The sequence below is a fragment of the Shewanella electrica genome, assembly GCF_022321485.1.
Taxonomy (GTDB): domain Bacteria; phylum Pseudomonadota; class Gammaproteobacteria; order Enterobacterales; family Shewanellaceae; genus Shewanella; species Shewanella electrica.
The window spans coordinates 1-53,958 of the sequence record NZ_JAKOGG010000022.1 but is presented as its reverse complement, the minus strand read 5'-3'; the positions used below and the strand labels follow the sequence as shown (position 1 = coordinate 53,958).

The 53,958-nt window shown below is 47.7% G+C and carries 67 protein-coding genes and 3 tRNA genes (1 of these 70 only partly in view); 28 read left to right on the top strand and 42 right to left on the bottom strand.

The genetic code is table 11. From position 1 onward, the window contains the following. From L9G74_RS19040 to L9G74_RS18990, 12 genes are all read right to left on the bottom strand, one after another. Positions 1-303 carry the 5' portion of a hypothetical protein gene (locus tag L9G74_RS19040; protein ID WP_238898358.1) on the bottom strand. It extends 249 nt beyond the left edge of the window, so only the first 303 of its 552 coding nucleotides appear in the window; its start codon is at positions 301-303; its stop codon lies beyond the left edge, outside the window. Then, the gene (locus L9G74_RS19035; RefSeq protein ID WP_238898357.1) at positions 303-656 is read right to left on the bottom strand and encodes a hypothetical protein; all 354 of its coding nucleotides are present in this window, start codon (positions 654-656) and stop codon (positions 303-305) included. Before L9G74_RS19035 ends, L9G74_RS19040 begins: the two co-directional genes overlap by 1 nt. After that, positions 649-972 carry a DUF2190 family protein gene (locus L9G74_RS19030; RefSeq protein WP_238898356.1) on the bottom strand — a complete coding sequence of 108 codons (324 nt, stop codon included), beginning with the start codon at positions 970-972 and terminating at the stop codon, positions 649-651. Before L9G74_RS19030 ends, L9G74_RS19035 begins: the two co-directional genes overlap by 8 nt. Positions 973-1,046: 74 nt before the next feature. Further along, a complete protein-coding gene (locus L9G74_RS19025; protein WP_238898355.1) occupies positions 1,047-3,122 on the bottom strand; it encodes a ClpP-like prohead protease/major capsid protein fusion protein in 2,076 nt (691 codons plus the stop codon). After that, on the bottom strand, positions 3,031-4,602 hold the full coding sequence (locus L9G74_RS19020) for a phage portal protein (protein WP_238898354.1): 1,572 nt from the start codon (positions 4,600-4,602) through the stop codon (positions 3,031-3,033). The genes L9G74_RS19025 and L9G74_RS19020 overlap by 92 nt, the downstream gene beginning before the upstream one ends. 11 nt (positions 4,603-4,613) lie before the next feature. Next, positions 4,614-4,820, bottom strand: coding sequence for a DUF6148 family protein (locus L9G74_RS19015; protein ID WP_238898353.1), 207 nt, complete (start codon positions 4,818-4,820; stop codon positions 4,614-4,616). Beyond that, positions 4,817-6,790, bottom strand: a complete 1,974-nt coding sequence (locus tag L9G74_RS19010) for a phage terminase large subunit family protein (protein ID WP_238898352.1) — start codon at positions 6,788-6,790, stop codon at positions 4,817-4,819. The genes L9G74_RS19015 and L9G74_RS19010 overlap by 4 nt, the downstream gene beginning before the upstream one ends. Further along, positions 6,765-7,295, bottom strand: coding sequence for a terminase small subunit (locus L9G74_RS19005; RefSeq protein ID WP_238898351.1), 531 nt, complete (start codon positions 7,293-7,295; stop codon positions 6,765-6,767). The genes L9G74_RS19010 and L9G74_RS19005 overlap by 26 nt, the downstream gene beginning before the upstream one ends. Continuing rightward, the gene (locus tag L9G74_RS19000; protein WP_238898350.1) at positions 7,295-7,564 is read right to left on the bottom strand and encodes an HP1 family phage holin; all 270 of its coding nucleotides are present in this window, start codon (positions 7,562-7,564) and stop codon (positions 7,295-7,297) included. The genes L9G74_RS19005 and L9G74_RS19000 overlap by 1 nt, the downstream gene beginning before the upstream one ends. Next, the gene (gene lysC / locus L9G74_RS22460) at positions 7,557-7,805 is read right to left on the bottom strand and encodes an Rz1-like lysis system protein LysC (protein WP_369123388.1); all 249 of its coding nucleotides are present in this window, start codon (positions 7,803-7,805) and stop codon (positions 7,557-7,559) included. The genes L9G74_RS19000 and lysC overlap by 8 nt, the downstream gene beginning before the upstream one ends. After that, on the bottom strand, positions 7,690-8,040 hold the full coding sequence (locus tag L9G74_RS18995) for a hypothetical protein (protein ID WP_238898349.1): 351 nt from the start codon (positions 8,038-8,040) through the stop codon (positions 7,690-7,692). Before L9G74_RS18995 ends, lysC begins: the two co-directional genes overlap by 116 nt. A 1-nt stretch (position 8,041) precedes the next feature. After that, a complete protein-coding gene (locus L9G74_RS18990; RefSeq protein WP_238898348.1) occupies positions 8,042-8,668 on the bottom strand; it encodes a lysozyme in 627 nt (208 codons plus the stop codon). A 307-nt stretch (positions 8,669-8,975) separates the two neighbouring features. On the opposite strand from L9G74_RS18990, the gene L9G74_RS18985 reads away from it, so the two are divergent. From L9G74_RS18985 to L9G74_RS18975, 3 genes are all read left to right on the top strand, one after another. Further along, entirely contained in the window at positions 8,976-9,314 is a 339-nt protein-coding gene (locus L9G74_RS18985; RefSeq protein ID WP_238898347.1) for a GrlR family regulatory protein, read from the top strand. A gap of 448 nt (positions 9,315-9,762) precedes the next feature. Further along, positions 9,763-10,140 (top strand): tetratricopeptide repeat protein, encoded by a 378-nt coding sequence (locus L9G74_RS18980; protein ID WP_238898346.1) that lies wholly within the window; start codon positions 9,763-9,765, stop codon positions 10,138-10,140. Between the two features lie 125 nt (positions 10,141-10,265). After that, positions 10,266-10,556, top strand: a complete 291-nt coding sequence (locus tag L9G74_RS18975; protein WP_238898345.1) for a hypothetical protein — start codon at positions 10,266-10,268, stop codon at positions 10,554-10,556. Between the two features lie 353 nt (positions 10,557-10,909). On the opposite strand, the gene L9G74_RS18970 is transcribed toward L9G74_RS18975, so the two are convergent. From L9G74_RS18970 to L9G74_RS18930, 9 genes are all read right to left on the bottom strand, one after another. After that, positions 10,910-12,058 (bottom strand): hypothetical protein, encoded by a 1,149-nt coding sequence (locus L9G74_RS18970; RefSeq protein ID WP_238898344.1) that lies wholly within the window; start codon positions 12,056-12,058, stop codon positions 10,910-10,912. Then, positions 12,058-12,417, bottom strand: a complete 360-nt coding sequence (locus L9G74_RS18965; protein ID WP_238898343.1) for a hypothetical protein — start codon at positions 12,415-12,417, stop codon at positions 12,058-12,060. Before L9G74_RS18965 ends, L9G74_RS18970 begins: the two co-directional genes overlap by 1 nt. Next, positions 12,407-12,634, bottom strand: a complete 228-nt coding sequence (locus L9G74_RS18960; RefSeq protein ID WP_238898342.1) for a helix-turn-helix domain-containing protein — start codon at positions 12,632-12,634, stop codon at positions 12,407-12,409. Before L9G74_RS18960 ends, L9G74_RS18965 begins: the two co-directional genes overlap by 11 nt. 67 nt (positions 12,635-12,701) lie before the next feature. Then, the gene (locus L9G74_RS18955) at positions 12,702-13,952 is read right to left on the bottom strand and encodes a tyrosine-type recombinase/integrase (protein WP_238898341.1); all 1,251 of its coding nucleotides are present in this window, start codon (positions 13,950-13,952) and stop codon (positions 12,702-12,704) included. After that, positions 13,945-14,145, bottom strand: a complete 201-nt coding sequence (locus tag L9G74_RS18950; protein WP_238898340.1) for a hypothetical protein — start codon at positions 14,143-14,145, stop codon at positions 13,945-13,947. The genes L9G74_RS18955 and L9G74_RS18950 overlap by 8 nt, the downstream gene beginning before the upstream one ends. Continuing rightward, on the bottom strand, positions 14,126-14,377 hold the full coding sequence (locus L9G74_RS18945; RefSeq protein WP_238898339.1) for a hypothetical protein: 252 nt from the start codon (positions 14,375-14,377) through the stop codon (positions 14,126-14,128). The genes L9G74_RS18950 and L9G74_RS18945 overlap by 20 nt, the downstream gene beginning before the upstream one ends. Then, entirely contained in the window at positions 14,374-14,751 is a 378-nt protein-coding gene (locus tag L9G74_RS18940) for a hypothetical protein (protein ID WP_238898338.1), read from the bottom strand. The genes L9G74_RS18945 and L9G74_RS18940 overlap by 4 nt, the downstream gene beginning before the upstream one ends. Then, positions 14,741-15,466, bottom strand: coding sequence for an ATP-binding protein (locus L9G74_RS18935; RefSeq protein ID WP_238898337.1), 726 nt, complete (start codon positions 15,464-15,466; stop codon positions 14,741-14,743). The genes L9G74_RS18940 and L9G74_RS18935 overlap by 11 nt, the downstream gene beginning before the upstream one ends. After that, positions 15,466-16,434 (bottom strand): helix-turn-helix domain-containing protein, encoded by a 969-nt coding sequence (locus tag L9G74_RS18930; protein ID WP_438944590.1) that lies wholly within the window; start codon positions 16,432-16,434, stop codon positions 15,466-15,468. Before L9G74_RS18930 ends, L9G74_RS18935 begins: the two co-directional genes overlap by 1 nt. On the opposite strand from L9G74_RS18930, the gene L9G74_RS18925 reads away from it, so the two are divergent. After that, on the top strand, positions 16,428-16,694 hold the full coding sequence (locus L9G74_RS18925; RefSeq protein WP_238898336.1) for a hypothetical protein: 267 nt from the start codon (positions 16,428-16,430) through the stop codon (positions 16,692-16,694). The two genes, L9G74_RS18930 and L9G74_RS18925, sit on opposite strands and share 7 nt — an antisense overlap. On the opposite strand, the gene L9G74_RS18920 is transcribed toward L9G74_RS18925, so the two are convergent. Genes L9G74_RS18920 through L9G74_RS18890 form a run of 7 tightly spaced genes read right to left on the bottom strand, consistent with a single transcriptional unit; the run spans position 16,679 to position 19,061 of the window. Continuing rightward, complete coding sequence (locus tag L9G74_RS18920; protein WP_238898335.1) at positions 16,679-17,200, bottom strand: hypothetical protein; 522 nt, start codon at positions 17,198-17,200, stop codon at positions 16,679-16,681. The genes L9G74_RS18925 and L9G74_RS18920 overlap by 16 nt on opposite strands. An 18-nt stretch (positions 17,201-17,218) precedes the next feature. Continuing rightward, complete coding sequence (locus L9G74_RS18915) at positions 17,219-17,407, bottom strand: hypothetical protein (protein WP_238898334.1); 189 nt, start codon at positions 17,405-17,407, stop codon at positions 17,219-17,221. 1 nt (position 17,408) lies between these two features. Further along, on the bottom strand, positions 17,409-17,672 hold the full coding sequence (locus tag L9G74_RS18910) for a hypothetical protein (RefSeq protein ID WP_238898333.1): 264 nt from the start codon (positions 17,670-17,672) through the stop codon (positions 17,409-17,411). Between the two features lie 24 nt (positions 17,673-17,696). Beyond that, the gene (locus L9G74_RS18905) at positions 17,697-18,050 is read right to left on the bottom strand and encodes a hypothetical protein (RefSeq protein WP_238898332.1); all 354 of its coding nucleotides are present in this window, start codon (positions 18,048-18,050) and stop codon (positions 17,697-17,699) included. Positions 18,051-18,052: 2 nt separating this feature from the next. Then, positions 18,053-18,253 carry a hypothetical protein gene (locus L9G74_RS18900; protein ID WP_238898331.1) on the bottom strand — a complete coding sequence of 67 codons (201 nt, stop codon included), beginning with the start codon at positions 18,251-18,253 and terminating at the stop codon, positions 18,053-18,055. After that, a complete protein-coding gene (locus L9G74_RS18895) occupies positions 18,250-18,837 on the bottom strand; it encodes a toxin YdaT family protein (protein ID WP_238898330.1) in 588 nt (195 codons plus the stop codon). The genes L9G74_RS18900 and L9G74_RS18895 overlap by 4 nt, the downstream gene beginning before the upstream one ends. A gap of 29 nt (positions 18,838-18,866) precedes the next feature. Continuing rightward, a complete protein-coding gene (locus L9G74_RS18890; protein ID WP_238898329.1) occupies positions 18,867-19,061 on the bottom strand; it encodes a Cro/CI family transcriptional regulator in 195 nt (64 codons plus the stop codon). A gap of 108 nt (positions 19,062-19,169) precedes the next feature. Here L9G74_RS18890 and L9G74_RS18885 point away from each other — a divergent pair, with 108 nt between their 5' ends. Next, positions 19,170-19,862 (top strand): S24 family peptidase, encoded by a 693-nt coding sequence (locus L9G74_RS18885; protein WP_238898328.1) that lies wholly within the window; start codon positions 19,170-19,172, stop codon positions 19,860-19,862. On the opposite strand, the gene L9G74_RS18880 is transcribed toward L9G74_RS18885, so the two are convergent. Genes L9G74_RS18880 through L9G74_RS18870 form a run of 3 tightly spaced genes read right to left on the bottom strand, consistent with a single transcriptional unit; the run spans position 19,857 to position 23,288 of the window. Then, complete coding sequence (locus L9G74_RS18880) at positions 19,857-21,629, bottom strand: hypothetical protein (RefSeq protein ID WP_238898327.1); 1,773 nt, start codon at positions 21,627-21,629, stop codon at positions 19,857-19,859. The genes L9G74_RS18885 and L9G74_RS18880 overlap by 6 nt on opposite strands. Further along, complete coding sequence (locus L9G74_RS18875) at positions 21,616-22,104, bottom strand: hypothetical protein (protein ID WP_238898326.1); 489 nt, start codon at positions 22,102-22,104, stop codon at positions 21,616-21,618. The genes L9G74_RS18880 and L9G74_RS18875 overlap by 14 nt, the downstream gene beginning before the upstream one ends. Further along, positions 22,101-23,288 (bottom strand): dsDNA nuclease domain-containing protein, encoded by a 1,188-nt coding sequence (locus tag L9G74_RS18870; RefSeq protein WP_238898325.1) that lies wholly within the window; start codon positions 23,286-23,288, stop codon positions 22,101-22,103. The genes L9G74_RS18875 and L9G74_RS18870 overlap by 4 nt, the downstream gene beginning before the upstream one ends. A 195-nt stretch (positions 23,289-23,483) precedes the next feature. On the opposite strand from L9G74_RS18870, the gene L9G74_RS18865 reads away from it, so the two are divergent. The 11 genes from L9G74_RS18865 to L9G74_RS18815 are packed head-to-tail and all read left to right on the top strand — an operon-like array spanning position 23,484 to position 29,136. Beyond that, positions 23,484-23,810, top strand: coding sequence for a hypothetical protein (locus L9G74_RS18865; protein WP_238898324.1), 327 nt, complete (start codon positions 23,484-23,486; stop codon positions 23,808-23,810). A gap of 9 nt (positions 23,811-23,819) precedes the next feature. Next, positions 23,820-24,191, top strand: coding sequence for a hypothetical protein (locus L9G74_RS18860; protein ID WP_238898323.1), 372 nt, complete (start codon positions 23,820-23,822; stop codon positions 24,189-24,191). Continuing rightward, the gene (locus L9G74_RS18855; RefSeq protein ID WP_238898322.1) at positions 24,188-24,430 is read left to right on the top strand and encodes a hypothetical protein; all 243 of its coding nucleotides are present in this window, start codon (positions 24,188-24,190) and stop codon (positions 24,428-24,430) included. Before L9G74_RS18860 ends, L9G74_RS18855 begins: the two co-directional genes overlap by 4 nt. Continuing rightward, entirely contained in the window at positions 24,427-25,047 is a 621-nt protein-coding gene (locus tag L9G74_RS18850) for a hypothetical protein (RefSeq protein WP_238898321.1), read from the top strand. The genes L9G74_RS18855 and L9G74_RS18850 overlap by 4 nt, the downstream gene beginning before the upstream one ends. Beyond that, a complete protein-coding gene (locus L9G74_RS18845; protein WP_238898320.1) occupies positions 25,044-25,406 on the top strand; it encodes a hypothetical protein in 363 nt (120 codons plus the stop codon). Before L9G74_RS18850 ends, L9G74_RS18845 begins: the two co-directional genes overlap by 4 nt. Next, on the top strand, positions 25,403-27,067 hold the full coding sequence (locus L9G74_RS18840; RefSeq protein WP_238898319.1) for an SNF2-related protein: 1,665 nt from the start codon (positions 25,403-25,405) through the stop codon (positions 27,065-27,067). Before L9G74_RS18845 ends, L9G74_RS18840 begins: the two co-directional genes overlap by 4 nt. Further along, entirely contained in the window at positions 27,064-27,375 is a 312-nt protein-coding gene (locus L9G74_RS18835) for a hypothetical protein (RefSeq protein WP_238898318.1), read from the top strand. The genes L9G74_RS18840 and L9G74_RS18835 overlap by 4 nt, the downstream gene beginning before the upstream one ends. Next, a complete protein-coding gene (locus L9G74_RS18830) occupies positions 27,372-27,743 on the top strand; it encodes a hypothetical protein (RefSeq protein WP_238898317.1) in 372 nt (123 codons plus the stop codon). The genes L9G74_RS18835 and L9G74_RS18830 overlap by 4 nt, the downstream gene beginning before the upstream one ends. Beyond that, a complete protein-coding gene (locus L9G74_RS18825; protein ID WP_238898316.1) occupies positions 27,740-27,910 on the top strand; it encodes a hypothetical protein in 171 nt (56 codons plus the stop codon). The genes L9G74_RS18830 and L9G74_RS18825 overlap by 4 nt, the downstream gene beginning before the upstream one ends. Further along, positions 27,910-28,128 (top strand): DUF4224 domain-containing protein, encoded by a 219-nt coding sequence (locus tag L9G74_RS18820; protein ID WP_238898315.1) that lies wholly within the window; start codon positions 27,910-27,912, stop codon positions 28,126-28,128. The genes L9G74_RS18825 and L9G74_RS18820 overlap by 1 nt, the downstream gene beginning before the upstream one ends. 9 nt (positions 28,129-28,137) lie before the next feature. Further along, entirely contained in the window at positions 28,138-29,136 is a 999-nt protein-coding gene (locus L9G74_RS18815) for a tyrosine-type recombinase/integrase (protein ID WP_238898314.1), read from the top strand. Position 29,137: 1 nt separating this feature from the next. Here L9G74_RS18815 and L9G74_RS18810 read toward each other — a convergent pair whose 3' ends face one another. The 5 genes from L9G74_RS18810 to L9G74_RS18790 all read right to left on the bottom strand — a co-directional run bounded on the left by L9G74_RS18810 (position 29,138) and on the right by L9G74_RS18790 (position 32,230). After that, positions 29,138-30,040, bottom strand: a complete 903-nt coding sequence (locus tag L9G74_RS18810; protein WP_238898313.1) for an HNH endonuclease — start codon at positions 30,038-30,040, stop codon at positions 29,138-29,140. A gap of 265 nt (positions 30,041-30,305) precedes the next feature. Next, a tRNA-Leu gene (locus tag L9G74_RS18805) sits at positions 30,306-30,392 on the bottom strand. A 9-nt stretch (positions 30,393-30,401) separates the two neighbouring features. Continuing rightward, positions 30,402-30,475 (bottom strand) — tRNA-Cys (locus L9G74_RS18800). Positions 30,476-30,480: 5 nt separating this feature from the next. Continuing rightward, positions 30,481-30,556, bottom strand: a tRNA-Gly gene (locus L9G74_RS18795). 234 nt (positions 30,557-30,790) lie between these two features. Further along, positions 30,791-32,230, bottom strand: coding sequence for a glyceraldehyde-3-phosphate dehydrogenase (locus L9G74_RS18790; protein WP_238898312.1), 1,440 nt, complete (start codon positions 32,228-32,230; stop codon positions 30,791-30,793). 207 nt (positions 32,231-32,437) lie between these two features. On the opposite strand from L9G74_RS18790, the gene L9G74_RS18785 reads away from it, so the two are divergent. From L9G74_RS18785 to L9G74_RS18775, 3 genes are all read left to right on the top strand, one after another. Beyond that, positions 32,438-33,304: a DUF2989 domain-containing protein gene (locus tag L9G74_RS18785; protein ID WP_238898311.1), complete on the top strand. Its 867-nt coding sequence runs from the start codon at positions 32,438-32,440 to the stop codon at positions 33,302-33,304. Positions 33,305-33,556: 252 nt separating this feature from the next. Next, a complete protein-coding gene (gene gap, locus L9G74_RS18780) occupies positions 33,557-34,567 on the top strand; it encodes a type I glyceraldehyde-3-phosphate dehydrogenase (protein WP_238898310.1) in 1,011 nt (336 codons plus the stop codon). A gap of 165 nt (positions 34,568-34,732) precedes the next feature. Beyond that, a complete protein-coding gene (locus tag L9G74_RS18775; RefSeq protein WP_238898309.1) occupies positions 34,733-35,767 on the top strand; it encodes a patatin-like phospholipase family protein in 1,035 nt (344 codons plus the stop codon). Between the two features lie 65 nt (positions 35,768-35,832). Here the strand turns inward: L9G74_RS18775 and L9G74_RS18770 are convergent, their stop codons facing one another. The 3 genes from L9G74_RS18770 to L9G74_RS18760 all read right to left on the bottom strand — a co-directional run bounded on the left by L9G74_RS18770 (position 35,833) and on the right by L9G74_RS18760 (position 41,160). Further along, on the bottom strand, positions 35,833-38,934 hold the full coding sequence (locus L9G74_RS18770) for an efflux RND transporter permease subunit (RefSeq protein ID WP_238898308.1): 3,102 nt from the start codon (positions 38,932-38,934) through the stop codon (positions 35,833-35,835). A 3-nt stretch (positions 38,935-38,937) separates the two neighbouring features. Continuing rightward, positions 38,938-39,921, bottom strand: coding sequence for an efflux RND transporter periplasmic adaptor subunit (locus L9G74_RS18765; RefSeq protein ID WP_238898307.1), 984 nt, complete (start codon positions 39,919-39,921; stop codon positions 38,938-38,940). Positions 39,922-40,278: 357 nt separating this feature from the next. After that, positions 40,279-41,160, bottom strand: coding sequence for a LysR family transcriptional regulator (locus L9G74_RS18760; RefSeq protein ID WP_238898306.1), 882 nt, complete (start codon positions 41,158-41,160; stop codon positions 40,279-40,281). Positions 41,161-41,304: 144 nt separating this feature from the next. On the opposite strand from L9G74_RS18760, the gene L9G74_RS18755 reads away from it, so the two are divergent. From L9G74_RS18755 to L9G74_RS18725, 7 genes are all read left to right on the top strand, one after another. Next, positions 41,305-41,760, top strand: coding sequence for a DoxX family protein (locus L9G74_RS18755; RefSeq protein WP_238898305.1), 456 nt, complete (start codon positions 41,305-41,307; stop codon positions 41,758-41,760). A 50-nt stretch (positions 41,761-41,810) separates the two neighbouring features. Beyond that, on the top strand, positions 41,811-42,758 hold the full coding sequence (locus L9G74_RS18750; RefSeq protein WP_238898304.1) for a glutathione S-transferase family protein: 948 nt from the start codon (positions 41,811-41,813) through the stop codon (positions 42,756-42,758). 34 nt (positions 42,759-42,792) lie between these two features. After that, positions 42,793-43,605, top strand: a complete 813-nt coding sequence (locus tag L9G74_RS18745) for a DODA-type extradiol aromatic ring-opening family dioxygenase (RefSeq protein ID WP_238898303.1) — start codon at positions 42,793-42,795, stop codon at positions 43,603-43,605. 286 nt (positions 43,606-43,891) lie between these two features. Continuing rightward, complete coding sequence (locus L9G74_RS18740) at positions 43,892-44,248, top strand: cytochrome c3 family protein (protein WP_238898302.1); 357 nt, start codon at positions 43,892-43,894, stop codon at positions 44,246-44,248. A 399-nt stretch (positions 44,249-44,647) separates the two neighbouring features. Further along, positions 44,648-45,580 carry an AEC family transporter gene (locus L9G74_RS18735; RefSeq protein ID WP_238898301.1) on the top strand — a complete coding sequence of 311 codons (933 nt, stop codon included), beginning with the start codon at positions 44,648-44,650 and terminating at the stop codon, positions 45,578-45,580. A 170-nt stretch (positions 45,581-45,750) separates the two neighbouring features. Next, positions 45,751-46,317 carry a hypothetical protein gene (locus L9G74_RS18730; protein ID WP_238898300.1) on the top strand — a complete coding sequence of 189 codons (567 nt, stop codon included), beginning with the start codon at positions 45,751-45,753 and terminating at the stop codon, positions 46,315-46,317. A 312-nt stretch (positions 46,318-46,629) separates the two neighbouring features. After that, a complete protein-coding gene (locus L9G74_RS18725; RefSeq protein WP_238898299.1) occupies positions 46,630-47,583 on the top strand; it encodes a lactate/malate family dehydrogenase in 954 nt (317 codons plus the stop codon). Positions 47,584-47,705: 122 nt separating this feature from the next. On the opposite strand, the gene ihfA is transcribed toward L9G74_RS18725, so the two are convergent. Genes ihfA through pheS form a run of 3 tightly spaced genes read right to left on the bottom strand, consistent with a single transcriptional unit; the run spans position 47,706 to position 51,386 of the window. Continuing rightward, on the bottom strand, positions 47,706-48,002 hold the full coding sequence (gene ihfA / locus L9G74_RS18720) for an integration host factor subunit alpha (protein WP_238898298.1): 297 nt from the start codon (positions 48,000-48,002) through the stop codon (positions 47,706-47,708). Between the two features lie 3 nt (positions 48,003-48,005). Continuing rightward, positions 48,006-50,393, bottom strand: a complete 2,388-nt coding sequence (gene pheT, locus L9G74_RS18715) for a phenylalanine--tRNA ligase subunit beta (protein WP_238898297.1) — start codon at positions 50,391-50,393, stop codon at positions 48,006-48,008. A 12-nt stretch (positions 50,394-50,405) separates the two neighbouring features. Then, positions 50,406-51,386 carry a phenylalanine--tRNA ligase subunit alpha gene (pheS, locus tag L9G74_RS18710; protein WP_238898296.1) on the bottom strand — a complete coding sequence of 327 codons (981 nt, stop codon included), beginning with the start codon at positions 51,384-51,386 and terminating at the stop codon, positions 50,406-50,408. A gap of 232 nt (positions 51,387-51,618) precedes the next feature. Here pheS and radD point away from each other — a divergent pair, with 232 nt between their 5' ends. Continuing rightward, complete coding sequence (gene radD, locus L9G74_RS18705; protein WP_238898295.1) at positions 51,619-53,382, top strand: DNA repair helicase RadD; 1,764 nt, start codon at positions 51,619-51,621, stop codon at positions 53,380-53,382. A 79-nt stretch (positions 53,383-53,461) separates the two neighbouring features. Next, positions 53,462-53,719, top strand: coding sequence for a GrxA family glutaredoxin (locus L9G74_RS18700; protein WP_238898294.1), 258 nt, complete (start codon positions 53,462-53,464; stop codon positions 53,717-53,719). The last annotated feature ends 239 nt before the right edge of the window (positions 53,720-53,958 follow it).

Sequence of the window (53,958 nt, the reverse complement as noted above, 5' to 3'; positions counted from 1 at the left end):
TAGCGGCTTACCGTGTTTGCTGGTTTTGGTGTGCACACTGCTGGCGTAACGGGTAAAGCTTGAGGGGCGCATGCGTGCGGCAATCCGCCCTTGCAAGGTGCGCCGATCAAAGCTGAGGCTAAAGTGCTGCGCTACATAGCTGCGTTCTCTAAAACCGTAGCGGTTAAAGATGGTGTCGATAGCCAGCTTTTCACCGTAGGTGGTGGCAGCGTTTACTGCGGCTTCAATATCTGGCGCCACCTTGGCGCGGATGCGCTCTAACTCTTTGGTGACTTCTTTCAAACCTTGGGCTTTAAACGCCATTACCGCTCCACACACACCCACGTAGTGGTGATTTCATCGCTAGCCACTGGCTGTGTTAACCGCCATGTTTTACCGCCCGCAATAAACTCACCCGCCGCATTGAGTTGCCCTGCGGTAAAGCAATCATCCGCATTTACTGCGCCGTCGGCGCTGGCAAATTCCGCCAGCGTTTGCAGTTGGTTGAGGTAGTCGTTAGCGCTTTGGTGAATATCCGCCGGTGGAAAATACATTTGCCGTTGATACGGCTCGCTGCCATCGGCAGGCGTAAACAAGCACGGCTGCGCCATTTGCTGGAACAGCCGCGCCCATTTAGCTGCGCGGCGTTGCTGGCGTGACATGCCAAAATTAGGCATTAATCTTCACCGCCACGCTGGCATCACCATTACCTGCTGCCGCCCACGCTTTACCCGCTGGGGTGTTGTCGGTGGCGGTGGTAGTGAATGCTTTGGCGGTATCATCCCAATACAACTGAGCGCCTACCGCAACTTCATCAGCGGTTGCTTTGGGCAGTTCAAACACGCCTTCTGGCACAAACTCACCGGGCTCATTTGCGGGCACCTCTGCGATGGCCACAATCAACAACGCGCCAGCGAGTACCGCCGCGCCACTTGCCACCAATGCGGTGGGTGTGAATGTGATGGTCTTGCCATCTTGTACATAGTTTTTCATGTTGAATTTCCTACGCTGAATACAACAAAGCCGCCAGTGTTAGCTAGCGGCTTGTGTGTGGGGTGAAAGTAACGTTATTGGCCGGATGATTTAACCAAACCACGGTGATCAAGCGGTGCAACACCGGCATCAATACGCACCTTGGTGGCTACGCCATCAACGCTGAAGCCTTCTTGCTGCTCAATGTACGGCGTATCAATACCGTCCAGATAAGCCACCTCAATGGTGTCGCTGCCTTGGCCTGCAGCTAAGTAGAACGCTTTATCACTGGCGGCTTTAAGACGCGCTTCGGAAATCACTTCGGCAAAGTCTTGTACTGGGTTAGCAATGCCAGCATTCACATCAGCGCCTTTAACGGAGCTGGATTTGATGATCTGCGTTAGCGTGCGTTTGAGGTTTGGCGGACACAACACAAATGCAGGCATGATATTCAGCGCTCGTGGATGCGCGCCACCGGTGGTTTGGCTTTCCATCAGTTCAGCCAAGATGCCCAAGTTCTCGGCACTTGGTGCGCCAGAGCCTAAGTTGCCGTGGTCAGCACTGAACAGGTTTTTACCATCCGACATTTTTGGATTGCCCGTTAAAATGGCAAACACCAAGTCACCAATGGTGGCTTTGGCGGCAGCGCCCATCTTTTGCGGAATAATCGACAGCATATTCATGTCGTCGTTGATGATGGCCTGACGGGTGATGGCAAAGATTTCGCCGTAGGTCGCCAGCGCAATATCTGCGCCTTTGTCACCTAACGTGATGTACTTGTACTCTGCCCCTTCACGCACTTTGCGCAAGCTGCCAAACTCTTCAAGGCCAACACGCTTAGACACTTTAAAGTCGCTCAATTGGCCTTTGCGGGTGAAGCGCTCAAAGGTTTCGCTGGCGAGTTCCCATCCGCGCATTACCGATTTGTTGGCTACATCGAGCAAGATGTTACCGAAGTCAGATGAGCTATGCGTAAACGCTAACCCCACCATTTGCATTTGGTTTAAGCCAGCAACACCAATGCCGCGATCCATCAGTGACGCACGCGCCAGCTCTTTGAGGTTGTAACTGGTGTAGTTGTTGTCACGCTCAGCGTCTGCGTGCCCTGCCCGCGCCATTAATTGCGCACGAACCGAATCACCAACAATATTGCCATTGCTTGAGTGAATCGTACTTTTAGGGAGTGTTGCCAATGGCGTAGTGTTCTCACCCAACTTAGCGAGGATCTTGTCTTTCGCTTTGTCTGCGTCCATGTTGATATCGGCAATGCACTCGTTTTTCAGGTCTGCAAACTGCGGCCAGAAGTTAAACAAGGCGTTGATGCCGTCCACGCGCTCTTTGTTCATCTTCATCGCGGCCGCTTGGATCTCGGCTTGTGATGGTTGGGCGACTGCGGCGGGTGCTGGCGCGGGTTGGTTAACGGGTGCAGGCGTTGGCTGCGGTTGGTTAGCACCGTTACCCTGTGGTGCAATCAGGCGTTTTGCTGCTTGTGGCATATTGGCGTAATCCTTCATTCGATGGGATTGGAGTGATGCCGCCATAGCAAGCGGCTCTGATAGTGAATCGGCAAAACCTTGCTCAACGGCTTCGGCGCCAGTGAGCCAAGTTTCCTCGGCAAGTAGTGCGTGCAGTGCCTCATCGTCCATACCGGTTTTATCGCGGTAGGCACCAACAAGGTTGCTTTCAACTTTATCCAGCAGGTCGGCATACTTGCGCATGTCGTTGGCATCGCCCATGGTGCCGCCCCACGGTTTGTGCACCATCATCATGGCGTTCTCAGGCATGATCACTTCATCAAATGCCATCGCCACTACCGACGCCATTGAGGCGGCTAAGCCATCAATGTGTGCCACTTTGTGGGCGGGATAATTTTTGAGGATGTTGTAAATCGCCATGCCTTCAAACACATCGCCACCGGGGCTGTGAATACGGGCAGTGAGCTTGGTGATTTTGCCGAGATCTTTTAGCTTGCTAGCGAACTGGCTTGCGGTAATGCCCCAGCCGCCAATCTCGTCATAAATCATTAGTTCTGCTTCGCCGTTGGCAATGGCTTTAAAGCTAAACCAGCTTTGTTCTGGCTTATTGCTCTGTGTCAGTGTTCCTTGCGGCGCGATTAGCGAGCCGCTGCTGAGCACGTTGGCGAGCTGTGCTGCGATTAGCGTTTTCTTCATTGGTTGCTCCATGAGTCTCTGGATCGGGGTCGTTGGCGGTTACCATGCCGTGCTCGCGGTTGTAATCGACTTCGCGCTGGCGTTGGCGTTTTACTTCGCTTGGGTTGCGGCCTCGGGCGCGGGTCCAGTCCGCTTCGGTTGCCACGTTGGCGGCGATCATCATTTCCCAGCCCTCGGCTTCTTTGCGTGGGTCAATCCACGGCATGGTGGGGCCGTAATACACCGCATCAAATAAGGTGCGCGGGTCGAGATCTCGCGGCAGTTTTAGGGGATCAATGCGGTTAAGTTGCTCGGCTTCTAGCCATTGGCGGTACACGGGGCGCGACCACCCAGCACAAAACCACTGCTGCATAATGCGGTTGGGTTCGTCTTGCTCAACCAGCTCTTGGCGCTGGCTGGAGTAGTTGCCGCTGTAATCGCGGGCAATTGAGCTGTAACTGGTGCGGGTACCAGCGCCACAGGCTTTTAGCTGGCCGTTGCGAAAGTCCACCATGTGCACGTTGGGGCGATTGGACTCAATCATGCCTACATCTTCCCCTGGTGCGAGGTCATCAAACGTCATGCCCGGGGCGATGGGCACTTCACGGTTAGTTGTTTTGGTTTCAGTAGTGACGTAATGATCCGGTGAACCACGCTTGATATAGAACGCCAGCGCCGCCGCAATACGGGCAGCTACCCGCTCGGATTCTTCATAGTCTTTGATATCTGCCAGCCGCGTGAGAATGCCGTGAAATACGCTCACGCCGCGCAGCTGGTGCAGTCGCTTAACGTTGGATAGGTGCATCATGGCTTTAGCGGGGATCACCTTGGTGGTGTGTTTAAAACCGAGCACGTCCGATGGATGTTGCAGCAGCACGTTATAGCCCACCACACGCCCCCAACCATTGAGCGTTAACCCTTGGCGAATAGAGGCGCTAACATCATTCAACTCGAACGGCACAAAGTCAGGCTCTAGCGCTTCAATGCTGTAAGGCGTGCCCTGCGGGTTGAGGTGATCTAGCTTAGGAATTTTGCCCACCACATGCTGGCCGAATACTTCGCCGTCACGCAATGCGGTGCGCAGTGCTAGGCGCTCTAACTCGGGGCGGGTATAACGGCCGGTCACATCGGGCTTTAGGCTCCATGCTGCAAAGCGGCGTTGAAGTTCTTCGGCAAATTCATCAAGGATCTTGCCGCTTTTGTCCCGAGGCTGCGGCTCTACCACAATGCCATTGGCGCCGATCACTCGTTCTTCGAGCTTGTCCAGAATACCAATTGAGATATCGTGGTTTTCATCCAACCAACGGGCTTGTTCACGCAGTGACTTACCGGCAGCGAATACCGCTTGGTTAGCGCCTCGGGTTTCCTTTTTAGCCTTGTGGGTGCGGCTTGGTTTAGCGGCTTCGTACCCTTTCAGGCTTTGGTATTGCAGCGCGGCCACGGCACGGCTTTTCGCCCATGCTGGCGAAATGACCGCAATGGCGTCGTTGATAAATCCCATGGCAATCCTGTTTATTTAAAGGTGGCGTAACTGGCGCCACCACGTGGGCGACCAAAGGCAGCAAGGCGGCGTTGCCATTCCAACCGGCCTGCGCGGATCTCTTGCAGGTTTTCCATAGTCATGGTTTTGCCGTTAATGGCGCTAGACTTACCCGCCAGCACATCCAGCTCGGCCTCTAAGTAGGCATCAATCATTTGTTGAACTTCGTCTTTGGTCACAGCCAGCCCCCTGAGCCTGATGTTTTCAGCCAGTTATTGGTTGCAGTTGATGGTTTTGGTTTTGGTGCTGTTGGTTGTTCTGGTTCGGCGTTCTCGGCAGGTGTGGCGGTTTGCTGCGCCAGTTTGTCGAGGTTGATGCCAAAGCGCTCAATGGCGATATACAACGCGGCTAACGCATACACAAAGCAATCGAGTGCTTCGTTGCGCTTCTTGTTGTTATCCCAGCGATACACAATTTTGCCGTTACGGCGCTGCGGAATTTTCCGCTCGGCGGTGAGCTGTTGCAGTTCCGCCTCATCGCAGATGCTGTCATCCATTGGGAAGTGCACCGCAAACGGCGTCGGGTTATTCGCATCAGGCTGAATGCGCAGGTGCGACATAATCAGCTCTTTGGCGCTGTCGGTGCCCACCTCAGTTAAGTAAACGCCTTTGCTAGTGCGCTTACGCGGGAAGTTAGCAATCGGCTTGCCGTAAACGTTGGCGCCTCTAATGGGGATTACGCGGTGCAGCCCTAGCCGCTTACTCATGCTGTAAACGGTATCGGCATAGTGCCCGCCCGAGTCCCAACAGATAAGGCCGATAGACAAGGTAATGCCATCAGCACGGGTGTAGGTTGTATTCAGCCGCTCGGTGACTTTATCCAGCAGCGCTTTGCTGTCTGGTTTGCCGTAGATGATGAAGCGATCAATCAGCCATTTTTCTTGGCCAGCACCCCAGCCCCAAATACGGCCTTCGTAACGGTCATCTTGGGTATCTACGCCCGCAGTGAGATACACCACGCCCTTGGGCATGCGGCTACTTGGGTACATTTCGCGGCGGCGGTAGAGATCTTCCCACTCTAATTTTTCGCCGGTATCTTCATCCCACGGTTCGCCCAGTTTGGTGTTCACAAAGGTTTTCAGCTTTTGCTGATCGCCTTTTGCTTTCAAAAAATCTGATACAAGTTTGCGCCAGCTTGCCAGCGGGTTATAAGCTGACCAAACGTACAGCGCCACGTTATCAGGCGTGAATGTAGGCTTATCGTCTTTATCAAAGAAGTCGATAAAATCCACGGTCCACATGCCTGACTTTTCACAAATCCATTTGGCACGTGAATCTAATTCAATGGTGTTTAGCTGTTTATTTTCAATAACCGCGCTGCAATGTTCGCAGCAGTAGTAAGCGGTTTTCGGGTCGTTATCAATCCACTTGATGCCGAATGGCTCATCTTTACCGCCCCACTTTAACCGCTGCAATTCACCGCAATGTGGGCACGGCACATGAAAGTGAAAATGGTATTTGCTCTCGCTGCAGGCCTTTTCAATCTGGCACTGGCCGAGCACTTTGGGCGTTGAGCCGCGAATCGATTTAGGAAAATACGACAGCTCTAAACGGGTGTCGCCCAGCGTGGTGGCGTTACCCTCTTTTTCAATATCTTCATCAAAGCCGGCTAGCTCATCGTAAATCACATCATCAGTGGAGATCTCACGGTAGTTAGCCGCGGCGGTACCACCACGCACCATTAAGGTTTTACCGTTGGTGAATACCTTATCTTCTAAGGTGCTATCGCGGTGCTTTTTGCCTAGCCACGGCGCCAGCGCAGACCACACGGGAATATCGCGTATTGCGGTTTCCACATGCTTTTTCATAAAGCTTTGCGCTTGTTTGTCGCGCGGCTGGTAGATCAACACATTGCGCTTTTTGTGCTCGACCTTGTAAGCGGCGTTAGCCATGAGCATTTTGGTGTAACCCACACGCGCTGATTTCATAATATTCAGCGTGTGGATCAGGTCATTCCCCATGGCGTTGAGTATGCCCACCTGAAACGGCAGGCTTTTCCAACGTCCCTCTGAGTAACTAGACTCCGACGACATATAAAAATGCTCGTCGGCATACTCTGCAAGGGTTAGCCGTGGTGGGCGCCACAGCGATTTAAGCCCAGCATTAACCGCATCTTGCAGATGTTTAGTCTGTGATGCGGCGATAATCATCAAGCATACCCTCTATAGCATCCCCGAGTTTGGAGGCGATGTTCTGTGCTTTGATGATTTCGGCTCGCATGGTTTCAAGCTGCTGTTCTTCAATCTCGGGGTGGTGCCGTTTTACGTTAAGCGGGGCTTGGTCCAATATGGGGCCAATCTGCACCGCGATCTTGTTCAGCACATAGGTGCAAAACGCTACCTCGACCACTTCTTTGCGGTCTTTCTCGTTTTTCAGTTCTTGCCCATCAGCTTGCGCTTTGGTCAGGCGGTACCGCTCCCATTCAAGGTTTGGCTTGTTGGGGTCTTCATCTTCTGGCAATGCCGCTTTGCTGCGCTCATTCCCCACACGGTTGGCAACCACATCGGCCACGGAATAAAACACTTGGCGACCGACCTTTTTGGCGTGTGGTACGCCCCACTTATCAAATGCCTGGGTGCTGATGTTCAAACTGCGGCACAAGTCGGTTTTGTTGAGCAGTACCGGTTCATGCTCTTGCGGTTTGATGGCGGGCATTATTCACCTAACTGTTTGAGTTTGGCTTGTTTAAGCTTCACATCGAGCGCGTGCAGTTCTGCTGCTCGGGCATCTTCTTTAAGCTTGAATTCCAAGTCGCGGCGTTCACGGCGTTTTTGGTAGTAGTGGTTGCAGAAATACGTCAACGCAGAAAAGAACACTGAGACGATGAAGATCCAAACATTAAGAGAAATAAGCCCAAACACACCCGCAAGCGCATTAGTGACATAACTCATTAGGCTGAATCCTTTCTGCGCGTAATCATTCATTGTCGTGTTCCTGTTGCTGCAGGTAGTTACCCAGCCGTTGCCATTGCATATCGCAGTCGGCCAACGCTTGGAGTAGTTCAGCGATGTAGCCTGTGTGGTCGGTGTTATCGATTATTTTGTTTGGGTCATAGGGCGGTGTTACGCATTCGCCCAACAGTTGCTGCGGGATCTTGGCAGGCACTGAGGTTTCGATTGGCACGTACTGCACAATAGGCGGCGTGTTGGAGCATCCGCTTAACATCATCAGGCACAGCACTAATAGCCCACTGCTGAGTTTGCTCATGTTGGCTGGTCCTTAGTTGTTCGATGGCGGTTAGCAATTCTTGCGCTTTGGCTTGCTGCACTTTGGCTTGTTGCTGGTAATCATCATTCACTTTGGCGAGGTGTTGCAGCTGCTGTTCAAGCCTTCGCTTTTCGACCTCTTGCGCGGTGATGGTTGTGGCTAAGGTGGCGTTGTTGGTTTGCAGGGTTTGCACATTAACCAAGGCGGTATTGAGGTTGGCTTGCGCAATAGCCTTGGCATCGGTGGCGAACTTGAGCCCAATACTCAGTGCGACAATAGTCAGAATTAACACGCCAATGATGTATAGGTGTTGGCGGCCAACGGCGTTCTTGATGGTGTTGAACATAGTTAACTCCCTTTAAACACAAGTCGCGTTCGCGCTGGCGGCGCACCATTAGCCCAAGCAGCTTTTTGCCCTTGGCGTAAATCCAGCGTGGCAACTCATTGCAGGCGCCAACGTGATCACCGGCGAGTAGCTTTTTACGCAGCGTGCTTTCGGCAAATGCGCCAGCGCCTATGTTGTAGATAAAACTCAGGTAAGCGGCGTGTTCTTCATTACTCAGCCGCACTTGGCGAGTGAGCTGCAGCAGTTGGTTGTTGAAGATCACCAAGTCGGCCGCTAACTGCCGCAGGCATTCTTCAAGGGTGTAGGTTTTACTGTTGTCGATATCTGCACCGGTATGCCCAAAGCACACAGTGTTGATTTCAACTGGATCGAGGTAGCTGTTAAGCACCATGCCTTCTTGCTCGGCAATCATGCTGCCACCCGTCACGACTGCCGCGCTCAAGCCCATCGCTGCAAGAAATTGGCGAACGCGCATAGTGAAGGTTCCAAATCGTAGATAAAAAAATGGCTCCACTGTGGGAGCCGTTTTCACTTCAAATAAACGCGGGGGAAGCGCTTAAGGGATTTATGTAACTCTGGCGAGTATGGCATAAACATACCGATTTTTAGGGGGTGAAAAAACTTCAAATCTGACACTTTTTGTGTCAAATCTGACACATCGGCATAAATACCCGTTTAAACAGGTGCGTTAACTCACCTAAATGCGCTGCCTTTTTGGTGAGAATGGTGTTTAATGGGAACGCAATACCAGCAATGTTGTATCGGACTATGGAGGGTTAAAGATGCAGGATGGTATTTATCACCTAAGGGTGTTCTCCAACTTCAACGACTACGGCGAAGGAATCGCAGTAGTAAGAGACAACTTTATCAATGGCGGTAACGGCGGGTTCATTTTTACCGGCACCAAGCAAGAACAAGACGACGACCAGTTCAGCTGCACACTCGATATCAAACAGTGGAACCATGAGGTGATATCGGTGTTAGGTCCAATGACACATTTCACCTTATGCCTAACCGGTACCAATACCGCAGATAATGGCTTCATCGCCAACGGCTACATGGCTGGCCAAGACGATGCCGAAGTGGCTGTTCAAGCCAAATATCTTTCACCCATTGCATAAAGCCTCATTCTAAGATTGCAGCGTTTACATCGGTGCGCTGCAATGTCTAAAACGCTTCTGCCCGAAACGAGTTAACTCGTTGTCTGTGGTACAGTCAAATGCTGACTTTCTCACCCACAAATTTTGATCCATTTCACTCAAATGTTGTCCTTCTTTGAAATACCTAAAAGCTGGACAGGCATACAGTCATATTGAAATTATGACAATTTTCATCCCAACTTCGTGCGCGTTTTCGCATTTCAATATGAGAAAATTTTATTAAAATCATTTAATTATAAAGCCTATGGGTTAGATAATAGGTTTGGGAAACGCGCATGCGCGTTTTTCCAGATGGTGAATTTGGTAAAATGCTGATAAGTTCATTACATACAAATAGTTAACTGTGCGCGTTTTCACTGGTCCAACGAGGTAAACGCGCATGCGCACGAATAAGCTGTTAAGTTTCAGAATGAACATCGAAGATATAAACAAGAATGCCAAATCATTGATAGAAGAAACTTGGAAAGATAGCTCCAAGTGGCATCAGAACTTTGCTGAAACTAAAAAATTGTTAGAAGCTGCTTTGGTTGTAGCCCCCAGTGATGAGGTAACGCTCATAAACTATGGAACTGTCTTATGTGATATGGGCAGTCATAAAGAAGCGGCTGAGTATCTTAAAAAAGCTATAGATGAAGGCAGCCAAAACAAGCACGCCTTTTTCAATCTAGGTGTGGCGCTTATAAATTGTTCCACTCATGAAAACGCAATGATCTACATGAAAAAGGCAAAAGATAAACAGGCTGGTGTTCTTACTTGGGAGGCATACTTTGATCCAATGGGGCACTAAAAACTTAACAAGGCCAAGCACATCGCCCGCAAAAAGCGCGGGCTGGACCTCGCTGACGCTCGGCCCGTGTTGGCGGCGTTATGTCCCCATGTATTTCGGCGCCAAATTAGAAAAAGAGAATATAAATGCCTACATTGTCTGCATATGTAAATGTTGAAAACACCGCATTAGTAATCCTCAAAGATAAAGGGTATACGATTTGGTGCGATGAAAGTTTAGGAATGTATGGTTGTGAGAAAAATGGTTGGGATTTCCTTGCTAACTCAGCAACAGAGTTATTGGGAGTTATAGGTATATACGAATATCACGGTGAACCTGAAAATTACAAAGAATATTGGTGGCAAATAAATGAACCGTGGTTGATTGATAGTATTCCCTTAGAGAAACCAGTTTTTAAATCAGTTGTGGATAAATAAGAGCACATAACCCATAAAAATTTCTATCCGAAAATGTCGAGTTAGAGTTAAAGCTTTAACTCGTAAATTATCCAAAAAGCATGTTAAAGCGACCGATGATCAGGACACGCAGTACGAGACTTTGTTCATCTCCAACAAGAATCCGCGCCCTCATTCACAGGAACGATCAAAAGTTGGTGTTTTGTTGGATCAAAGATCTGTGCGGGAAAAGGCTATATTTGCCAAATAGAATCATGCGTTTAAGTGTTGCGGCGTGGAGGTCGGTTGTTGCACCTGATAAAACAACAACCAACCTCCGAAAAATCTCATATGTAGTCAAAGCTTGCGAGTCCCCGCCCCCGCAGTGACTTTGGCTAGAAGGACCCAAACGAATTTTTATCTAATGAGCTATTGTAACTATCTATACATATAGTTCCATAATCAGAACATAAAAAATGGAACATAGACCTAAAACAATTATGTTGATGATCCTTATTCTCTAAAATTTCATTAATATCATGTTCTTTTCCACTATCATAATTAGAAAAATACACACCAACTTTATCAAAATAATAAAATTTAAAAAACCTTTGTTGCATAGAGAAATTCTCATATATTTTTGAAAAAACAAATATTGAATAAATATAAACCATTGAGTATTTCAAAACACCAAGAGAAATCGCCCTTGAGTATTCATTTAACTTATACTTAGCAATATCAATATATTTCATTGTTTCAGATATTTCATCAACACTGATATGTTTACCAAGTTTTTTTATTGTAGAGTAAATATTTTTATCGTCTATGATATCAAAATTGATTGATACATTGAAAGAGTCCTTGTTATCCATAAAAACAGTATAAAGCTTCGCGTTCAGTATTTCTAATTGCGTTTTGCCGCTCTTCCAATCCAAGTATAAACTTTCAATTTGAATTATGTTACTACCTTCTAAAAAATTTTCACATTTTAAATTAAACTTAAACTTATACATCAACCTAACTAGTTTTATTAAATCATCAACTTCGTCAATAAATTTATCCTTTAAACATAGAGAGAGAGTTAAACCCACAACTTCCATAACTTCATTATTAAACTTCTCTAGGTCGCAAATAGCTATTGTATTATCACCATTTCTGGATTTTGGAAAATAAACTTCGTACAAATCTTTAAATTCATTTCTATCACAAATAAAATCTTCATATTCTTTGAATACGCCCAAAAACTCCTCTTTATATTTATAATAATTTATTAATGAGTTCTGACTAACAACTAGATTAATCTGCGCTTCAGTTTGATTTGTTTTAAGAATCAAAAAATAAAGACCTATAACGACTACTCCAGCACTGAAATAATGAAACAAAAAAGAAAATTGTTTTTCAAAATTATCAAAACCCTCTTTAGTAAAATTTGGTATCCAAGAATCTAGCTGACTCAAGAGAATGATATATATAGCTATACCAACAGCTAAAAAAATTCCTAACAGCCAGTAACCTATCGTTTTATTAAAGATCTTGTTTTCCATCAAACCAACACCAATTCAGCCCGTCTTAACCAAAACAGGAACGTCTTGCGGCTATCGAACCCAGCAAGCGCCCAATTCCCTCTGCAAAAATACTGTGCGCGAATCGCTCTACGGCAATCGGTGCTTAGTCTTTCTACTTTGAGGTCATAGCGTAGCACGTGGGTAGGCGGTTGAATATCCCGTTCACTCACACTAACCACCTGAATTAGCGGCTCTTTTAACTTATCGCACGCACTGCGGTTAGCGTAACCCTTGCCATACTCATGCTTAAGCCACCAGTTCGCCCAGGTGCGCAGCTCAAGCCGCAGCTGCTTCATGTTCATCAGTTGCTCATGCTGAGCGTCATGCTTAAGCTGCATCGGCCATACCTCGCAAACAATCCAGTTCCAGTTTGAAGATGGTGGCGCAAATTGCGCACAGGTCATCGTATGGCACAGGTGTCATGCCCTTCTCCCACCGCCAGTAAGTAGAGCGCGACACACCATAAAGCTCGGCCACTTCCTCTTGCGTCAACTGGCGTAACTGCCGCCCCAATATCAGCAAATCGCACCCTCTCACCACGCCACCATTCACCATTCGTATTGCTCCAAAATCCCTTAAAAATCCCTCAATGCATCCTCTTTAGCCAAGGATGCATCAAACACTACAGCCAGCCACTAGCCATCTTGGTTTCAGCGTTCCCAAGATCTGCTAACGATCTAGGGATTATCTCGGGCGCAACCTTGTTAAAACCATGCGCAATCAAATACTCGTGATACTGCTCAATCGCCTGCTTCATTCCCGTATTCAACGTACTCAAAACATAGGTACGCAAAAGCACAGGCAGCGAGTGATTCACCAGCCGCTCACCAATCACCGTATCAACCCCCATATCCGCAATAATGGTGCGAAACAGCTTCCGCAAATCATGCGAAGTAAAATCCTTAAAGCGGATTTCCTCACTCCACTTTTGCGCAGTACGGATAGAGATCGGCCCATCAACACCCGCAAACAAAAACGCCCGCTTACCAACATGCTGCAACTGCCACTTACGATAATGCTCAATCAACGCCCAAGCCGCCGCCGTCAATGGCAACCTATGTTCCTGCTTACTCTTGGTATTACTCGCAGGGATGATCCACATACCGCCGCTGAAATGGTCCCACCGCGCCAACCGCGTCTCACCAATGCGCGTGCCAAACATCATCATCAAGGTAAACAACATCGCCACCGGCATCAGCGCCGCACTCAACCGCTCAAACAACGCACCCAACTCACTCTCAAACAAGCGCGTATCATTCGCCGCCACCTTCAGTGATAACTTCGCCTGATAATCCGCCAACGGATTCGTGCCCACCACCCGCAGCTCCGCCGCCTTAGAGAACGCCGCCTTCAACTTACTCACCACCTCAGCCACATACCCCGCCGAATACCCATCCGCCAACATCGTCTGCACCAACTGCTTATCCACATCGAGGAACGACAACTCCGCCAACGGCAAATCACCCAAGCGCGGCACCAAATGTTTACCCACTACCGAGCGCACATTGCGCCGCCAACTCTTACTCAACGTCGTATTGCCAATCACATGGTCCACAAACCACAGCAGCAAATCCGTTACTACCTCAAACCTGCCCATCGTCCAATCACCACCCAATGCCCGCTTAGCCAACGCCTCAGGCAGTTCATCCAAAAAGCAATCAATGCTCATGTCCGGCCAAGTGCCCTGCTTCTTCCACTTGGTCTGGTTATCCTCATTCACCACCAAAAACACACTGGCGCGTTGTCGGCTCGCCATCGCACGCAAGCGCACCGACGGATAGCGCGGATCACGAAAATCACGCTCCGTTCTCTCCTTCAACCAGCGCCGCAACCCTGCACGATTCAACTTGCCAACAAACACACCACTAGCCATTTGCCACTCCATTCACATCAACAACACACTGATGATTCAAGCTCATCGGATAACTGCTCTTTAAGCGAGGTAACCAACCCACCGGCTTCACCATGATGCGGTTAGCATCTTCACCAATGCGCTTGAACTTCTCGCCGTTGCGACAAAGCACGAACTTAGCGCCTATCGGCACATCACGCAGCGGCATCAACACACGCCACCATCCTGTATTCAAACGTTTTCGCCGTGCCCGGTCTTACCCGCTTCTGCTTCATCGCATCAGGCAACTCACGCCAACGGGCAGACAACGCCGTTTCACTATCACTCGCACCAAAGCGCGAACGGCTAAGCGATTGCAACTCAAACAGCGTGTGCCAATCACCATCACTCAGCATTGCCACCAAACGTTGCTTTTGGGTTTTAGGTGTTTGCTTGACTGCACTCATGCTACCCCCTTGTATTTCAGTGCCACGCGGGTCAACCAACGGTTAGCCACCTTGCGGCCATGCTTGCCGTAAATGCGTTCGTACTGCTCACAGGCGTGGTGCAGCAAATGCTGCGGAATGTAGTGCAACCGCTTTTGGATCTCTTCAAAGTCAGAAATTCCACCACGGCTGTAATACATGATTGGATAGGTTTTGAATGGATGCTGCGGCGTGCCCGCTTGAGGCGGTAGTTCACGCACCTCAATCTCGGCGGGGATCACCACCTCATCAACGTGATCATCATTGCTCGCCTGCACCGCACTAGAGTTTGCTGCAGGTTGCATTGCAAATTCATAGCCGGTTGGCGCGTCATCGGGGAGTTGCTTAAGCTGCATGGTTGCCTCCTCGATAACTCTGCCAATCAAACTTCACCCGCATGGCTACGCCCTCACACATGCGGTCATAAGTCCGTTTTTCCAAAAGTTCCGACAGTCCATCCATGTTTAAATTGGTTAAAAATCCCGTTGGACGCATGGCATACAAACGTTCATTGATGATTCGATGTAGCCATAGCTTTTCATCCAGCGTGCCACGCTGCAGACCCAACTCATCAATAATCAATAACTCAGGTTTGCAGAACGCCTTGATCAACTGTCGCTCGGATTCATTTGTCGAATAGCTCTCGCGAACACGTCCCAAAATATCCATCACACTCAGCACCATCACTGAACGATTTTTTGCCATCAACGCATTAGCCATGGCTGACGCCAAATGGTTTTTGCCAGTGCCTGGTGCGCCCATAAACAAAAAACCGCTGCCAGTGCTCATGTGTTCAGAAAAGCGCTCAACAAACTGCTTAGCCGCCGCCAAAGCAATGTGCTGACCACGCTCATTGCAGTAGTAATTTTCAAAGTTACAGCTCAAAAACTTGCGGTTTAAGCCAGAGCTACCAGCCAATTTAGCCGCGTAGCGCATCTCACGCTCAATAGCGATATCGTTAGCTTGCTCTTGGCTAATCTGCTGCGTCATCCGTTGAAACTCTTCAGGCGCCATAGGCTTAACGTTGGCAGGCACTGGCAAGCGCGCCAGCAACTTCTGTAAATCATCCATCACTCGCCCTCCCATGCAGGAAACCCATCATCAACCGTTTGTTTTGGCTGTTGCCCGTGATCAGGTATCGCAAGCTTTTGCGTCGCAACTACGCCCGCATTCACCAGCCAACCAAACTCAAAGCCTACCCACCCGCGCACCGCACATTGTCCCAAACACTCGTCAACGCTCAGTCCATGCTGCGCCGCTTGGTGCAGGTGCTTAGCAAGGCGGTTGATCACGGTTTGGGTAAACGGGGCTTTCTTGGCTTTGCGCACTGCAAGCCAGTCTTTGAGGATTTGCGCTGATGGCTCAGCAGGCCAAGATGAGAAATCGAATTTTGCCGTTGATGTTTTTGAACCAGTGTTATGATCTTTTAAAGGTTCATTGACTGGTTCAAAAGAGTGACTGGTTCTAGTGCTATCTGACGGCATAGGGGGTGTGCTATCTGACGGCATACCCCCTGCTATCTCACGGCATCCCCCTATGCTATCTGACGGCATAGGGGTGCTATCTGACGGCATAGGGGTGCTATCTGACGGCATAGGTGCGGCATCTGCTAACATTGGCGGCTTTGGTGGAAGCTGCAACTTGTAAATGTTTGAGCCATGCCCTAATTCCGTCTTGCGTGGGTGAATCGTCAAATACCCTGCAGACTCCAAGTCTTTTATGTGCTTACGCACAGTGGAATGCGCAATTTCACATTGATCAGCAATGTGTTGATAGCTCGGCCAGCACTCGCCCTTGTCGTTAGCATTGTCAGCTAGCTTGAGCAGCACCAGCTTACGCAACGCATTGCCCACCTTCGCATTCATCGCCTTAACCATCAATTCCATGCTCATAAACCACCCCCGCATTGCGCAAGGCCAGAAAACCGCGCTAATATCAAACCGCTGATTTCTTTCTCCAAAGTCATGCAGCACTCGCCCACCAGTCCGCCAAGATCGCGTGGGCGTTTTACTAACATCAAAAGGAACTTGATATGCCAAGAAACCGCAATGAATACGGCAGAGTGATTGCCATAAACCAAAAGCGCGGCATGGTAGCCGTCAGCATTGAAGATACGGGCATCAGTGTGTTTAACGTGGTGGACTGTTACGACTTCCAACTCAACGACATTGTTTATGGCCCGTTGGATTACGTTGGCGGCCAAACAATTTTCCACCCCGCCGAAAAATACCAAGTGCAGGTTTTTATTGAGGCCACAGGCTGCACAGAGAAGAACTTTCGTCATTACATGCTCTCCTGAGTCAGTTTGCGCAGTAAGTTGTCGCGCAATTGCCCAAACACTTCGCGCCGTGCATCCCAGCGTTTTAAGTGCGCCTCAAGTCCATCAAATGGCTGCTCATAACGCTTACCAAGCGTTACCCGCTCACAACGGCTTTGCTCCATCGCCAAATACGCCAAAAAGTATTCAACCGCCGCAGCAGGCAGCAACAAACCGCGTTCGCCAATCAGCGCGTTACGGATAACGTCACTCACCACATCACTGAACTGCGCTTTAAAAGCATCCTCACCAAAATGTGCCGCAATGGCCGCGTCCCAATTACGCCGTTCCAACGCGCCCATCAGCGCATTAGCGAGTAAATATTGCATCCGTCGCGCATAAATCTCGTGGGTGCTCATACCGTCAAAACACGCACCATCAGCAGCCATTGAAACCTTGCACAACGGCAACTCAGCATTCAAAGGCGCAGGCGTTAACGTCTCATCAAGTGCAGTACGAGCCTGCGTATACTTATCTTGCTCTCCCATACTTCCCCCGTTTTCCAATTAGGCAGCGTCATTGCCGCCATCAATCAATCTCGCGCCGTGGTGATATAGCAATGTCGCAATCGCTTCAGCCGACAGCGTGGGCGAACAGCGCACAATCGCAGCCATCCGTTCAATCTGTGCTCGCCGCTCAGCAGCGCGCCAACGCGACTCACCAATTGGCACCACCTTGCAATCGTCATGCTCCATATCAATCACCGTCATCAATGCTGATGGGCATCTCCCCGAAAAAGTGCATAGCGAACTTCAAACCAAACCGAAAACCGCTAATAAATTCGGGGTCATCAATTTCCTTATCACCGATTTTGATTACCTCAGCGTCATGCTGAGCAATGCCGGTTAGGTGGTCACGCCGCGCGTTGAACCACTCCTGCAACTGCATAACCACTTTCGCGGCCTGCTCATTCACAAAAGCCGAATCCTCTCGTGTTAAATCCAAGTCTTTCGCTTCCATATATTTCCCCTCAAAACAGGTGAGCTAACTCACCGCTGCTACAAGTCGGCGCCACTCCAAGCAAAGCCAGCGTTTAACATCACGCCACACGCTCACCCGCATTAATCGGTGCTGTTCGTCCAGCTCCACCTCACGGATCAACGCATCTAAATCACGCGATGCTTGTTCAAACACCAAAATCGCCTCGCCGCGTTCTACCGTGTACGGCTCAATATCCAGCGCGTTCAAATACAGCTGATGCGTATATTCCAACTGCGCCCATAACCGCATTTGCGCCACCGGCGATAAGCCACTCACACAGGCATGCAACACCGCGTTGCGGTTCTCGGTCGCCAACGCATGGCGCACGTCCATTTCCATCAAATCCAAGTCATCCATGCTCACGCCCTCGCCTTACGTCGTGCTAAACGTTCAAAGTCATCGCGGCAATCGCTATCGCAAAACAACACCCCGTTAGCCACCCGCGCTTGGCAGTACAGGCACAAGCCATTGGCTTTTGGCGCTGGCCGCTGGCGTAACTGCGCAATGCTTAACTGGCTAAAGCGTTCTATTTCCGCTTGCGCGCGATCGGCATCATTCATTGCACCGCTACCCCGCGTTTCAGGTACGGGAATTCAGATTCCAGCAAATCAATGCTCGCTTGCGTGGTCGCGCGGCTTTCGCGCAATTCACGGTGGCATTCCGTCACTTGGTGGCGGTTCGGCGCCGCGCCCAAGTTGATCACCGCAATCTGCGCCTCGCTGTTCTCTTTCGTCAGTGCCGCTGCCATTTGGCTGGCACTAATCGCCACCGCATCGCTGCAGTTATCCGCCACCACCGTTACACCGCACACTGCGTAAACCTCGTTCAAGTACCACAAGCGCAAATGCTTCGGCATCGCCGCCAACAGCACTTGCTCAACATGGAACAAGCGATCTGGCATCGGGTGGTTTTCTTCATATTGCCCGAGCCAACGGAACAGCTTTTGCGCGTTAATACGCCCGTCGTTATACGGGTCTGCGGTTTTAGCAAAGCAAATGCCCTCTTGCGCTAACCGAGGCATAAAACCCAAGCGTTCGGCGGCATCCACTACCTCAACCGCCAACGCGCGGCGGCTGACTTTGGGCAACTCCAACCAGCGGTGAATAGCGACCATTAACAAGTCGAGGCGTGATTTGTGATTCATAGCTAAACTCCCTTTCAGGTTTATGGTGTTTAGGCGGCTTGCTGCTCGCCGTCATTTTGCGAGTCGTCAGCCGTTAACTGGCCATTGGTGATGCGTTCTAGCTGATACGCTCTGAGTGGTGGGACGTTATCGCCCCATTGAGATACAGAAGATTTTGAAATGCCCAACGCCTTGGCTAACGCTGTAGCAGTTTTGAAATGAGCAATAGCCATCGACGTTTTCATCAGAAGCCTCCTTTGCCATAAGTAAAGCCAAGGTTAAGACCTCTTTACTTTTCAGTCAACAGAAAAGTAAAGGACAATTGACTTGATGAAAGTTAAGATTGCTAAACTATGATGAATGAACGAATCAAAACCAGACGTAAAGAACTGAAGCTGTCACAAGAAGCTTTAGGCAAACGTGTTGGTGTAACCAAAGCAACTGTATCCCAGTGGGAGAACGGTATTACTTCGCCCGCTGGCGAGAACATGCACAAGCTTTGCAAAGCACTGAGCACATCGTCATCATTCCTACTTTATGGTGTTGAGGATAAAAATAGTCCTTCTGCAGACGCATCATTTCAAGGCGAAATGGCAACGTGGGACAACAGCACGCCGCTTGATAAAGATGAAGTAGAAGTACCCTTCTACACAGAAGTTAAGCTGTCGGCGGGCAATGGCATCATAGCTGATATCGAAAATCATGGTCCTAAACTACGCTTTTCCAAGTCCACCCTTCGCAGCCAAGGTGTTGATCATAGCGCCGTTGCTTGTGTGAAAGTATCAGGTGGCAGCATGGAGCCAGTACTACCAAGTGGCAGTACTGTGGGCATTGATACAGCCAACAAAACTATTGTTGATGGAAAAATGTACGCCATCAATCATGATGGCATGTTGCGCGTCAAACTACTCTACACGCTGCCAGGCAATGGCTTGCGCCTGCGCAGCTACAACCAAGATGAATACCCTGATGAAAGTTATAACGGTGACCAAGCAAAAGTGATCACCGTTATTGGCAGAGTGTTTTGGTATTCTGTTTTACTATAATATTTCTGAGTTTTTAACTCTCATGAACATCTTTTGTTTTTCACCATCGAACTTAGGTATCCAATCAATATCAACAGCATCACCGTAATATCTATATTCTGTAGTTGAAAATATTATTTGAATACCATATTTTTCCGCTAGTTTTTTTAGCTTATCTAAGTATTTATCCAAATCAACAACATGCATTTGATGTTGCTGAGGGGTATCTAAAATCAAAAATTCTAGATACCTAAATCCAGATGAAATCATAAGTTCGAATAAAGCAGCATGATATGCAAGAACAACCCTAGCTCTAGTGCTTCCCTTTAATTTAGTTACACTTTCCTGTCCTAATATAGGAATGAATTCACTAGAGAAATTAATATTTCTACTTACATTTATAGTTTCTAAACTATCCAGCCAATCGACAAATAAATCAGAAAATTTAGATCTGAGTTTATATATTTCAGTTGGTGTATTACCTCGTTTATTAAACGACTTGTGATATTCAAAAGCATTATCACGTTCACTTATTATTTTTACCAACTTACTTTCATAATCGTTAAATCTATCAATTTCCGATTTCATTTGCTGTAATCCAAAAAGTTCATTTTTTATTTTTGAACTCGCTTCAACTATTTTAGCTGCTTCAGATTTTTCTGTGGACTCCTCTTTTTCTAATTCTAACTGTTCTACCAGATCAAGTAGATTATCTTTTTGTATAGATAACTGTTCATGAAGAACTTGATCACTTTGTGAATTACGCTGTAAATCTTTGATTTGGTCTCTTAAATACAATAAGTTTTTACTATAAGATTCAGAACTTTTAGAAAACAGCTTACAATCAGGTGAAGAACATATTTCTTCAAAAGATAAGAAAACACGTCTAGATTCTTCATTCAAATTCAATGTTTCAATTTCTGACTCAATCTCAGAAACTATTTTACTAACACCATCATTACGCCTTTCAATTTGATTCATTTCATTCTCGATATTTTTAATCGAAAATAAATGCTTTGATATAATTTTGTCATAAACATTGAGTTTTGAATTATTAGACATACCAAATCTTTTTAGATTCTCCAGTTCAACATCTAAAGATTCAATTTGTCTATCAATCTCAACATAAGATAATGGGATAGATGATATATCCTCTTTCATGAGATTATATTCTCGTTTAGCAATTTGAACTTTGTTATCATGAAAGTCCAATTTTTCCTTAGCTAAGATTTTACCTCGTTTTTCATCGAAAGAATGCTTAGGGGGAAGTCTAAATAGCATTCTAAGCATTTCTGAATACTGATCTTTAATAAAGCTTCTAGCATGATATATATCATGATAACCGTCATCTTGGTCTAGATAGAAAATTGGTAAAAGTGTAGACATATAAGGCATCGTTGCCTTATTACCGATTGTTATCAAATCACTTACTTTTAAATTTAAAACTTCAAATATAAAAAGTGAAAATGATTTTTCATCGAAGAAATGTTGTTTATTTATTCCATTAGTTAATACTTCTAAATCTAAATCATTCTCGATAAATTTTCGTTTGAAGCGGTATTGGTCTTTACCACATTGAATTGTCAATTCTGCATTGAGGCATCTCGCATAAATCTCTTCTCTGAAAACGCATGGATAACCCAAACAAAACGCTATAGATTGAATCAAAGGAGTTTTGCCGCTTCCATTGGGCCCAAATAATTGGGTTATATGCTCACTAAACAATAGCGTATCGGACTCAAGACCATTTAAACCTTTACCATTAATTTTAAGACTAATTAGTTTCATATAATTCTAGATCCAATTTTTTAGCGACACATATATTTCGATATGAACGGCTTATCATATTTAAATTATAGGAAAGGTTATCATCCCAACTCAATGCTTTATCGACAACCTTTTTTCCTAAGTCTGTAATATTAATTTTGGCCTTTCTATTATTGACAATAATTAAATTGGCTTGTTCTAAAAAACTTATTGCCTTTACAGTTCTAATCCTTAGATTAGCTGACCAATGAATATGCTGATCAGACTTATTTAAACTAGTCATACAACTCAAAATACTTTCACCGACTAACTGCCCAATTTCAGATACATTTGGCTTTCTTCTATCCTTTGCTAAAATTAAAACTATTAAGCTAATCAAAGGAAGTTGAAATAGTGCTTCGTTACTGAGAACGTAACTATTGCTTTGATGCTTAGATGATATAATTAAAGATGCACCATTTTCCTCAACACTCTGAAAAAAGTTATCTATATTCATGCTACACCTTTAATTATTAGAGAGAAAAATGAACCCATTAATGTTTCAGTATCCAAATCGAAAAGTAAGTTTTCACTGCGTAATTCAGATGTTAACTTTTCAAGTTCGACTTTTAAATTTGACAGTTTTATATTACCATTGCCACCTCTAATATTGTAGACCACATCTGAAATTTTTTCAGTAAGACAAATATATTCAAAGTCGGTAATAATGTGCCTATTATTCCTCAACCAGATATCCCACTTTGTTTTACATTGACTACAAAATTTTATCTGCTCATTACTAGCACCACCTCGGCTTAATGAACGTTGAATTATAGATACACTTTTAATGCTATTTTCATCATTACTTTCTTTTAGTATTTGATATGCATCTAATGATATACTCAGTATTTTTAATAACTCTTCAATTCCAACACCAGCCTTTTCATTAACTTCGTTTTCGTTAATAGTTTTAATAACACCGCTAGATTTCTCTGAAATTAATTCTAGAAGCTTAATCGCTATCTCTTTTGCATCATGATAGCTCAATTCAACTTCGCTATATTTGTATATATATTCTTTAGCTATTGAATCAAAATTATCTATACCATTTTTCAGATAATGAACATCACAGTGAACCCTTAACTTTGACAGGCTCGACTTAATCTCTTCAATTGAAAATTTTTCCTTGCCCTTTGCTTCAATTTCTCGCTTAAATGCAATATTGAAACAATCAAGGATTATTTTTACATATTTGTCTTCAAACTTTAGCTTTGATATATCTTCAAGTATTTCCTCAACATCGTTCTCTGTGTTGACATTAGTTTGAAAAATAACTGAACTACATTCCTCATCGAAAATAACTGTATGAACTAATAATTTTCCGATAAAACTATCTTTAAATGCTTCTGCGTTCTCTTCTAATTCTTTACTCCCTCTTTTAATGAATTTAAAAAGATCATTGACTGTCCAATTATAGTTCTGTTTATTTTTAGTTTTAACCTGATAGAACAAAAAAACATGACTTTCACCATTGATTTTTCTCACGACAAAATCATCTTGAAAGTCACAATAGACTTTATCGATATCCTGCCCTTCTAGGATCTTCAATGATTCTATGGCAGCAGATTTAACTTGAGCCCTATACCTAGCGAACGAGTCTCTGCCGTTTTGTTCGCGTGGAGCATTTGACGATATACTCATCTTCAATCCTTGAGAGTTCTAATTGAGTACTGCCAGCAGTACTACTGTCAACACTATTCCAAATTAATTCATAGTGTTATATGACATGTTTGAATCTTTACCGAACATTTTGGTCCATTTTTTCTAAATATAGCTTGACCAAAAAGTAAAGAGATCTTAACTTTATCCCGTACCACTTAACCAGAGGACGGGACCATGCCAATTCTGACCACCAATCCAAGCACCGCGAAGGAACGCGCCGAACACCGCTTGTTAGTGTCACTGCGCTTTGCCTGCTTGATGACCAAACACCGCAATCCAATGGACTGCCCACGGGTACAGCAACGCGTGGCAGAGTTGGAAAAGTACCTCTACCAACACCACCCAAGCCAACGGTTCGACAAGGTGTATATCGATTGCGCTGGCGACCTTGGTGAGCACTTTGCCCTTCGGGTAAACAGCAGCAATTACCAAGTGACCATCTGGCGCAGCAACCACAATGCTGCCGCCATTCACACCCTCTTTAGCCACGCAATCGCGTAGGAGGCCGACATGGACTGCCAATCAACTCGCACCCGCACCGCTCGTATTGCACACCTATGTTGTGAGTGCGACCAAACCATCAACCAAGGTGAGCAATATGCCTTTACCTCGGGCGTATGGGATGGCGAACCCGCCAGTTTTAAAACATGCCAGAACTGTTGGGAAATACACGCACAAACATCACGTTATGTGAACTTAACACCAAGTGAAGGTGATGACTATCCCTGCTTTGGTGGATTGATCAACTGGTTTGATAACCGCATGAGCTTTGACTACCAAGGCGAAGCCTTTGTGTTGGATATGGCTGACGCCATCGACGTGCCGCCACAGCAGTTAGCCACCCTACTCTGCATTGAGTTATCCGAGGAGGCCGCAGCATGAAAGCCAAGCACATCTTCAAAACCCTAACCGGTTGGGTGCAACTCAAACCACAAGCCAAGTGCGAGCTACACGGTTGCCAATGCGTTGAGGTAAAACACATCCCTCACACCGGCATCGGCACCGACCGCTACTGCGTGAGCAAGTGCATCACCCTCACCGATGCCGACGCCTTCAACCAAACCGACGCCGAAGCATTCAGCGCCAAAGTCGATGCACTTATGCAAGGGAGAGCAGCATGAAACACCCAACCGCAGAAACGTTTTTAAAAGACGTTGCCAACCACAAGCTGCACGTTCTTCACGATGATGGTGTTTACCGTCATTTGGTACTCAGTAGCGGCAGCTTTGAGTGTCGTTTCGAGATCATCACTTGGCCTAACAACCTGTGTATCAACGGCGACATGGGCAGCTATGTGTTTTCAAGATGCCAAGACATGTTTCAGTTTTTCCGCCGCGAAGAACTTGGCATTAATGCCGGTTACTGGTCAGAAAAAGTCGAAGCTGAGTGCCGTTGGGATGGCATTAAAGAGTTTGATATTACCAAGGTGCATGAGCGTTTGGATTACTACCTTGAGTGCTTCAAAGAAGATTTAGACGCTGACAACGAAGAAGAAGCAGAAGCTATAGCGGCCGCTACAGAGGCTGTATCCGACTTCAAAGATCATTGTGAGCATTCAGAGTGGGATGCAGTAAGCCGCATCAACAATTGGGATGAAGACGACGCTGGCGGGATGGATTTGGATGACTTTTGGGACGGCGGCTTTGATACGTTCACCTACCGCTATATCTGGTGCTGTTACGCCATCGTTTGGGCAATCCAACAGTATGACGCTTTAGAGCATAAGGAGGCAGCATGAGCATTGCCTCACTCATCAACCTGCTGCGCTCTACCCGCATTGACCCATTCGTTGAAAAGAACGCCCAGCAACAGCTTGAAACCGCGCTGGCTAATGCTGGATTTAACTTCAGGAGAGAGCATCACTTATCAGCAACCGATATTGCCGATTTCTTGGTGCTGTTAGATGGCGAATCAATAGCGATTGAACTCAAAGGCAAGGTTAAACACCGCAAAGCGGTTTACCGCCAGTTGGAGCGCTACACAGAGCACAGCGATGTTAGCAGCATCATTTTGCTAACAGCCAGCTCGATGCGGTTACCGGCGCAAATTAACAGCAAACCCGCTTATGTGGTTTCGATTGGAGAGGGATGGTTATGATCCGTACCTATGGCACCCTATCGCTTGCTGGCGATAAATGGGTTTACGATGGCGTGCCACCGCATGTGGCAATTCGCTTAAAGCAGTTATTCCCACGCATTCCAAAGCACCGCACATCACCGTTTGAGTTTCCAAACGATAAAGCACACAGCGCCGATTTAGCGTGGTTCATTCAACGCTATCCGGTCACTATCTCGCTAAACGATAGCGTAACGCTAGACGGTGGGCGCCAGCAGTTCGAACAAGATGCCGCTGCGATGGAAGCAATATTAAAGCCTGACTATCAGCCTAAGCAATTAATCGGCTTGCGCGATGGTGAGCATGTTCGCCCATATCAAAGCCAAGCGATTGAGTTAACACTGCTGCGCCACGCGCTGCTGCTAGGTGATGATGTTGGCCTAGGTAAAACCTACACCACGGCAGGATTGTTTCTTAATGGCGTAACGCTACCAGCGGCAGTAGTCATGCAGGTACACCTGCAGCAACAGTGGCAAGACAAAATCGAATCATTCACACACCTAACCTGCCACAAAATCAAAGGCACTAAACCTTATAACCTGCCACCTGCTGATGTTTACCTCTTCCGTTATAGCCAAATAGCAGGATGGATTGACACGTTTGCTGATGGCTTTTTCAAAGCTGTAGCGTTCGATGAAATCCAAGAGCTGCGCACTGGCACCAAGAGCGCCAAAGGTGAAGCGGCCAAAGAACTCGCAGACAACGCGGTTTATCGCCTCGGGCTTTCTGCCACGCCAATTTACAACTATGGAGTGGAAACTTGGAACATCATGCAGATGCTAGATGACCAAGCACTAGGCTCATTTGATGAGTTTTTGCGCGAGTGGTGCGTTGATCGTCGCCAAGTTAAGGATCCGCAAGCACTTGGTTCATTCCTCCGTGAGCAAAACCTGATGCTTCGCCGTACCAAGCGTGAAGTTGGCCAGCAGTTACCGCCAATCAACACCATCATCGAACACGTTGATGCCGACCAGCAAACGCTAAAAGACGTTGAACAGTTGGCGCGTGAGCTTGCTATCAAAACAACTACTGGCAGCTTTGTGGAACGTGGGCAAGCTGGCCGCGAACTTGACCTAATGCTACGCCAAGCCACTGGTGTATCGAAAGCCAAAGGCGTTGCAGCTTACGTGCAAATAGTGCTTGAGAGTGACGTACCAGTGTTACTTATGGGTTGGCACCGTGATGTTTACGACATCTGGCTCAAAGCATTAGCCGCATATAGACCTGCCATGTATACGGGCAGCGAAAGCGAAAATCAGAAGAATGAATCGGTACGCCGTTTTGTTGAAGGTGAAACCAACCTTTTCATCATGAGTTTGCGCAGCGGAGCAGGTTTAGATGGCTTGCAACATCGCTGCTCTACTGTGATTTTTGGTGAGCTTGACTGGTCGCCAAAGGTACATGAGCAAATCATCGGACGCTTAGATCGCGAAGGACAGCAAGAACAAATCACCTGTGTTTACCTGAATACAGATGAAGGCTCAGACCCGCCAATGGTTGAACTGCTCGGCCTTAAGCAATCGCAAGCAACTGGTATCATCGACCCCGGCAAAGAGTTTGAAACACGCTACAGCGACAAGTCGCGTATTCAAGCCTTGGCTGAACGGTTCCTATCGAAGAAAACAAGCAAGGAGGCAGCATGAGCCAGCTATCCAAAGCGCTAGTGCAAGGCATGGAGCCAGCCGAGAAGATAGACATTCTGATTAGCTTCACTGACATCACCAGCGAGGACAACAAGATTGCCCTGCACCGCCACTACGTTAACGGCTGGCCGATAACCACCGCCGCCGAGTCGCGTGGGCTGGACGAATCCAACTTTCGCAAAACCGCCAAGACACTTGAGAACGCCGCCGTTCGGCTGGAGCGTTACAAAGAAATTGAATGGGAACGTTGGGGCTATAAATCACCATTCCTAACAGGTGAGTTGGCTCACCGTAAGGAGGCGTTATGAGCTTTGCAGTATTTGGAGCAACCATGGACCACTGCTTGAAAGTCGCACGCAAGCGAGTGAAAGCCGTTACTGGTGTGGGTGACAAACTCAAGCGGCTATCGCCTGAAGAATATGAACAAGCGGTGCAGGACTACGCGCACAAGCTATTTAAAGACATTGCGGAGGGGAAGAAAACTGCGCCGAAAATCTCGGCCGATATGTCGCAGCCTTCGTCAGCAAAAGACTTTATCGCCTTAGCTGAAAAAACCACGGAATGCGCCCGTTTGCGCATTTACCAACGGGCACCAGTGAAAGATAAATTCCACCCAAAAACCAAACTGCCAGTGATGAAGTTTCAGCCGTGGCCGTTGCAGGAGATTGCAGCATGACAAGTTACGCGCAGGAGCTGCTGACTTATGTGCAAGGCTTCGGCGGGTTATCAGCGGAGCAAGCTGCGCTCTGGTTGGATAACCATATTGTGAATGACTGGCGCGATCGCACGGAGTCACCAACGGCGGGCGTTTGCGTGATACTCAATGATGAGGAGCAAGAATAATGGCTGAGCCAATCCCTGAAATGACGTTTTTAACGGAACAAGATATTGAGTTCATCACCGGTGCCAAGATTGCCTCGCTGCAGATCTCAATACTTGCCAAGAACGGCATCAACCACATAGTTGATAGAAACGGTAAGCCGCGGCTAACGTGGTACCAACTCAACAATCCTGTGCGTTTTGTAGCGGCTAATGATGGCCCTGACTTTTCAAAAATCTAAGGTTTAGACATGGTTGGCATTCGTAAAAACAAAGCTGATAACGCGCTACCTACCCGTGTTTACCGTGGGCGTAGTGCGTATGAGTGGCACCCGAAAAGTGGCGGCGCTATCCGCTTATGTGCGCTCGATGCACCGCTATCAGAAGTGTGGCGGGTGTGGGAGCAGTACAACAACGAACAGCTGATCATGGCAACGGTAGCGGGATTGATTGATAAGTTTTTCAATAGCGCTGATTTTCATGAGCTGGGGAAGGAAACACGAAAGGACTACCGCAAATACTCCAAAAACATTCTGGCGGTATTCGGCAAAATGCATGTAGACAAGGTGGAGCCACAACACATCCGCATTTATATGGACAAGCGCGGGCTAAAAAGCCGCGTACAAGCTAACCGCGAACATGCGTTTTTCAGCCGCTGCTTTCGCTATGGCTACGAACGCGGCATTTGCCAAGGCAATCCATGCAAAGGCGTGCGCAAATTTAAAGAGGAAGCGCGCAAACGCTACATCACGGATGTGGAATATCAAGCGCTGTACGACCATGCATCAGATGTGGTGAAAATTGCAATGGAGTTGGCTTATCTGTGCTGTGCACGCCAAGGCGATATTCTTGCCATGCGTACTTCGCAGATATTAGAGGAAGGGATATTCATTGCCCAAGGTAAAACAGGCGCCGAACAAATCAAACTGTGGTCGCCACGCCTACGCGCAGCCATTGCACTATCAAGAACACTGACCAAGCCCGGCATTGCATCAACTTTTGTTCTCAGCCAATCACATGGCAGCAAGTGGACCCGCGACGGTTTTAACACCCGCTGGCGTTCTGACCGCAGCAAAGCACGCGAAGCCACCGGTCTGCCATTAGACTTCACCTTTCACGATCTGAAAGCCAAAGGCATTTCGGATATCGATGGCACACTGCAAGAGAAACAAGCAATATCTGGCCACAAGTCAGCAGGACAAACAGCCAGATATGATCGGAAGGTCAAGAAAGTTAAGACAGTTGATTAACTCAGAACTTGAATATCTCGCGATGTTTTTGAAGATATGCTTTGTGCGCAGGCTTTAGGCCTTTGAGTTTGGACTCTTTATTCAAGCCTAATTGCTGCAGAGTTTTAGTTGATACGGCCTTTTTAACCATGATCGCGCCATCATCATCAAAGGACACATATCCTTTGTCGAATAACTTATCGATGTTTGGAGAAAAGGGAAAACCGTTGTAAGGATCCAAGCGTTGTTTATTGTCCGACTGACTCCAAGGAATAATGTGAGAAGCAATCAGTAACTCTTTCACATCAACACCTGTAAGCGGGCATTTGTTATCCCAAAGAGCTAATAGCTCTTTTCTATATTTCCCCTGCCCTATACGAGCATCAGCTAAGACCTTACGCTTAGTTTCTGATACAGGTCTTCCATCAGAACGAACATCGTCTTGAGATTCTGAAATCTTGCAAGCAATCTGCCCGACTAAAGCAAGCAAATATGAGCCCGCACCTTCCGGGAGATACACAAGATAATTTTGAGAAACGGTTTTTTTAACGGTGATCAGTTTCGGGTCACAATCATCATTGAAATTCTCATAAAGATGATCAGAAACTTCTTTGAACTCAATAGGTGTAGGTAGAACATGAAGTTCTACGTCTATCTTATGCCCGTCAGCTGCCCATTCTTTGTAGGCCCGTGTTTCAGGACGTGCGGCATTGTATGAATCACTTTTTGCGACGGCGACATAAATGATGTTTTGATCTCGGTTACAAAAGATTATGTCGCCTTTTTTCACATGCGGCATATAAAGCCAGCCAGCAACATTTTTCAATTTACCATTTTTACCGCGGGCTTCATCTGGGGCCCAAAGAAACTTATGTTCTAAAACTTCCTTGTAGGTAGTGCCAATATTCACCCAATAAAATGCCATCCAGGATACTCCTTCATCATATTGATATATCTCTGAATATACAGAGCTTGAACATGGCAGAACAAAGCAAACATCAAGATGCTTTACTGTTCGAGTAAAAAACGAGCATTGAACGTTCTAAAAGTGAGTTTTGATGTAGAAACCTAGCTCCATGTTAGGAAATCATCTTAGGAAAACGTTAGGAAATGAGCTTTTGAGGAATTACAGGCATAAAAAAAGAGGTAAGCTTTTATGCTTAACCTCTTGATTTCATTACTCGATGAAATGGTACCCGAGGCCGGACTTGAACCGGCACGCTGTAACCAGCGAGGGATTTTAAATCCCTTGTGTCTACCAATTCCACCACTCGGGCATCGAGTAATGGAGGCGCGACCCGGAGTCGAACCGAGATCGACGGATTTGCAATCCGCAGCATAGCCATTCTGCCATCGCGCCATCTTTGGAGCGACATATCGGGTTCGAACCGATGACCTATACCTTGGCAAGGTATCGCTCTACCAACTGAGCTAATGTCGCATTTGCCGTTAACGAGAAGTTCTCGTTGACTGCGGGATGGAATTCTACGGATTTACCGTTGGGTGTCAATCAATGATTTAGGAAAATATGCCAATTTTGTGCTGTGTGCTGGCAATTTGCTCAATTTAACGAATTTTAACTATTATTTGAGCAATTTCAGTAGCTTGTTAGCCTTAAAACAAAAGAAGCAGTGACGAAAACTCCGCCACCGCTTCCGACAAACATTAACTTCGCTTATTCAAATAACGGCAGATTGATGAAGTTTAACCCCAACATTTTTTGCATGACGCCGACAACCTGACAGCTATAGCCATATTCGTTGTCATACCAAACATAAATATTGGCGCGATTTTCTTCCGCGATGGTTGCCTGTGAGTCCACTACCCCAGCGTAACGTGAGCCAACCAAATCGCTTGAGACGATTTCAGTTGAGTCGGTGTAATCAATCTGGTTTTGCAGCGGTGAATGCAACGCGGCGTTTTTGAGGTACTCATTAATATCGTCTTTGTTGGTCTCTTTGCCTAAGTTAAGGCTGAGGATCGCTAACGAGACGTTAGGCGTTGGTACGCGAATAGCGTTACCGGTCAACTTACCTGCCAATACTGGCAGCGCTTTGGCAACGGCTTTGGCAGCGCCGGTTTCGGTGATCACCATATTAAGTGGTGCACTGCGACCGCGACGATCCGCTTTGTGGTAGTTATCAATCAGGTTTTGGTCGTTGGTATAAGAGTGGATGGTTTCGACATGGCCACTCAAAATACCATAACCGTCATTGATCGCTTTCAACACGGGTGTGATGGCGTTGGTGGTACAGCTGGCGGCTGAGCAAATGACATCCTCAGCGGTAATATCACTATCGTTTACCCCATAAACGATGTTTTTGATATTGCCTTTCGCCGGTGCCGTCAGCAGCACTTTGGCCGCGCCCGGGCATCGCAAGTGTTGCCCTAACCCAGCTTCATCTTTCCAAATGCCAGTGTTGTCTACCACTAAGGCGTTATCAATGCCGTATTGGGTGTAGTCGACTTCGCTGGGTGAGTTAGCGTAAATCACTTGAATATAAGTGCCGTTGGCGATGATGGCGTTGTTTTCAACGTCCACTTCCACTGAGCCGTTGAATGGGCCGTGTACAGAATCGCGGCGCAGCAAACTGGCGCGTTTTTCTAAATCGCCGTCGCGGCCGCCACGTAACACAATGGCGCGCAGGCACAGTTTGTTGCTTTGGCCGGTTTTGGCAATCAATAGCCGTGCTAACAAACGGCCAATACGACCGAAACCATAAAGCACAACGTTGCGTGGCTCTACTTCATCTTTGCAGGCGATGGCGTCCGCCAGTTCTGTTTGCATATACGACGCGATTTGGTCGGTGCTGTCGTGCTGCTGCCAATATTTAACCGCTAACTTACCAATATCCACTTTGCATTGGCGTACTGGCAGTTTGCTTAGTGCTTCTAAGAATGGATAGCTTTCTCGTAGACGCAGTTTTTCCCCAACAAAACGTCTTACTAACCGGTGGGCTTTGATGATTTCAATAGTAGAAGCGTTTAATAGTGGTCGGCCATAAACAACAACTTCTACGCCCTGGTTTCGGTAGAGTTTACCGAGGATGGGCTGCATTTCCTCCGCTAGTTCAAAACGTTCTTGCCAACTTATCAGATGTTTGTCCGCGCTCATGTAGATATCCTTTAATCTCAGAATTCCGATTTAATGATCTGAATTCATTGAGTAACCAAAAGAAATGACCATAATCTTAATGATGCTCTATTCGGCAGTGGCGATTATGGCTGGCTATATCTTAATGAAAAGCTGATAAAGTGACCAGCAATAAATAAAAGCTAACTATGTAATTTTATTATACTTTTTACCTATCGGAGCACTGATATGAGCCCGTATTTCGTGTTAATTACGTCATTTTGTTTCATATCGCTACTTCAGGGCTGTGATAGGCTCAGTCCGACCGAGAAAATCTGTAAAAATAATCCCGAAATTTGTGAAGATTTGCATACCGATGGCTGGTGTAAAGTTGAACGCGCCAAGCTCGTCAGTGACCGATTAGCGGTTAAACAGGCACAAGATCAGCCACAAGATAAACTGGTATACAACTTTTTGCTCGATTTAGAAGCCTATAACAAGTGCATCGGCCTTGCGGCGGGAGTGCAACACGTGAACAACCCCGGCCGCACCAGCGTGCGAGCACGCGCCTATGGTTTAAGCTCGCAATCGTTGGCTGAGTTACAAGCCAGTGTCAAAGATGCCCAAACGCCCTACCTTTCTTTCTACCAATGGACACATTTGGCTAATGAGCGCGGTTTGGAGCGCTTGATCGCGGCAGAGAAGCAACAACAAATTGCCGACCCGCAGATACTGACGGCACTGGCCGCACACTACCTCAAGTTTAAGCCAGAAAAAGCGGCTTCGCTGTATATAGCAGCACTGGAGCAAGTGTCACCGGAACAATTTCAGCCAGACTGGTTGCTCGGTGCTGCGACGGCGTTTGGACATATCGGTTACCCAGAGGAACGCTACCTGTTTGAAAAAGCCAACCTGTTGCTCACTGGTCGCAAAGCCAACCAACAACAGATGATGGCGTCCATCGGTGGCAACCCAGAATTGGTAAAGCAGTTGGATGAGCAAGCGGAGGACTTAGTCGACATCATTGAGGACGGCGATTTTCGCAGCAGTCGGTGGCCAGAGAAGTTTCGCGCCATGATTGCCCAAAGTGCTGCCAACAGTAGTCATAGCAAGTGAAACATGACCTAAACTGGATGATAAATCGCCAACAGAATAGCGCGGTTTAGTTTGACTACAAGACCATTTTGTCATACAAATAACTTGCCAAGATGGTTATTGTTTCTTAACTATTTTTCAGTTTCGGGAAGAAACCAAAAGAATGGTACATGCATTGGCCAGATTTCGGGTTTTGTGGGCGATTGAGCTTGACTAAATCCTGCAGTTTTGTAATTTTACAACCAGTTTTCAAGTATATCTGAGGGATACGAAATGACTATCCGCGTAGCAATTAACGGCTATGGCCGTATCGGACGCAACGTGTTGCGGGCGCTTTATGAAAGCGACAAAAAATACCCAATCGAAATCGTAGCAATTAACGATTTGGGCGATTCATCAATCAATGCTCACCTGACTAAGTACGATACTGTACATGGCCGTTTTAATGCTTCTGTTGAACATGATGACCAAGCTATCTATGTTAACGGTGACAAGATCCTGACTTTCTCTGAACGTGATCCAGCAAAATTGCCTTGGGGCGATTTGAAAGTTGACGTAGTGTTCGAATGTACTGGTATTTTCACCAGCAAAGAAACTGCGCAACCTCACCTGACTGCTGGCGCGAAAAAAGTGATCATCTCTGCACCAGCGAAAAACGTTGATGCAACTGTCGTTTACGGCGTTAACAACGACGTACTGACTGCTGACATGACCGTGATCTCTAACGCTTCATGTACTACCAACTGCTTGGCACCTATTGCTAAACCGTTGAATGATGCGCTGGGTATTGAATCTGGTTTGATGACCACTATTCACTCTTACACCAACGACCAACGTTTGTCAGACGTGTACCACAAAGACATGCACCGTGCGCGCGCAGCAGCACTGAACATGATCCCAACCAAAACTGGCGCAGCGGCTGCGGTAGGTTTGGTGGTACCAGAGCTGCAAGGCAAGTTTGATGGTTTGGCAGTACGTGTACCAACTGCGAACGTATCACTGGTTGACCTCTCGTTCATCGCGTCTCGCGACACGACGATTGAAGAAGTTAACGCGATCGTTGCTAAAGCAGCGCAATCATCACCAATGAACGAAGTGTTGGCGATCAACGAAGAGCCATTGGTATCTATCGACTTCAACCACGTTGCTTTCTCTTCTAACTTTGATGCGACCCAAACTCGCGTTAAAGGTCGCTTGGTGAAAGTGATGTCTTGGTACGATAACGAATGGGGCTTCAGCAACCGTATGCTGGACAATGCTGTGGCATTGATGAACGCTAAATAATTTAGCGCACTACCCGATGAAAAACGCCTGCATGTCAGGCGTTTTTTTATGCCTCAAAGCCACCACATTGTTAGATGACACATCTCCGCTAGAAAGCTGGCACATTGGCAAAAAATTGCATTAAGATAACCACTTACGTTGCCGTTCAAGCTAAGGAGAGCAACCATGAACTATCCATTTAAAAATCTGGTATTTGAAGGCGGTGGCGTTAAGGGGATTGCCTACGTTGGCGCGCTGGAATTACTAGAACAACGGCAAATTCTCGCCAACATTGTTCGCGTTGGCGGCACCTCGGCCGGTGCAATCAATGCGGTATTGATTGGCCTTGGTTACAGCCTCGAAGAAACCCGCAAGTTACTGTGGCAACTCGATTTTAATCAGTTTATGGATGACTCTTGGGGCATCATTCGCGACAGCCAGCGGCTGTTGTCTGAATTTGGCTGGTATCGCGGCGATTTCTTTCGTCAGTGGATCGGTGACATTATCGCCGCCAAAACCGGCAGCAGCGAAACCACTTTTGCCGACTTAGAAGCGATGAAAACCGAGCATCCATTTAAATCGCTGTTTTTTATCGGTACCAATCTGTCGACCTCATTTTCCGAAGTGTTTTCATTTGAACATACGCCAACGGTGGCCTTGGCTGATGCAGTACGGATTTCGATGTCGATTCCGTTATTCTTTGCGGCTAAGCGAAGCTTGCGCGGTGATGTGTATGTGGATGGCGGTTTACTTAATAACTATCCCATCAAATTATTTGATCGCAAGCGCTATCTCATTGATTGCCCAATATGCGAACCGGAATATTATCAACGTCTTAACGCCAAACAACCGCAGCAAGCTGCTGAGCGGCGCGACTATGTTTATAACCAACAAACCTTAGGGTTTCGCTTAGATAGCAAACAGGAGATTGCGGTGATTCGCGATCAATCCGCCATTGAACATCGTCAGATCGACCATTTTTTTGATTACACGTGGGCGTTAGTGCATACCGTTTTGGAAGCGCAGCAAAATGCTCACCTGCACAGTGATGACTGGGCCCGCACGGTGTACATTGACACGCTGGGGGTAAAAACCACTGACTTTGATATCAACGAACAGCAAAAACAGGCACTACTCGATTCAGGCAAACAAGGGGCGCAATGCTTTTTAGATTGGTTTGATGATGAGCAGCCTAAACCCAATAAACTGCAATCGGCTTAATTAGCCAAAATAAAAGCCGCTGCGGATAACCGTGAGCGGCTTTTATTCGTTATCGGTGATGGTAGTTAATGCGGTAACTCGGTCACTTCACTCAGCTCTTGATGCAGTCGCGCACTTTCGTCACCCCGCGGCTTAGTGAAGCGTGCTAACGCTAAATACAACACCGGCGTGAGATAAAGAGTAAACACCACCGCGATTCCCAATCCACCAAACACCACCCAACCGATGGCGTTACGCGCTTCAGCGCCTGCACCAGTGGACAAGATCAGTGGCAAGCCACCAAGTAAAGTGGAGAACAACGTCATAGCGATAGCGCGTAAACGGATCTGAGCGGCTTTCTCGACCGCCTCACGCACCGACAGGCCGCGATCGCGCAATTGGTCAGCAAACTCCACCAGCAAAATCGAGTTTTTCGCCAGCAGACCGATGAGCATCACCAAGCCAATTTGCGAGTAGATGTTGAGTGAGGTGTTAGTAAGATACAGCGCCAGCACCGCCGCTGCGATACCGAATGGCACGGTTAACATTACCACGATGGCGCTATTCACACTCTCAAACTGCGCCGCCAACACCAGCAACACGATGATGAACGCCAGCACATACGTCAGCATCACGTCTTGCGCGGTTTCTTCAAAGGTTAATGCCTCACCTTGGAACAACATGCTGATATTGTCCGGCAAGGTTTTTTCGGCTAATTCACGGATCTGATCGACCGCATCGTTCATGGCGATATCTTCAGGCAGATCCATCTCAATGCCAATCGCTCGTCGTTGGGCGTAACGCTCCAACTCGGCCGCGACACCTTCTTCCGAAATTGTCGCGAGACTGGATAACGGCACTAACGCGCCAGATTGCGAGCCAACATATAAGTTAGATAAGTCGGTCGGATCGTTCACTGCGCCGCTGTGCGCTTGCAGCATGATTGGAATCGACTGATCGCCGACGTTTAAATCGGCAATATCATCACCGTTAATGGCAACGCGTAAGGTGGAAGAAATATCCCGTAACGACACGCCTAACTCTTCGGCGCGGCGACGATCAATGTTGACGCGCAATTGTGGCTGTGTCGGTTTAAACGCAACATCTGGCGTGCCCAATTCGGGCAGGTTTTCCTCAATGGCGCGGCTAAAGTCCAAGGCTGCTTGATAAATCGTGCCGTAGTCATCGCCAGTAAGCGCCAACTGTAAACCACCACCCTGCCCGCGTAAGTTCAGGCTGTTCGCCCCGAAAGGACGCCCCGGTGCACCGGGAATATCGTTTAGCGGCCCACGGATTTTCTCGATGATATCTTGCTGTGAGTCTTGGCGCTCATCCCAATGTTTCAGTGGCACGGTGATAAACACAATGTTTGGGTCCCACTGACCGACCACGGAATAGATCGATTCAATTTCGCCTTTTTCGACAAACGGCAGCAGAATGTCTTCCATCTCCTGCGCTTGGCGATCCATAAAGTTAAGGCCTACACCGTCAGGACCGCGCGCGAAAATACGAATGGTGCCGCGGTCTTCATCAGGGAGCAGCTCGTTATCCAATTGCACATACAACGCGGCAGAGCCCATTGCCGCCACAATGCAAGCAAAAAAGGTTAACCAAGCGTGGTCAAGCACCCAGCGCAAACTGCCTTGATACCATGCCAATAACCGCAGCCCAAGAGGACCAAAAATATTGCGTTTGCCGTCATCCTCCTTTGGCAGGCGCGCGGTTAACGCGGGCACTAATGACAAGGCCACAAAAGACGAGATAATCACCGCGCCGGCCAACACGCCACCAAATTCACGGAACAAACGCCCCGCCGTTGATGGTAAGAAAGCAATCGGCACAAATACCGCCGCCAGTACGGCGGTGGTTGCCACCACAGCAAAGAATACTTCTCGCGTGCCGACCACTGCGGCTGCGCGCGCGCCCAACCCCATGGCACGGCGACGCTGCACGTTCTCGGATACCACAATGGCGTCATCAACAATCAAGCCAGTTGCCAGCACCAACGCCAGCAAGGTTAAGATGTTGATGGAAAAACCCATCGCCCAGATGATGGCGACCGAGCCAATCAATGCCACCGGTATCGACAGCGCAGGTACAATGGTCGCATGCCAACGGCCGATAAACATCCACAGCGTCAGGATCACCAGCAGCACAGTCAAAATAAGCGAGGTGATCACCTCTTTCACCGAATCGCGAATAAATTCGGCATCGTCGGAAGTCACCAAAATTTCTAACTTGGGAAAACGTACTTTAAGACGCTCGACCAAGGCGAGCACTTCATCGGAAATCTCAATGGTGTTAGAACGCGCTTGGCGAATAATTTCGACGCCAATAATTGGCCGACCATCGAGACGCACAATTGAACTAGCATCAGCGGGACCAAAATAGACCGAGGCGACATCGCCGATACGAATGTCGCCACGAATGACGATGTTTTCTACCTGCTCAGCGGTAACGGATGTCGCATCAGCGCGCACAATCAGCTGTTGATCGGTGGAACGCAAACTACCGGCGGGAACATCAAACGGCGCTTGCTCCAACACAGCTGCCACGTCGGTGACCGACAAATGAAAGCTGGTCAACCGCAGCGGATCTAACATCACTTTTAGTACCCGTTGGCGATCCCCCGTTAAGCGCACGTCGGCAACACCGGGCACACTCAAAAACTGCGGTGCTAAATCAACGTCAACAATTTCGGTGAGTTCTTCTAAGGCGAGTTCGTCACTGGCAATGGCAAGGCTTACCACGCTGGTCGCATCATTATCGGCTTTGATAACCGAAAGCTGCTCCACATCATCCGGAAGTTCACGCTGTACACGGCTCACCGATTCGCGCATTTCATTAGCGGCGTTATCGAGATCGATCCCCGGCCGAAACTCCACCACAATGCGGGCATCGCCCTCTTCGCTGCTCGCATTAATACTTTTCACGCCAGTCACACGTGCGGCGGCGCCTTCAAGAATACTGGTAACTTCGGTATCGACCGTTTCAGGTGAACCGCCGGGGAAATTCGCCCGTACCGTGACCACCGGACGGTCGACATCTGGCAGTTCGCGCACTTCTACGCCATTAATCGCGGCGATACCGGCAATAATAATCAGCAAGTTAAACACGACGACCAGCACCGGCCGACGAATCGATAATGACGGGAGATCGCTGGTTTGCAGGAAATGTTGCAGACTCATCGGTTACTCCTTCGCCGTAGCTGTCACAGCCTTGACCGCTTGTTGCTGACGCAGGTTTTGAATACCTTCGGCGATTAATTGGGTATCGGTATCGAGTTGACCTGCCACCAAAATGCGACCTTTCAGGCGTTGTTTTATCTGCACCTCCACCCGTTCCGCTTTGCCATTTTCAACCACCCACACATAGGCACCGGTAGCGCCCCAAGCAAGCGCAGCCTCAGGGATTTTGGCGTATGCATCCCCCACGATCTGCAAGCTGACACGGAAACTCATACCGGGACGGAAATTGTCTTCACTGTTATCAATGACCGCGCGGGCACGAATAGTGCGGCTGGCAACATCAATACGCGAATCGAGTTGTTCAATGGTGGCAGGAAGTTCAGCCGCGCGGTTATTCCACGGCCGCAGCAACACTTGGGCATCGCTATGTAGCAGGGTGAACGCCGTTTCTGGGGCTTGAAAATTGACGTACAACTTGTCACGGCTGTCGATGCTGGTGATGGGGGTTGTCAGCGTAATGCGGTCGCCAACTTCAACATCGGTAAGGCCGACATAGCCGCTAAATGGCGCGCGAACTGAACGCTCCTCCAACTCGACTTGCGCTTCTTCAAGGTTAACTTTGGCGAGATCTCGCAAGGTAATGGCGTCATCAAGATCGGTTTGTGGCACGGCGCCTTGCTGGCGGATATTGGTTAACCGCTGCACCGTACGTTCGGCATCGGCAAGTTGGATTTGAGCCCGCTCTAATGCCACTTGCTGGCGGCGCGCATACAGTTGTAGCAACACATCACCGGCCGCCACTTTGTCACCAGGATTAAAATTCACTTGTACAACGCGCTCGGCCACCGCCGGATAGATCACTACCGAGTGTTGCGCTTCTGCGGTACCCACCACATCAACACGGGTAATTTCATGTTCAAAACTGATTGGCTCAACCACCACCAGTTTTGCGGCAGGCTCAGCAGCCCTAACAGAACATGTCAGCAAGCTAGCAACCATCGCTAACCCAATAACGCTATTTAGCCTAAAAACACGAGATAGAGGCATCATTCATCCTTTAACCAATACAGAGCGTAAGCACGCTGTGAAATTATCCATTTATGCTAAAAACGATGTGAACTGCATTGAGCACGATGTACCAAATGGCAGCCTTCGGCTTAATTGCCTCATCTAAACGCCATACAAGGGAGACTTGTTAATGGCACATTATTTAGCCTAGCGGACATAACCTTTCTAAGTGGCTTTTTTTCAAGGTGATAGCTATACGCGAACAGTATTAAATTCAGGTTAAATTCAGGTGTAAGAGAGGTAAAGATACGTTATGACCTATGACCAATCACAGGGTTAATCAATAAGGCGATCCCAATAAGGCGGCGTACCAAAATAACCGTCGAGAAAATCGATAAAAGTACGCACCTTGCTGGCAAGCAATTTGCGATGCGGATACACCGCGTAAAGCCCTAGCGGCTCGGGGGTAAATTCACTAAGGATCATGGTTAATTTGCCGCTTTTGATTGCCTCAGCACAGATAAAGGTGGGCTGCAAAGTAATGCCAGCGCCTTCAATAGCACTTTGCACTAACACATCACCGTTATTAGAGATCATCGCTTGATTGCCATCGGGCCAAAACGGTGTTTTTTCCATATAGCTGTAACTCAGCAATTGATGGTTAACCAACTCTTCAAGCTGCGTTGGTGTGCCATGTTTGGCTAGGTAGGCAGGTGCGGCACAGAACACTAATTGGATGGGAATAATCGCTTTGGCAATCAGCGACGAACTTTTCAGTTTGCCAATGCGCAGTGCAATATCAAACCCCTCTTCAACGATATCCACTTTACGGTCGTTAAGCTGCAAATCGACATTCACATGTGGGTGCGCCTTGCGGAAATCATTGATCAGCCGCGCCAGATGACTGGTAGCGAAAGAGACTGGCGCACTGACGCGCAACAAACCGCGCGCTTCATCTTGAAGATCGCTAAGTTGCGAGTCGAGATCATCAAAGTCATCCAGCACTTGTTGCGCGCGCTGGAAGTAGCGTAAGCCAGCTTCAGTTAAGTGCACTTTACGGGTCGTTCGGTTGAATAGCCGAATGCCAACGTTTTCTTCTAAACGCGAGACATATTTGCTAATCAATTGGGGCGATAACTGCAATTTATCAGCGGCCTTAGTAAAACTGCTTTCATTGCCTACCGTCACAAAAGCCCGGAGTACATCGATACGGTCCATGTTTCCCCCTACAATTATCAATGTAGCGTTTATAATATTGCGTTGTTAGCCATCTTAATCTTCGCTGCGTCACAAAGTAAAGTAGCTCCAACGTTAAGGGAGAACCCCGAAACACTTGAATATATTGAATTTGGAGTGACTAAGATGAAATCTCAATGGCTAGCTAAACTATTTGCAACACAAGCAGGTTTATCGTCTTTGGTGTTACGCGTACCGGTTGGGGTGATTCTGATGGCCCACGGCTCACAAAAACTGTTCGGCTGGTTTGGCGGTTACGGCTTGCAAGGTACCGGACAGTGGATGAAAAGCTTAGGCATGCACCCCGGCGTGTTGATGGCAGGCATGGCCGGTAGCGCCGAGTTTTTTGGTGGTTTGGCGTTGATCCTTGGCCTATTGATCCGCCCGGCCGCATTAGTTGCCGCATTTACCATGGTGATGGCTATTTTGACCGTCCACATCAGCAACGGTTTGTTCCTTGCTAACAATGGCTATGAATACGCATTGGCATTACTGGTTGCCCTGTTAGCACTAGCTATCCAAGGCAGCGGCCTGTTGTCGATAGATAAACTGATTGCCGCCCGCCTCGCCGCTAAACGATAGAATATTTTTAAACGGGCTTTGGCAACAAAGCCCTTTCCAAGGAGCAAATTATGTTAGTAGATGGTGTCTGGACCGAAGATTGGCAGCCCGTGCAAGCTAAAGACGAGCAAGGCCGTTTTATTCGTCAAACCTCGTCTTTTCGCCATTGGGTGACCCAAGACGGTAGCGCAGGTCCAACCGGTGATGCCGGTTTTAAAGCGGAAAAAGGCCGCTACCATCTCTACGTGGCTTATATCTGCCCTTGGGCGTCACGCACGTTAATGGCACGCGTACTCAAAGGGTTAACGGATTTTATCGATGTTACTGTGGTCAACCCTAAGTTGTCGGCTCAAGGTTGGCAGTTTGGTGGTTTTGCACAGTCTGCGGCAGATCCACTGAACAATGCCGAATATATGCATCAGCTGTATACCAAGGCCGATCCCCATTTTACCGGCCGCGCCACGGTGCCAGTCTTGTGGGACAAGCAAAAACAGACCATTGTGAGTAACGAATCAGCCGACATCGTACGCATGTTCAACACGGCTTTTGTTGATCTGGTTGAGCAAGGCCCCGATTTATATCCGTATGATTTAGCAGAGGATATCGACAAGCTAAATCAGCGCATGTATCAGTCACTCAACAACGGGGTGTATCAGGCTGGCTTTGCGACCACACAACGCGCATATGAAGAGGCGTATCAAGCGGTATTTAGCACCTTGGATGAACTCGAAGCCCGTCTGAGTGATGGCCGCCAATATCTGTTTGGTGACCGCTTCACCGAAGCCGATATTCGCTTATTCGTCACGCTCATTCGGTTTGATGCCGCTTACTATGGGCTGTTTAAGTGCAATCGCAATCAGCTCAGAGAGATGCCCCATCTCCATCGTTATATGCACCGTGTATTAGCGTTGGAAGGAATTAGCTCAACGGTTAACCTTGAGCACATTAAAGCGGGTTATTACTCAATTAAAGCACTGAATCCCAATGGCATTGTGCCCGTTGGACCACAGCAAATTTAGGCTAATGTCGTTTGACTAGCATTTGGAGTTGTATATGAAAACGCCAACCATCACTTTTATCTCTCATGGCGGTGGCCCAATGCCGCTACTCAATGATCCAGGCCATGCCAACATGGTGTCGCACCTGCAAGCATTGACGCAAAAATTTGACAAGCCCAGTGCCATTTTAGTGATCAGTGCACATTGGGAAGAAAGCGTTGCCACGGTCACTTCCGCTGCCAACCCTAAAATGATTTACGACTACTATGGCTTTCCTGCGGAGACCTACAAGATCCAGTATCCTGCGCCCGGCGAACCGCAGCTAGCACAACAAGTGTTTGATGCCTTAAGCAATGCAGGGATCCCCGTACGGCAAGATCCGCAGCGTGGTTACGACCATGGGTTGTTCGTGCCATTAATGCTGATGTATCCAGCGGCTGATATTCCATGTATTCAGTTGTCGCTGGTGAATAACCTCAGCCCAGAACAGCATCTGGCAATCGGTAAAGCACTGCAAGCATTGCAGTATGACAACCTGTTGGTTATCGGCTCTGGCTTCTCGTTTCACAACATGCGTGAGTTTTTTGGTGCCGATACCGCCGAAAAACGCGCTAATAACCAAGCGTTTGAACAATGGTTGCAAACCACGGTCTCAGACGGCACTTTAACGGAGCAACAACGTCATGAGCGCCTAGCCCAATGGGCGCAAGCGCCGTCAGCGCGTTATTGTCAGCCACGAGAAGAACACTTGTTACCACTACATGTATGTTATGGCCTCGCGGAACGCCCCGCCGAGCTGGCTGAAGATGTCGTCATCTTAAATAAACATTCCAGTGCGTTTACTTGGTTCGGCCAACAAATCAATTAAATCCACTAAATCAACTAGCATCGAAAATTCAGGCCGTAGCTCCATGAGTTACGGCTTTTTGTTATTTCAATGGTTTTACCGGCCCAAACATACCTTTAAAAATTATCATATACAGCAATAACTTATTCACCATAGACTAAATGAGATAACAGTGAATTTGGATGTGATCCTAATACAAAGTTCATTAACTTATGTGAGCGGCCTTGGAGAACAATAGTGAATAAATTTACCCGATGGAATAAATCCAATATGTTATACATATGATGTTTAATTGGGTTGTAATCATATGAAAAAATCACTGCATTTACTTTCTGCTGTAGCGATGTCGGCCGCGGTTATGTTTATCGGTTTTAATGCGTCAGCGGTTGAACTCCGCGGCAGCCATAAAGCTAATCAAGTCGCCTGTAAATCATGTCATACCAAAGGGATGAAACAAGCGGGAACAACTGAAGGTTGTTTAAGCTGTCACGAAAGTTATGATGCGGTACGTGCGCTTACCGAAAAAAATCATCCAGAGCTTGAAGTTAACCCGCATATGGATGGTCACTTAGGCGAGTTGGATTGTACTGATTGTCACCACATACATAAACCATCTGAAGTGGTGTGTAGCGAGTGCCACCAATTTGGATTCACCGCACCTTAGGTGATCGTTAACGCTGTTGCGGCTGAGCATTGGCTAACCACCGATGCTCAGTTATCACAGTTGCACACCGAACCAGCCGCTGTGCAAATGGAGTATCGCTGGAGCACTCCCATTATTGCGTGTAGTTATGGATAGCCCTATCCAACCTTTGCCGATTCAGTAAATTAGCGTCTAAATTAAACGTTAATGACCTACGCCGATTTCCCGAGCTATCCCTGCTTTCCGGGAGACTCACCGCTTATTACGGCAATGGGCCTATATTTTTGTATAGGCCCTTTTTCTCGTTTGTTATGTTTAATAACAACTTTCTACGACGAACGGTGTAAGCTTCTGTTAGGATTAGCTTAATTTGGTTGTTGCTGATATAGCACTTGCCGTAAATTTCATCGGAAAGCGAAAATGTTTACCTTTATTTCAGACACCCTAATTCCCGTACTGCTGCTACTGCTAATGGGCTGGGCGCTGTATCGCTACAAGTTGTTAAACGATGGCTTTGTTGAAGCGGGCTCAAAGTTAGTATTTAACTTAGCGCTGCCCGCGCTGCTGTTTTTATCCATCAGCCAAGCTGATTTCAGCCACGCGGCTAATTTGCCACTGATTGCGGTGGGAGCAATCACCACAGTGCTGTTCTTTGGCTTGCTAATGCTGTGTTGCCACGGTTCCGTTAAACCCGACAATGCTCGCGGAGTGGTGGTCCAAGGTGGCTTTCGCGCCAACATGGGTATTATTGGGTTAGCCTATTGCGCCAATACCTATGGCAATGAAGGTTTAGCGGTCGCCTCAGTGTATCTGGGCTGTATCACCATTCTGTTTAATATTCTGTCGGTATTTGTACTCAACTTTTATTTAGCTGGCTCGCGTTCGATTCTGCATCACATCAAAGGCATGCTCACTAACCCATTGATTATTGCTATTGTTATCGCGTTGCCATTCTCCTATTTGCAATTACAACTCCCCGAGTGGCTTTTGAAAACCGGCCGCTATTTTTCCCAGCTCACCTTGCCATTAGCATTGATCTGTACTGGCGCGTCGCTGCAGTTTCGCTCATTTAGTAGCGATTGGCTAAACATTACCATTGCGACCAGCTGCAAATGTGTATTTTATCCGTTAGCCATGGTGGCGAGTGCGTACATGATGGGTTTCACAGGTATGCAGCTCGGCATTGTGCTGTTGCTCGCCATCGCACCAACGGCGGCGGCCAGCTATGTAATGGTGCGTAATCTCGGTGGTGACCACCGCCTCGCCGCCAGTATTATCGCGATTACCACCCTCGTTTCCTTACCTGTTACCGCACTTGCATTTGGCACCTTGCGCTATCTACAACTCATCTAAATTGCCGGTGGGTATGCCATTTCACAGTTTGGCTGCCCACGGTTTTTCAAATTGAGAATCGTTATCTTTTAGCTTGCAAAGCCTAAAATTTAGGCTGAAGATAGGAGCTTATATTTAATCGCGCTGCCAATGTTGTCGCAGCAGCACCCTTGGTGACCGTGGGTAAACTCATGTCGAAATTCAAGCAATTACTCGCAACCTTCTGGCCCCTGTTTATGCTGTTTGTGCCGCTAACTGCCATGGTTGTCAATCAGCAGTTGCTGGTGATGCTGAGTGACGTGGTGGTCGGTGCATTAACGCTTTGCGGCTGTGTTGCCTGTTATCAATGGATAGCGACCAAAAATGTCGATCGGCTGCCCTACCGTTTAGCCACCGCCGCAGCGATGGTGGCGTCTTTATTGTTGATCTGGGCCAATCTTACTAATGAACTCATCGAAGATAGCGGCGTGCCATTTAATCAGATAATCGCCGTGCTGTTGGTTGTTGGGTTAATTGGCACCACTTGGTCAAAACAACGCCCCAAAGGCATGGCAGTGACTATGCTTGCGATGGCGGGCGCCATGTTTATCATGACGATGGGGCTGGCAATGTGTCACGCCGATGAAATTGCGCATTGGCCGATGATGGCCATTTTTTGTCTCACCGTGGTAGCGCTTTATATCTTGGCTTCTTGGTTATTTGAACGCTCAAGTCACTTGCTTGCAGCAACTACCAGTCACCGCCAAACCCGTGTGTAACGTCTCGCGCCTTTTACACTGATAGCGACTCAGCACAATAAGTACGATGTGTTCATCTAACAAACACTTAGTACAATACTTCAGCAAAACCTTAAAAGAAATCGGTTCAAATCCCCCTCTGCATGCAAATTTACAATCTCATGCGAATAACTGACAGTTTATAAAAATATTATCTTTAAAACCAACAACTTATTATTTTATTGTCAAATATATGTGACACTAAAGTTACGTCTAATTACCGCTATTCTATTGCTGTATGCCGGATTACCTGCAAGATCGTTCAATTACAACAAAAATGAAAGAAGGACAGAGATGAAAATTGGAGTTATTGGCGCAGGTGCGGTAGGTGTTGCCGTATGCAACTATGTGTTGGCGCTCGGCAATTGCCATGAATTGGTGTTGATAGATAAAAACAAAGAGCGGGCAGAAGGCGAATTAATGGACTTTGGTCACACTAGCTCGCTGACGTTTGGCAAGAACATTCGCCTAAACGCTGGTGATGATTACAGCGTGCTGCAAGGTGCAGATATCGTGGTGATCACCGCTGGAGCACAGATCAAGCCGGATCAACCGCGGATTGAACTGGCGGAAGTCAACTCAACTATCTGTGTCGATATCGCTAAGCAAATTGAGGTGTATGCCCCCAACACCACCTTGATTGTAGTGACCAATCCATGCGATTTAGCCGCGTTCTTTATTATCAAAAATACTGGTTTTCAAGCACACCAAGTGATCAGCAGCGGCTGTGTGGTGGATACGGCGAGATTAATGAAGATTGTCGGTGATCATACTCAGCTCGATCCAAAAAATGTGTTTGGCTACATCCTTGGCGAACATGGTAGCCACTGCTTTATGCCAGCCACCCTGCTCTCTGCAGGCGGCCAACCAATCGACTACTACTGTGACACCAACCAGTTACCACGTATCGATCCGCAACAGTTGTTGGAAGATGTAAAACAAGCGGGCTATCAAGTGTTTAAACGAAAGTTGAACACTACTCATGGGGTTGCTGCCAGTGTGTACCGCATCATTCAGGCAATTGCACTTAACGAGCATTCCGTCTTGCCGGTTGGTGTGTTAGTTGATGGCACTTACGGTATTGCAGGCTCGGTATTGAGCTTGCCAGCAGTTGTAGGTAAGCGAGGAATTGAGAAAGTGCTTGAGCATCCATTTAATGCGGAAGAACTGCTGCAACTGACGGAAATCCATCAAAAAATCCGTGCAGTCATTGAATCAGTAGCAGAGCGTACGGGGTTAAACGCCTAAGCCATCTCGCGGTTTTACTATCTTATAAGTACAGCAAAGGCCAGTAGATGCATCATCTACTGGCCAATACCGTAAAAGCAAGAAAACGCCCATCGCTTAAATGGGCGTTTTGCGTCAAAAGCTTAGCCTTGTTTATTGGCAGCTTCTACACGGCTCTTCAATTTTTGACCGGGACGGAAGGTAACCACGCGACGTGCGGAGATTGGAATATCTTCACCCGTTTTAGGGTTACGTCCTGGACGTTGGTTTTTATCGCGCAGATCAAAATTACCGAAGCCGGACAACTTAACTTGGTCACCGTTCTCTAGCGCTAACCGGATCTCTTCGAAAAATGCTTCAACAATCTCTTTGGCTACACGTTTGTTTATGCCAAGTGTTTCAAAAAGATGCTCTGCCATTTCGGCCTTGGTAAGTGCCATACTTTAATCCCTCAACGATGCGTTGAACTCGTCTTTCAGAGCAGAAACCACCACCTCTACAGTCGCGGCAATCTCTTTTTCTTCAAGAGTACGAGTGTTATCTTGTAACGTGAGCGCTATGGCGAGGCTTTTTTTACCTTCCACTACGCCCTGTCCTCGGTATACGTCAAACAAGTTTAAGCCAACCAACTGATTTCCGCCAACTTTTTTTATTGTCGACAGAATATTTCCTGCTGGAACCGACTCGTCGACGACGACTGCAATATCTCGACGGTTTGCAGGGAAACGGGACACCGGTGCGGCCTCTGGTAGACTAGCGTGCAGCAGTGCATCAAGTGACACTTCAAACACAATTGTCTTGCCGTTTAATCCAAACGGTTTTTCCAATGCTGGATGTACTGCACCGATATAGCCGATGGTCTGATCATTTCTAGTGATTTCAGCACATTGGCCCGGATGTAACGCTGCATGTGACCCTGCTTTAAAACTAAATTCAGCATCGGCCAGTGTCAAGCCAATAATTGCTTCTAAATCGCCTTTCAGATCGAAAAAATCTACGGTTTTAGAATCAATTGCCCAATGTTCATCACTTTGTGGGCCAGCGATAACCGCCGCCAGCATTGGCTCTTGGCGCACGCCCATGGGTGCGTCGGCATCTGGAGTAAAGCGCAAACCCGTCTCAAACAGACGCACACGGCCTTGTTGACGTGCTTGGTTATAACCCACAGACGTTAACAAGCCAGTAAACAGCGATAAACGCATTGCTGACATTTCGCTAGAAATTGGGTTTGGCAGCACCATCGCCGCTTGCTCTGGATGCACCAGATTTTGAAGTTTAGGATCAACGAAGCTGTAGGTTACGGCTTCTTGAAAACCACGAGCAACCAACATGCTACGTACTTTGCGTAGGCTGATATCACTCTCTTGATGATGTGACATCTTCAGTGCAGCAACAGGCGCAGTATCTGGAATATTGTTGTATCCGTAGATGCGGGCAACTTCTTCAATCAGATCTTCTTCAATCGCCATATCGAAACGATAGGTTGCGGTAGTTACCTGCCAACCACCGTCAACAGCGGCAACTTGGAAGCCTAAACGGCTAATGATTTCCATCACGTCTGCATCGGGCACGTGGTGACCGAGCAGTTTATCCAACTTGACGCGACGCAGCGTGATTTCCGCCGATTTTGGCAAAAATTCAGCCGCTTTCACTTCAACCACCGGACCCGCTTCGCCACCACAAATGTCGATGATCAGGCGTGAAGCGCGATCCATCACTTTGTGTTGCAGCTCAGGGTCGACACCGCGTTCAAAACGATGGCTTGAGTCAGTGTGCAAACCAAGGTTACGGGCTTTGCCCATAATGGCCAAAGGTGCAAAGAAGGCGCATTCCAGCACGATGTCTTTGGTTTCGGTGTTCACACCTGAGTGCTCACCACCGAAGATACCTGCCAGCGCCAGCGGGCCTTTATCATCCGCAACCACTAGCGTATCAGTTGGCACGGTGATTTCGTTGCCATCAAGCAGTGTAAGCTTTTCAACGCCATCACCCAGACGGACTTGTAAGTTACCGTGCAGGTTGGCTTTGTCGAACGCGTGCATTGGTTGACCGTATTCGATCAGCACATAGTTGGTGATATCAACCACTGGGTCGATAGAACGGATGCCGCTACGACGCAACTTTTCCACCATCCAATCCGGTGTCACTGCCGCAACATCAACGCTGTTAATCACGCGGCTTAAATAACGTGGACAAGCATCAGCAGCTTTTACATCAACGGTAATCGCTTCGTCATGACTGGCACTAACTGGTGCCCATGTTGGCTCAGTCACTGGGGCACGGTTAAGTACGCCCACTTCACGCGCCAAACCAACCATACCTAAACAATCAGCACGGTTAGCGGTCAAGTCGACATCAAAAATTGCATCATTAAGTTGTAGATATTCGCGTACGTCAGTACCGATAGGTGCATCGGCTGGCAATTCAATGATGCCATCACTTTCGATATCAACACCGAGTTCGCCGTATGAGCACAACATGCCGTGAGATGGCTGACCGCGCAGTTTAGCTTTTTTGATTTTGAAATCGCCTGGCAGCACAGCGCCGACAACAGCGACACATACTTTCAAGCCTTGACGACAGTTCGGCGCACCACAAACGATGTCGAGCAGTTCTTCACCGCCCACATTCACTTTAGTTACTCGCAGTTTGTCTGCATCGGGGTGTTGACCACACTCAACCACTTCGCCAATAACCACACCGCTAAAGTCGCCAGCAACGCCTTCAACATCATCAACTTCTAACCCAGCCATGGTGATTTGCTGAGATAATTCTTCACGGCTAATCGCAGGGTTAACCCATTCGCGCAGCCAAGATTCACTGAATTTCATTTTGCTGCTCCGTTATTTGAATTGCTTGAGGAAACGTAGGTCATTCTCAAAGAATGAACGTAAGTCAGTCACGCCGTAGCGCAACATGGTCAAACGCTCTACGCCCATACCAAAGGCAAAGCCGGAGTATTTTTCTGGGTCGATACCGACACCGCGCAACACGTTAGGATGTACCATGCCGCAGCCCAGTACTTCTAACCAACCATTCTTACCTTTCACGTCCACTTCGGCTGAAGGCTCAGTGAATGGGAAGTAAGATGGGCGGAAACGGATCTCTAAATCTTCTTCAAAGAAGTTGCGCAAGAAGTCATGCAAAATGCCTTTCAACTGCGCAAAGCTGACATTTTCATCAACCAGCAAACCTTCCACTTGGTGGAACATTGGCGTGTGAGTCATGTCGTAATCGTTACGGTATACGCGACCTGGAGAGATGATGCGTAAAGGCGGTTGTTCTACTTCCATGGTGCGGATTTGCACGCCAGAGGTCTGCGTACGCAGTACCACTTCTGGGTTGAAGTAGAACGTATCGTGGTCGGCCCGCGCAGGGTGATGCGCCGGAATATTCAACGCATCAAAGTTATGGTAACCATCTTCGATTTCTGGACCGTGTTTAACACTGAAACCCAATTCGCCAAAGAATGATTCGATACGCTCGATGGTACGGGTCACTGGATGCAAACCGCCATTTTCTAAGCGACGGCCGGGAAGAGTCACGTCTACTTGTTCGGCTTTCAGTTTCGCTTCCAACTCAGCGGCTTTCAACGCATCAATACGTTGACTCAGCTCTTGCTGTACTTGTTTTTTAACTTCGTTGACCTTTTGACCAAACGCTGGTTTTTCTTCAGCACTCAGCGTTGCCATCAGTTTCATCAAGTCGGTGATCTTACCTTTTTTGCCGAGGTAATCGACTCGAATATCGTCTAGTGTTTTTAGATCTGCGGCGCCTTCGATGGCATTGAGGGCCTGCTGTACGATCTCAGTTAACTGCTGCATCTTCCCTTCCAGTTCATGCCAGCCCAACGGGCTGTGAATGGTTTCTAAAATGACGTAATAAAAGGATAGAAATTTTACGTCAGTCACCCCAAATTAGCCAGTGACAATCTAAATTAACGAATGAAAACATGGAGTTTTTTTCATCAAAGTCCCGCAGATTTTCGGCAACGCTGCTTCGGTGAGAAATCCCTGTGTTATGCTGCGGTCAAATTTCGTTATCGCTCAGTAATCCATGCCTGCCGTGCCCGTGCTACAACTCAGAGACTACCAACAGCAAGCCGTTAATGCGGTACTGCAACATTTTCGCAGTAACAGTAGCAGCGCCGTGATTGTTTTACCCACTGGGGCAGGTAAAAGTATTGTCATTGCCGAGCTGGCCCGTGTCGCCCGTGGCAAGGTATTAGTGCTGACCCACGTGAAGGAGTTAGTCGAGCAAAATGCCGCCAAAGTTGAGATGTTGGATGATGATGTCAGCGTCTATTCCGCCGGATTAAAGCAAAAGCTATTGGCGGGGAAAACTGTGGTAGCATCGGTGCAATCAGCGGCGCGCAATCTCGTAGGCTTTAGCGAAAAATACTCGTTAGTCATCATCGATGAGTGTCACCGCGTCAGTGATGATGAAGCATCGCAATACCAACAGCTACTGACAACATTAACCAAGCATAATCCCAAGCTGAAAGTGCTTGGGCTCACAGCAACCCCTTATCGGCTTGATAGTGGCTACATCTACAAACGGCACTATCACGGCAAAGTTGGCAGCGAATCTGCGGTATTTGATGACTGTATCTTTGAGCTACCACTGCGTTATTTAGTCAAAAAAGGCTACCTGACACCGCCTAAAACCTATGATGGTCTCACTGCTCAGTACGATTTTAGCCGTTTAACCGTGAGTGATAGCGGTGATTATCAGAGCAGCGAAGTTGAGGCACTGCTAAATCTGCAAGGCCGTGCCACCACCGCCATTGTTAAACAGCTGACGCAACTCGCCAAACAACGCCAAGGGGTGATCATCTTTGCGGCAACGGTGAAACACGCGGCAGAAATCATGGGCTTACTCGCCAAATATAGCGACGAACCCGCCGCGTTGATCACCGCTAATACGCCCGCATTAGAACGCGATATTGCCATCAGTGAATTTCGCGCTAAGGCGATTAAATTTATGGTCAACGTGGCGGTGCTCACCACTGGATTTGATGCGCCGCATGTCGATCTGATTGCGATCTTGCGGCCAACCGCATCCGCCGGACTATATCAGCAGATGGCAGGCCGTGGTCTGCGGCTCGCGCCAGGCAAAGCCGATTGCATCATCATTGATTATGCGGCCAACGGTTTTGACCTGTTCGCACCGGAGATCCCACAAGCCAAGCCAGCTAGCAGTGCCGTGCCGGTGCAAGTGCCCTGCCCGATCTGTGGTTTTGCCAATACCTTTTGGGGCAAGGTTGATAGCGACGGCGATATTATCGAGCACTTTGGTCGCCGCTGTCAGGGATTGATTGAAGACACTAAACAGCAATGTAGCTACCGTTATCGCGCCAAGATCTGTCCCGATTGCGGCGCTGAAAACGATATAGCGGCTCGCAGTTGTACCAGTTGTCAGTCAGTGATGGTGGACCCAGACAAACGCTTAAAGGAAGTATTAGGCAAAAAACACCATCATCTGTTTAAAGTCGAGAGCATGCAGTTACAAGAAGATAATGGCATGTTGCAACTGCTGTATTTAGATATAGAGGGTAATCAATTTACTGAAAAATTCCGCATGGAAACCGCACCACAACGACGCACGTTATATGCGGTGCTGTTATTACCTCATGACCGTACGCCCGGCTTAGCCTGGCCTAAGTTCACCAAGCCAAGTGAGGTTATTGCGCGTGCGTCGCGCTTACGCCAACCGGATATGTTACTGCTACAGCAAAAACCAAAACGGGGCTGGCAATTAGTCGAAAAGTTTTTTGATTATCAAGGCCGCCACCAAACTGCTGCAAATTTTCGCGACTAAGCGTACAAAGTGAGTTAAGGGCTGTACTCGCTCTACAGGCTGTTGTACTGTGGGCAAAATTGAGAAACGGGAGTTCACCATGCACGTCGTTATTTTTGGTCGTCCTGGCTGCCCTTACTGTGTTCGTGCGAAACAGTTATCTGAGCAGTTAGAAGAAAAACGTGATGATTTTAGTTTTCGCTATGTCGACATTCACGAAGAAGGCATCACTAAGGCAGATCTGTCAAAGAGTGTGGGTAAGCCGGTAGAAACCGTGCCACAGATCTTTATCGATAAACAACCTATCGGTGGTTGTACGGATTTTGAAGCCTACGTTAGAGAGAATAACTTGCTGTAATGTAGCTAACGATAAAAAAGCGTCTTCGGGCGCTTTTTTTGTCGCTAAATTTCAACAAATACTTATATTACAGAATGTTAAGAACAAAGAAATAGATTTCTGTACTTGGTAATAAGCGGATGAAAATAGATTAACTGGCAATGTATTAATTGACGGGAAAATAATGGTGGGTCGTGAAGGATTCGAACCTTCGACCAATTGGTTAAAAGCCAACTGCTCTACCGACTGAGCTAACGACC

Bases quoted from the DNA above. Each gene is read 5' to 3' on its own strand.
- L9G74_RS18810 (WP_238898313.1), bottom strand. From the start codon at position 30,040: ATGGCATTTTATTGGGTGAATATTGGCACTACCTACAAGGAAGTTTTA.
- L9G74_RS18925 (WP_238898336.1), top strand. From the start codon at position 16,428: ATGCCAAGAAACCGCAATGAATACGGCAGAGTGATTGCCATAAACCAA.
- L9G74_RS18980 (WP_238898346.1), top strand. From the start codon at position 9,763: ATGAACATCGAAGATATAAACAAGAATGCCAAATCATTGATAGAAGAA.
- gap (WP_238898310.1), top strand. From the start codon at position 33,557: ATGACTATCCGCGTAGCAATTAACGGCTATGGCCGTATCGGACGCAAC.
- L9G74_RS18970 (WP_238898344.1), bottom strand. From the start codon at position 12,058: ATGGAAAACAAGATCTTTAATAAAACGATAGGTTACTGGCTGTTAGGA.
- L9G74_RS18935 (WP_238898337.1), bottom strand. From the start codon at position 15,466: ATGGATGATTTACAGAAGTTGCTGGCGCGCTTGCCAGTGCCTGCCAAC.
- L9G74_RS18700 (WP_238898294.1), top strand. From the start codon at position 53,462: ATGCACGTCGTTATTTTTGGTCGTCCTGGCTGCCCTTACTGTGTTCGT.
- L9G74_RS18770 (WP_238898308.1), bottom strand. From the start codon at position 38,934: ATGAGTCTGCAACATTTCCTGCAAACCAGCGATCTCCCGTCATTATCG.
- L9G74_RS18990 (WP_238898348.1), bottom strand. From the start codon at position 8,668: ATGCGCGTTCGCCAATTTCTTGCAGCGATGGGCTTGAGCGCGGCAGTC.
- L9G74_RS18730 (WP_238898300.1), top strand. From the start codon at position 45,751: ATGTCGAAATTCAAGCAATTACTCGCAACCTTCTGGCCCCTGTTTATG.
- L9G74_RS18895 (WP_238898330.1), bottom strand. From the start codon at position 18,837: ATGAATCACAAATCACGCCTCGACTTGTTAATGGTCGCTATTCACCGC.
- L9G74_RS18905 (WP_238898332.1), bottom strand. From the start codon at position 18,050: ATGGATGACTTGGATTTGATGGAAATGGACGTGCGCCATGCGTTGGCG.
- L9G74_RS18775 (WP_238898309.1), top strand. From the start codon at position 34,733: ATGAACTATCCATTTAAAAATCTGGTATTTGAAGGCGGTGGCGTTAAG.
- L9G74_RS18735 (WP_238898301.1), top strand. From the start codon at position 44,648: ATGTTTACCTTTATTTCAGACACCCTAATTCCCGTACTGCTGCTACTG.
- radD (WP_238898295.1), top strand. From the start codon at position 51,619: ATGCCTGCCGTGCCCGTGCTACAACTCAGAGACTACCAACAGCAAGCC.
- L9G74_RS18960 (WP_238898342.1), bottom strand. From the start codon at position 12,634: ATGGTGAATGGTGGCGTGGTGAGAGGGTGCGATTTGCTGATATTGGGG.
- L9G74_RS18750 (WP_238898304.1), top strand. From the start codon at position 41,811: ATGTTAGTAGATGGTGTCTGGACCGAAGATTGGCAGCCCGTGCAAGCT.
- L9G74_RS18875 (WP_238898326.1), bottom strand. From the start codon at position 22,104: ATGAATATAGATAACTTTTTTCAGAGTGTTGAGGAAAATGGTGCATCT.
- L9G74_RS18855 (WP_238898322.1), top strand. From the start codon at position 24,188: ATGAAAGCCAAGCACATCTTCAAAACCCTAACCGGTTGGGTGCAACTC.
- L9G74_RS18850 (WP_238898321.1), top strand. From the start codon at position 24,427: ATGAAACACCCAACCGCAGAAACGTTTTTAAAAGACGTTGCCAACCAC.
- L9G74_RS18820 (WP_238898315.1), top strand. From the start codon at position 27,910: ATGGCTGAGCCAATCCCTGAAATGACGTTTTTAACGGAACAAGATATT.
- L9G74_RS18940 (WP_238898338.1), bottom strand. From the start codon at position 14,751: ATGCAGCTTAAGCAACTCCCCGATGACGCGCCAACCGGCTATGAATTT.
- L9G74_RS18965 (WP_238898343.1), bottom strand. From the start codon at position 12,417: ATGCAGCTTAAGCATGACGCTCAGCATGAGCAACTGATGAACATGAAG.
- L9G74_RS19005 (WP_238898351.1), bottom strand. From the start codon at position 7,295: ATGCCCGCCATCAAACCGCAAGAGCATGAACCGGTACTGCTCAACAAA.
- L9G74_RS18920 (WP_238898335.1), bottom strand. From the start codon at position 17,200: ATGGGAGAGCAAGATAAGTATACGCAGGCTCGTACTGCACTTGATGAG.
- L9G74_RS19010 (WP_238898352.1), bottom strand. From the start codon at position 6,790: ATGATTATCGCCGCATCACAGACTAAACATCTGCAAGATGCGGTTAAT.
- L9G74_RS19000 (WP_238898350.1), bottom strand. From the start codon at position 7,564: ATGAATGATTACGCGCAGAAAGGATTCAGCCTAATGAGTTATGTCACT.
- L9G74_RS19025 (WP_238898355.1), bottom strand. From the start codon at position 3,122: ATGAAGAAAACGCTAATCGCAGCACAGCTCGCCAACGTGCTCAGCAGC.
- L9G74_RS18830 (WP_238898317.1), top strand. From the start codon at position 27,372: ATGAGCTTTGCAGTATTTGGAGCAACCATGGACCACTGCTTGAAAGTC.
- L9G74_RS18725 (WP_238898299.1), top strand. From the start codon at position 46,630: ATGAAAATTGGAGTTATTGGCGCAGGTGCGGTAGGTGTTGCCGTATGC.
- L9G74_RS18815 (WP_238898314.1), top strand. From the start codon at position 28,138: ATGGTTGGCATTCGTAAAAACAAAGCTGATAACGCGCTACCTACCCGT.
- ihfA (WP_238898298.1), bottom strand. From the start codon at position 48,002: ATGGCACTTACCAAGGCCGAAATGGCAGAGCATCTTTTTGAAACACTT.
- L9G74_RS19020 (WP_238898354.1), bottom strand. From the start codon at position 4,602: ATGGGATTTATCAACGACGCCATTGCGGTCATTTCGCCAGCATGGGCG.
- L9G74_RS19035 (WP_238898357.1), bottom strand. From the start codon at position 656: ATGCCTAATTTTGGCATGTCACGCCAGCAACGCCGCGCAGCTAAATGG.
- L9G74_RS18915 (WP_238898334.1), bottom strand. From the start codon at position 17,407: ATGGAGCATGACGATTGCAAGGTGGTGCCAATTGGTGAGTCGCGTTGG.
- pheS (WP_238898296.1), bottom strand. From the start codon at position 51,386: ATGCAGCAGTTAACTGAGATCGTACAGCAGGCCCTCAATGCCATCGAA.
- L9G74_RS18785 (WP_238898311.1), top strand. From the start codon at position 32,438: ATGAGCCCGTATTTCGTGTTAATTACGTCATTTTGTTTCATATCGCTA.
- L9G74_RS18790 (WP_238898312.1), bottom strand. From the start codon at position 32,230: ATGAGCGCGGACAAACATCTGATAAGTTGGCAAGAACGTTTTGAACTA.
- L9G74_RS18900 (WP_238898331.1), bottom strand. From the start codon at position 18,253: ATGAATGATGCCGATCGCGCGCAAGCGGAAATAGAACGCTTTAGCCAG.
- L9G74_RS18755 (WP_238898305.1), top strand. From the start codon at position 41,305: ATGAAATCTCAATGGCTAGCTAAACTATTTGCAACACAAGCAGGTTTA.
- L9G74_RS18880 (WP_238898327.1), bottom strand. From the start codon at position 21,629: ATGAAACTAATTAGTCTTAAAATTAATGGTAAAGGTTTAAATGGTCTT.
- L9G74_RS18910 (WP_238898333.1), bottom strand. From the start codon at position 17,672: ATGGAAGCGAAAGACTTGGATTTAACACGAGAGGATTCGGCTTTTGTG.
- L9G74_RS18885 (WP_238898328.1), top strand. From the start codon at position 19,170: ATGATGAATGAACGAATCAAAACCAGACGTAAAGAACTGAAGCTGTCA.
- L9G74_RS18740 (WP_238898302.1), top strand. From the start codon at position 43,892: ATGAAAAAATCACTGCATTTACTTTCTGCTGTAGCGATGTCGGCCGCG.
- L9G74_RS18985 (WP_238898347.1), top strand. From the start codon at position 8,976: ATGCAGGATGGTATTTATCACCTAAGGGTGTTCTCCAACTTCAACGAC.
- L9G74_RS18945 (WP_238898339.1), bottom strand. From the start codon at position 14,377: ATGAGTGCAGTCAAGCAAACACCTAAAACCCAAAAGCAACGTTTGGTG.
- L9G74_RS18860 (WP_238898323.1), top strand. From the start codon at position 23,820: ATGGACTGCCAATCAACTCGCACCCGCACCGCTCGTATTGCACACCTA.
- L9G74_RS18955 (WP_238898341.1), bottom strand. From the start codon at position 13,952: ATGGCTAGTGGTGTGTTTGTTGGCAAGTTGAATCGTGCAGGGTTGCGG.
- L9G74_RS18975 (WP_238898345.1), top strand. From the start codon at position 10,266: ATGCCTACATTGTCTGCATATGTAAATGTTGAAAACACCGCATTAGTA.
- lysC (WP_369123388.1), bottom strand. From the start codon at position 7,805: ATGTTAAGCGGATGCTCCAACACGCCGCCTATTGTGCAGTACGTGCCA.
- L9G74_RS18825 (WP_238898316.1), top strand. From the start codon at position 27,740: ATGACAAGTTACGCGCAGGAGCTGCTGACTTATGTGCAAGGCTTCGGC.
- L9G74_RS19030 (WP_238898356.1), bottom strand. From the start codon at position 972: ATGAAAAACTATGTACAAGATGGCAAGACCATCACATTCACACCCACC.
- L9G74_RS18845 (WP_238898320.1), top strand. From the start codon at position 25,044: ATGAGCATTGCCTCACTCATCAACCTGCTGCGCTCTACCCGCATTGAC.
- L9G74_RS18840 (WP_238898319.1), top strand. From the start codon at position 25,403: ATGATCCGTACCTATGGCACCCTATCGCTTGCTGGCGATAAATGGGTT.
- L9G74_RS18870 (WP_238898325.1), bottom strand. From the start codon at position 23,288: ATGAGTATATCGTCAAATGCTCCACGCGAACAAAACGGCAGAGACTCG.
- L9G74_RS18865 (WP_238898324.1), top strand. From the start codon at position 23,484: ATGCCAATTCTGACCACCAATCCAAGCACCGCGAAGGAACGCGCCGAA.
- L9G74_RS18835 (WP_238898318.1), top strand. From the start codon at position 27,064: ATGAGCCAGCTATCCAAAGCGCTAGTGCAAGGCATGGAGCCAGCCGAG.
- L9G74_RS18760 (WP_238898306.1), bottom strand. From the start codon at position 41,160: ATGGACCGTATCGATGTACTCCGGGCTTTTGTGACGGTAGGCAATGAA.
- L9G74_RS18890 (WP_238898329.1), bottom strand. From the start codon at position 19,061: ATGAAAACGTCGATGGCTATTGCTCATTTCAAAACTGCTACAGCGTTA.
- L9G74_RS18745 (WP_238898303.1), top strand. From the start codon at position 42,793: ATGAAAACGCCAACCATCACTTTTATCTCTCATGGCGGTGGCCCAATG.
- pheT (WP_238898297.1), bottom strand. From the start codon at position 50,393: ATGAAATTCAGTGAATCTTGGCTGCGCGAATGGGTTAACCCTGCGATT.